Annotated in this window: 70 protein-coding genes and 1 tRNA gene (1 of these 71 only partly in view); 30 read left to right on the top strand and 41 right to left on the bottom strand. The window is 64.0% G+C overall.

The features are described from left to right. The 4 genes from ACK4R0_RS13355 to ACK4R0_RS13340 all read left to right on the top strand — a co-directional run. Window positions 1-1,384: the 3' portion of a DUF885 domain-containing protein gene (locus ACK4R0_RS13355; protein ID WP_409674747.1), read on the top strand. Its footprint begins 437 nt before the window's first position; 1,384 of the gene's 1,821 nt are visible here — the last part of the coding sequence; its start codon lies beyond the left edge, outside the window; its stop codon occupies window positions 1,382-1,384. Window positions 1,385-1,410: 26 nt separating this feature from the next. Beyond that, window positions 1,411-1,731, top strand: a complete 321-nt coding sequence (locus ACK4R0_RS13350; protein WP_409674743.1) for a DUF167 domain-containing protein — start codon at window positions 1,411-1,413, stop codon at window positions 1,729-1,731. A gap of 115 nt (window positions 1,732-1,846) precedes the next feature. Then, on the top strand, window positions 1,847-2,479 hold the full coding sequence (locus ACK4R0_RS13345; protein ID WP_409674740.1) for a lysophospholipid acyltransferase family protein: 633 nt from the start codon (window positions 1,847-1,849) through the stop codon (window positions 2,477-2,479). An 8-nt stretch (window positions 2,480-2,487) separates the two neighbouring features. Further along, entirely contained in the window at window positions 2,488-3,288 is an 801-nt protein-coding gene (locus ACK4R0_RS13340; RefSeq protein ID WP_409674839.1) for a DUF1295 domain-containing protein, read from the top strand. A 3-nt stretch (window positions 3,289-3,291) separates the two neighbouring features. On the opposite strand, the gene ACK4R0_RS13335 is transcribed toward ACK4R0_RS13340, so the two are convergent. Further along, the gene (locus ACK4R0_RS13335; protein WP_409674737.1) at window positions 3,292-4,395 is read right to left on the bottom strand and encodes an endonuclease/exonuclease/phosphatase family protein; all 1,104 of its coding nucleotides are present in this window, start codon (window positions 4,393-4,395) and stop codon (window positions 3,292-3,294) included. A gap of 127 nt (window positions 4,396-4,522) precedes the next feature. On the opposite strand from ACK4R0_RS13335, the gene ACK4R0_RS13330 reads away from it, so the two are divergent. The 4 genes from ACK4R0_RS13330 (at window position 4,523) to ACK4R0_RS13315 (ending at window position 8,253) form a co-directional block, all read left to right on the top strand. Continuing rightward, on the top strand, window positions 4,523-5,440 hold the full coding sequence (locus tag ACK4R0_RS13330; RefSeq protein WP_409674734.1) for a hypothetical protein: 918 nt from the start codon (window positions 4,523-4,525) through the stop codon (window positions 5,438-5,440). A 105-nt stretch (window positions 5,441-5,545) separates the two neighbouring features. Continuing rightward, window positions 5,546-6,520 (top strand): CDF family Co(II)/Ni(II) efflux transporter DmeF, encoded by a 975-nt coding sequence (dmeF, locus tag ACK4R0_RS13325; protein ID WP_409674731.1) that lies wholly within the window; start codon window positions 5,546-5,548, stop codon window positions 6,518-6,520. Window positions 6,521-6,568: 48 nt separating this feature from the next. Further along, on the top strand, window positions 6,569-7,807 hold the full coding sequence (tyrS, locus tag ACK4R0_RS13320) for a tyrosine--tRNA ligase (protein ID WP_409674728.1): 1,239 nt from the start codon (window positions 6,569-6,571) through the stop codon (window positions 7,805-7,807). Window positions 7,808-7,914: 107 nt separating this feature from the next. Further along, on the top strand, window positions 7,915-8,253 hold the full coding sequence (locus tag ACK4R0_RS13315) for a PilZ domain-containing protein (protein ID WP_409674836.1): 339 nt from the start codon (window positions 7,915-7,917) through the stop codon (window positions 8,251-8,253). Window positions 8,254-8,415: 162 nt separating this feature from the next. On the opposite strand, the gene recG is transcribed toward ACK4R0_RS13315, so the two are convergent. Continuing rightward, window positions 8,416-10,473 (bottom strand): ATP-dependent DNA helicase RecG, encoded by a 2,058-nt coding sequence (gene recG / locus ACK4R0_RS13310; protein WP_409674725.1) that lies wholly within the window; start codon window positions 10,471-10,473, stop codon window positions 8,416-8,418. A 113-nt stretch (window positions 10,474-10,586) separates the two neighbouring features. Between recG and ACK4R0_RS13305 the strand changes: the two genes are divergently transcribed. Both ACK4R0_RS13305 and mfd read left to right on the top strand, forming a co-directional pair. Beyond that, on the top strand, window positions 10,587-10,853 hold the full coding sequence (locus ACK4R0_RS13305; protein WP_409674722.1) for a succinate dehydrogenase assembly factor 2: 267 nt from the start codon (window positions 10,587-10,589) through the stop codon (window positions 10,851-10,853). A gap of 26 nt (window positions 10,854-10,879) precedes the next feature. Continuing rightward, window positions 10,880-14,377 carry a transcription-repair coupling factor gene (gene mfd / locus ACK4R0_RS13300; protein WP_409674719.1) on the top strand — a complete coding sequence of 1,166 codons (3,498 nt, stop codon included), beginning with the start codon at window positions 10,880-10,882 and terminating at the stop codon, window positions 14,375-14,377. Window positions 14,378-14,581: 204 nt separating this feature from the next. On the opposite strand, the gene ACK4R0_RS13295 is transcribed toward mfd, so the two are convergent. Then, window positions 14,582-16,198 (bottom strand): EAL domain-containing protein, encoded by a 1,617-nt coding sequence (locus tag ACK4R0_RS13295; RefSeq protein ID WP_409674716.1) that lies wholly within the window; start codon window positions 16,196-16,198, stop codon window positions 14,582-14,584. Window positions 16,199-16,349: 151 nt separating this feature from the next. Between ACK4R0_RS13295 and ACK4R0_RS13290 the strand changes: the two genes are divergently transcribed. From ACK4R0_RS13290 to ACK4R0_RS13275, 4 genes are all read left to right on the top strand, one after another. Further along, entirely contained in the window at window positions 16,350-17,138 is a 789-nt protein-coding gene (locus ACK4R0_RS13290; protein WP_409674713.1) for an NAD kinase, read from the top strand. 92 nt (window positions 17,139-17,230) lie between these two features. Next, a tRNA-Asn gene (locus ACK4R0_RS13285) sits at window positions 17,231-17,305 on the top strand. A 149-nt stretch (window positions 17,306-17,454) separates the two neighbouring features. Continuing rightward, complete coding sequence (locus tag ACK4R0_RS13280; protein ID WP_409674710.1) at window positions 17,455-18,702, top strand: tyrosine-type recombinase/integrase; 1,248 nt, start codon at window positions 17,455-17,457, stop codon at window positions 18,700-18,702. Between the two features lie 73 nt (window positions 18,703-18,775). Then, window positions 18,776-19,540 carry a hypothetical protein gene (locus ACK4R0_RS13275; protein WP_409674707.1) on the top strand — a complete coding sequence of 255 codons (765 nt, stop codon included), beginning with the start codon at window positions 18,776-18,778 and terminating at the stop codon, window positions 19,538-19,540. Between the two features lie 188 nt (window positions 19,541-19,728). On the opposite strand, the gene ACK4R0_RS13270 is transcribed toward ACK4R0_RS13275, so the two are convergent. Continuing rightward, the gene (locus ACK4R0_RS13270; RefSeq protein ID WP_409674704.1) at window positions 19,729-20,928 is read right to left on the bottom strand and encodes a tyrosine-type recombinase/integrase; all 1,200 of its coding nucleotides are present in this window, start codon (window positions 20,926-20,928) and stop codon (window positions 19,729-19,731) included. A gap of 285 nt (window positions 20,929-21,213) precedes the next feature. On the opposite strand from ACK4R0_RS13270, the gene ACK4R0_RS13265 reads away from it, so the two are divergent. Then, window positions 21,214-21,399 carry a hypothetical protein gene (locus ACK4R0_RS13265; protein ID WP_409674701.1) on the top strand — a complete coding sequence of 62 codons (186 nt, stop codon included), beginning with the start codon at window positions 21,214-21,216 and terminating at the stop codon, window positions 21,397-21,399. On the opposite strand, the gene ACK4R0_RS13260 is transcribed toward ACK4R0_RS13265, so the two are convergent. From ACK4R0_RS13260 to ACK4R0_RS13080, 37 genes are all read right to left on the bottom strand, one after another. Further along, the gene (locus ACK4R0_RS13260) at window positions 21,400-22,179 is read right to left on the bottom strand and encodes an N-acetylmuramidase family protein (RefSeq protein ID WP_409674698.1); all 780 of its coding nucleotides are present in this window, start codon (window positions 22,177-22,179) and stop codon (window positions 21,400-21,402) included. It lies immediately after the preceding gene. Then, a complete protein-coding gene (locus ACK4R0_RS13255; RefSeq protein WP_409674695.1) occupies window positions 22,176-22,370 on the bottom strand; it encodes a hypothetical protein in 195 nt (64 codons plus the stop codon). Before ACK4R0_RS13255 ends, ACK4R0_RS13260 begins: the two co-directional genes overlap by 4 nt. Further along, the gene (locus ACK4R0_RS13250) at window positions 22,367-22,612 is read right to left on the bottom strand and encodes a hypothetical protein (RefSeq protein ID WP_409674692.1); all 246 of its coding nucleotides are present in this window, start codon (window positions 22,610-22,612) and stop codon (window positions 22,367-22,369) included. Before ACK4R0_RS13250 ends, ACK4R0_RS13255 begins: the two co-directional genes overlap by 4 nt. 25 nt (window positions 22,613-22,637) lie before the next feature. Continuing rightward, window positions 22,638-24,557 carry an SGNH/GDSL hydrolase family protein gene (locus ACK4R0_RS13245; RefSeq protein WP_409674689.1) on the bottom strand — a complete coding sequence of 640 codons (1,920 nt, stop codon included), beginning with the start codon at window positions 24,555-24,557 and terminating at the stop codon, window positions 22,638-22,640. Further along, a complete protein-coding gene (locus tag ACK4R0_RS13240; protein ID WP_409674686.1) occupies window positions 24,554-24,940 on the bottom strand; it encodes a hypothetical protein in 387 nt (128 codons plus the stop codon). The genes ACK4R0_RS13245 and ACK4R0_RS13240 overlap by 4 nt, the downstream gene beginning before the upstream one ends. A gap of 16 nt (window positions 24,941-24,956) precedes the next feature. After that, window positions 24,957-26,903: a hypothetical protein gene (locus tag ACK4R0_RS13235; RefSeq protein ID WP_409674683.1), complete on the bottom strand. Its 1,947-nt coding sequence runs from the start codon at window positions 26,901-26,903 to the stop codon at window positions 24,957-24,959. 4 nt (window positions 26,904-26,907) lie between these two features. Beyond that, the gene (locus ACK4R0_RS13230) at window positions 26,908-27,327 is read right to left on the bottom strand and encodes a DUF6950 family protein (RefSeq protein WP_409674680.1); all 420 of its coding nucleotides are present in this window, start codon (window positions 27,325-27,327) and stop codon (window positions 26,908-26,910) included. Beyond that, the gene (locus ACK4R0_RS13225) at window positions 27,324-27,947 is read right to left on the bottom strand and encodes a hypothetical protein (protein WP_409674677.1); all 624 of its coding nucleotides are present in this window, start codon (window positions 27,945-27,947) and stop codon (window positions 27,324-27,326) included. Before ACK4R0_RS13225 ends, ACK4R0_RS13230 begins: the two co-directional genes overlap by 4 nt. Next, window positions 27,947-28,543, bottom strand: coding sequence for a hypothetical protein (locus tag ACK4R0_RS13220; protein WP_409674674.1), 597 nt, complete (start codon window positions 28,541-28,543; stop codon window positions 27,947-27,949). Before ACK4R0_RS13220 ends, ACK4R0_RS13225 begins: the two co-directional genes overlap by 1 nt. Further along, on the bottom strand, window positions 28,543-31,404 hold the full coding sequence (locus ACK4R0_RS13215; protein WP_409674671.1) for a phage tail tape measure protein: 2,862 nt from the start codon (window positions 31,402-31,404) through the stop codon (window positions 28,543-28,545). The genes ACK4R0_RS13220 and ACK4R0_RS13215 overlap by 1 nt, the downstream gene beginning before the upstream one ends. 152 nt (window positions 31,405-31,556) lie before the next feature. Next, window positions 31,557-31,817, bottom strand: coding sequence for a hypothetical protein (locus ACK4R0_RS13210; protein ID WP_409674668.1), 261 nt, complete (start codon window positions 31,815-31,817; stop codon window positions 31,557-31,559). Between the two features lie 68 nt (window positions 31,818-31,885). Beyond that, window positions 31,886-32,296 (bottom strand): hypothetical protein, encoded by a 411-nt coding sequence (locus tag ACK4R0_RS13205; protein ID WP_409674665.1) that lies wholly within the window; start codon window positions 32,294-32,296, stop codon window positions 31,886-31,888. Window positions 32,297-32,307: 11 nt separating this feature from the next. Further along, the gene (locus tag ACK4R0_RS13200; RefSeq protein WP_409674662.1) at window positions 32,308-32,736 is read right to left on the bottom strand and encodes a hypothetical protein; all 429 of its coding nucleotides are present in this window, start codon (window positions 32,734-32,736) and stop codon (window positions 32,308-32,310) included. A gap of 12 nt (window positions 32,737-32,748) precedes the next feature. Beyond that, window positions 32,749-33,168: a hypothetical protein gene (locus ACK4R0_RS13195; RefSeq protein WP_409674659.1), complete on the bottom strand. Its 420-nt coding sequence runs from the start codon at window positions 33,166-33,168 to the stop codon at window positions 32,749-32,751. A 1-nt stretch (window position 33,169) separates the two neighbouring features. Continuing rightward, on the bottom strand, window positions 33,170-33,565 hold the full coding sequence (locus tag ACK4R0_RS13190) for an HK97-gp10 family putative phage morphogenesis protein (protein ID WP_409674656.1): 396 nt from the start codon (window positions 33,563-33,565) through the stop codon (window positions 33,170-33,172). After that, entirely contained in the window at window positions 33,558-33,761 is a 204-nt protein-coding gene (locus ACK4R0_RS13185; RefSeq protein ID WP_409674653.1) for a hypothetical protein, read from the bottom strand. Before ACK4R0_RS13185 ends, ACK4R0_RS13190 begins: the two co-directional genes overlap by 8 nt. A gap of 1 nt (window position 33,762) precedes the next feature. Further along, window positions 33,763-34,119 (bottom strand): head-tail adaptor protein, encoded by a 357-nt coding sequence (locus tag ACK4R0_RS13180; protein ID WP_409674650.1) that lies wholly within the window; start codon window positions 34,117-34,119, stop codon window positions 33,763-33,765. Then, on the bottom strand, window positions 34,119-34,667 hold the full coding sequence (locus tag ACK4R0_RS13175; RefSeq protein ID WP_409674647.1) for a hypothetical protein: 549 nt from the start codon (window positions 34,665-34,667) through the stop codon (window positions 34,119-34,121). Before ACK4R0_RS13175 ends, ACK4R0_RS13180 begins: the two co-directional genes overlap by 1 nt. Further along, window positions 34,667-35,071: a hypothetical protein gene (locus ACK4R0_RS13170; RefSeq protein WP_409674644.1), complete on the bottom strand. Its 405-nt coding sequence runs from the start codon at window positions 35,069-35,071 to the stop codon at window positions 34,667-34,669. Before ACK4R0_RS13170 ends, ACK4R0_RS13175 begins: the two co-directional genes overlap by 1 nt. Window positions 35,072-35,178: 107 nt before the next feature. Beyond that, the gene (locus ACK4R0_RS13165; RefSeq protein ID WP_409674640.1) at window positions 35,179-36,468 is read right to left on the bottom strand and encodes a phage major capsid protein; all 1,290 of its coding nucleotides are present in this window, start codon (window positions 36,466-36,468) and stop codon (window positions 35,179-35,181) included. 98 nt (window positions 36,469-36,566) lie between these two features. Further along, on the bottom strand, window positions 36,567-37,181 hold the full coding sequence (locus tag ACK4R0_RS13160) for an HK97 family phage prohead protease (protein ID WP_409674637.1): 615 nt from the start codon (window positions 37,179-37,181) through the stop codon (window positions 36,567-36,569). Beyond that, window positions 37,153-38,427, bottom strand: coding sequence for a phage portal protein (locus ACK4R0_RS13155; RefSeq protein WP_409674634.1), 1,275 nt, complete (start codon window positions 38,425-38,427; stop codon window positions 37,153-37,155). Before ACK4R0_RS13155 ends, ACK4R0_RS13160 begins: the two co-directional genes overlap by 29 nt. After that, entirely contained in the window at window positions 38,427-40,232 is a 1,806-nt protein-coding gene (locus tag ACK4R0_RS13150; RefSeq protein ID WP_409674631.1) for a terminase large subunit, read from the bottom strand. The genes ACK4R0_RS13155 and ACK4R0_RS13150 overlap by 1 nt, the downstream gene beginning before the upstream one ends. Window positions 40,233-40,238: 6 nt before the next feature. Further along, window positions 40,239-40,481, bottom strand: a complete 243-nt coding sequence (locus tag ACK4R0_RS13145; RefSeq protein ID WP_409674628.1) for a hypothetical protein — start codon at window positions 40,479-40,481, stop codon at window positions 40,239-40,241. Between the two features lie 10 nt (window positions 40,482-40,491). Then, window positions 40,492-40,971 carry a P27 family phage terminase small subunit gene (locus ACK4R0_RS13140; RefSeq protein WP_409674625.1) on the bottom strand — a complete coding sequence of 160 codons (480 nt, stop codon included), beginning with the start codon at window positions 40,969-40,971 and terminating at the stop codon, window positions 40,492-40,494. 133 nt (window positions 40,972-41,104) lie between these two features. Then, the gene (locus tag ACK4R0_RS13135; protein ID WP_409674622.1) at window positions 41,105-41,311 is read right to left on the bottom strand and encodes an HNH endonuclease; all 207 of its coding nucleotides are present in this window, start codon (window positions 41,309-41,311) and stop codon (window positions 41,105-41,107) included. A 107-nt stretch (window positions 41,312-41,418) separates the two neighbouring features. Continuing rightward, a complete protein-coding gene (locus ACK4R0_RS13130) occupies window positions 41,419-41,655 on the bottom strand; it encodes a hypothetical protein (RefSeq protein WP_409674619.1) in 237 nt (78 codons plus the stop codon). Further along, window positions 41,652-42,188 (bottom strand): host-nuclease inhibitor Gam family protein, encoded by a 537-nt coding sequence (locus ACK4R0_RS13125; protein WP_409674616.1) that lies wholly within the window; start codon window positions 42,186-42,188, stop codon window positions 41,652-41,654. Before ACK4R0_RS13125 ends, ACK4R0_RS13130 begins: the two co-directional genes overlap by 4 nt. Next, a complete protein-coding gene (locus ACK4R0_RS13120) occupies window positions 42,185-42,379 on the bottom strand; it encodes a hypothetical protein (RefSeq protein WP_409674613.1) in 195 nt (64 codons plus the stop codon). The genes ACK4R0_RS13125 and ACK4R0_RS13120 overlap by 4 nt, the downstream gene beginning before the upstream one ends. Before the next feature lie 377 nt (window positions 42,380-42,756). After that, window positions 42,757-42,963, bottom strand: a complete 207-nt coding sequence (locus tag ACK4R0_RS13115) for a hypothetical protein (protein WP_409674610.1) — start codon at window positions 42,961-42,963, stop codon at window positions 42,757-42,759. Next, a complete protein-coding gene (locus tag ACK4R0_RS13110; protein WP_409674607.1) occupies window positions 42,963-43,619 on the bottom strand; it encodes a hypothetical protein in 657 nt (218 codons plus the stop codon). The genes ACK4R0_RS13115 and ACK4R0_RS13110 overlap by 1 nt, the downstream gene beginning before the upstream one ends. Next, on the bottom strand, window positions 43,546-44,070 hold the full coding sequence (locus ACK4R0_RS13105; protein WP_409674604.1) for a hypothetical protein: 525 nt from the start codon (window positions 44,068-44,070) through the stop codon (window positions 43,546-43,548). The genes ACK4R0_RS13110 and ACK4R0_RS13105 overlap by 74 nt, the downstream gene beginning before the upstream one ends. A gap of 60 nt (window positions 44,071-44,130) precedes the next feature. Then, window positions 44,131-44,340 carry a hypothetical protein gene (locus tag ACK4R0_RS13100; protein ID WP_409674601.1) on the bottom strand — a complete coding sequence of 70 codons (210 nt, stop codon included), beginning with the start codon at window positions 44,338-44,340 and terminating at the stop codon, window positions 44,131-44,133. Window positions 44,341-44,443: 103 nt separating this feature from the next. Further along, window positions 44,444-44,659: a hypothetical protein gene (locus ACK4R0_RS13095; RefSeq protein ID WP_409674598.1), complete on the bottom strand. Its 216-nt coding sequence runs from the start codon at window positions 44,657-44,659 to the stop codon at window positions 44,444-44,446. Next, window positions 44,656-45,486 (bottom strand): hypothetical protein, encoded by an 831-nt coding sequence (locus tag ACK4R0_RS13090; protein ID WP_409674595.1) that lies wholly within the window; start codon window positions 45,484-45,486, stop codon window positions 44,656-44,658. Before ACK4R0_RS13090 ends, ACK4R0_RS13095 begins: the two co-directional genes overlap by 4 nt. After that, the gene (locus ACK4R0_RS13085; protein ID WP_409674592.1) at window positions 45,479-45,685 is read right to left on the bottom strand and encodes a hypothetical protein; all 207 of its coding nucleotides are present in this window, start codon (window positions 45,683-45,685) and stop codon (window positions 45,479-45,481) included. The genes ACK4R0_RS13090 and ACK4R0_RS13085 overlap by 8 nt, the downstream gene beginning before the upstream one ends. A 23-nt stretch (window positions 45,686-45,708) precedes the next feature. Then, on the bottom strand, window positions 45,709-46,116 hold the full coding sequence (locus ACK4R0_RS13080; protein WP_409674589.1) for a helix-turn-helix domain-containing protein: 408 nt from the start codon (window positions 46,114-46,116) through the stop codon (window positions 45,709-45,711). An 82-nt stretch (window positions 46,117-46,198) separates the two neighbouring features. Here ACK4R0_RS13080 and ACK4R0_RS13075 point away from each other — a divergent pair, with 82 nt between their 5' ends. The 15 genes from ACK4R0_RS13075 to ACK4R0_RS13005 all read left to right on the top strand — a co-directional run. Continuing rightward, window positions 46,199-46,624 carry a transcriptional regulator gene (locus ACK4R0_RS13075; protein WP_409674586.1) on the top strand — a complete coding sequence of 142 codons (426 nt, stop codon included), beginning with the start codon at window positions 46,199-46,201 and terminating at the stop codon, window positions 46,622-46,624. Further along, window positions 46,621-47,016, top strand: coding sequence for a hypothetical protein (locus ACK4R0_RS13070; protein ID WP_409674583.1), 396 nt, complete (start codon window positions 46,621-46,623; stop codon window positions 47,014-47,016). The genes ACK4R0_RS13075 and ACK4R0_RS13070 overlap by 4 nt, the downstream gene beginning before the upstream one ends. Beyond that, complete coding sequence (locus tag ACK4R0_RS13065) at window positions 47,013-47,225, top strand: hypothetical protein (protein WP_409674580.1); 213 nt, start codon at window positions 47,013-47,015, stop codon at window positions 47,223-47,225. Before ACK4R0_RS13070 ends, ACK4R0_RS13065 begins: the two co-directional genes overlap by 4 nt. Continuing rightward, the gene (locus ACK4R0_RS13060) at window positions 47,222-47,737 is read left to right on the top strand and encodes a hypothetical protein (RefSeq protein ID WP_409674577.1); all 516 of its coding nucleotides are present in this window, start codon (window positions 47,222-47,224) and stop codon (window positions 47,735-47,737) included. The genes ACK4R0_RS13065 and ACK4R0_RS13060 overlap by 4 nt, the downstream gene beginning before the upstream one ends. Before the next feature lie 207 nt (window positions 47,738-47,944). Continuing rightward, complete coding sequence (locus ACK4R0_RS13055) at window positions 47,945-48,211, top strand: hypothetical protein (RefSeq protein WP_409674574.1); 267 nt, start codon at window positions 47,945-47,947, stop codon at window positions 48,209-48,211. Further along, a complete protein-coding gene (locus tag ACK4R0_RS13050) occupies window positions 48,208-48,774 on the top strand; it encodes a hypothetical protein (RefSeq protein WP_409674572.1) in 567 nt (188 codons plus the stop codon). Before ACK4R0_RS13055 ends, ACK4R0_RS13050 begins: the two co-directional genes overlap by 4 nt. Then, a complete protein-coding gene (locus ACK4R0_RS13045) occupies window positions 48,764-48,931 on the top strand; it encodes a hypothetical protein (RefSeq protein WP_409674569.1) in 168 nt (55 codons plus the stop codon). Before ACK4R0_RS13050 ends, ACK4R0_RS13045 begins: the two co-directional genes overlap by 11 nt. Then, window positions 48,928-49,095: a hypothetical protein gene (locus ACK4R0_RS13040; protein WP_409674566.1), complete on the top strand. Its 168-nt coding sequence runs from the start codon at window positions 48,928-48,930 to the stop codon at window positions 49,093-49,095. The genes ACK4R0_RS13045 and ACK4R0_RS13040 overlap by 4 nt, the downstream gene beginning before the upstream one ends. Further along, a complete protein-coding gene (locus tag ACK4R0_RS13035; protein ID WP_409674563.1) occupies window positions 49,092-49,346 on the top strand; it encodes a DUF2312 domain-containing protein in 255 nt (84 codons plus the stop codon). Before ACK4R0_RS13040 ends, ACK4R0_RS13035 begins: the two co-directional genes overlap by 4 nt. Beyond that, complete coding sequence (locus tag ACK4R0_RS13030) at window positions 49,346-49,645, top strand: hypothetical protein (protein WP_409674561.1); 300 nt, start codon at window positions 49,346-49,348, stop codon at window positions 49,643-49,645. Before ACK4R0_RS13035 ends, ACK4R0_RS13030 begins: the two co-directional genes overlap by 1 nt. Then, the gene (locus tag ACK4R0_RS13025) at window positions 49,642-50,325 is read left to right on the top strand and encodes a hypothetical protein (protein WP_409674559.1); all 684 of its coding nucleotides are present in this window, start codon (window positions 49,642-49,644) and stop codon (window positions 50,323-50,325) included. The genes ACK4R0_RS13030 and ACK4R0_RS13025 overlap by 4 nt, the downstream gene beginning before the upstream one ends. A gap of 3 nt (window positions 50,326-50,328) precedes the next feature. Continuing rightward, window positions 50,329-51,771 carry a ParB/RepB/Spo0J family partition protein gene (locus ACK4R0_RS13020; RefSeq protein ID WP_409674557.1) on the top strand — a complete coding sequence of 481 codons (1,443 nt, stop codon included), beginning with the start codon at window positions 50,329-50,331 and terminating at the stop codon, window positions 51,769-51,771. Beyond that, window positions 51,768-52,022 (top strand): acyl carrier protein, encoded by a 255-nt coding sequence (locus ACK4R0_RS13015; RefSeq protein ID WP_409674555.1) that lies wholly within the window; start codon window positions 51,768-51,770, stop codon window positions 52,020-52,022. Before ACK4R0_RS13020 ends, ACK4R0_RS13015 begins: the two co-directional genes overlap by 4 nt. 336 nt (window positions 52,023-52,358) lie before the next feature. Further along, window positions 52,359-52,628, top strand: a complete 270-nt coding sequence (locus ACK4R0_RS13010; RefSeq protein ID WP_409674553.1) for a DUF6948 domain-containing protein — start codon at window positions 52,359-52,361, stop codon at window positions 52,626-52,628. Then, a partial coding sequence (locus tag ACK4R0_RS13005; protein WP_409674551.1) for a hypothetical protein occupies window positions 52,625-52,860 on the top strand: 236 nt, incomplete at its 3' end. The genes ACK4R0_RS13010 and ACK4R0_RS13005, both read left to right, overlap by 4 nt.

Raw genomic sequence — 52,860 nt, 5'->3', positions numbered from 1 at the left:
CACCTTCTACCCCAATTTCGCCTCGGGCACCGGCACCGCACCCTTCAAGACCGTGGTGGACTATGAAAACAACCTGAAGCGCCACAAGGAGTTCGTGGTGCTGCTCGACCGTTCGATCGGCCGCTTCAAGGAAGGCCAGGCCTCGGGCGTGTTCGAGACCAAGCTGACGATCCGCAACGTGATCGAACAGCTCGACACCCAGCTCAAGCAGGCGCCCGAAGAATCGCCGTATTACGGCCCGGTCACCATGTTCCCGGCCGATTTCAGCGACGCTGACAAGGCGCGGTTCACCACCGAATACCGCCGCGTAATCACGCAGGAAATCTATCCGGCCTACCAGCGGCTGCGCGATTACCTGGCCGATTCCTACCTCAAGGATGCGCGCGAAGGCGTTGGCCTCAAGTACATGAAGGGCGGCGACAAGCTGTACGCCTATCTGATCGAACAGACCACGACCCTGCCGCTCACCGCCGGTGAAGTGCACGATCTGGGGCTGAGCGAAGTCAAGCGCATCCTCACCGAGATGGAAGCGATCAAGACCGAAGTCGGGTTCAAGGGGACGCTTCCGGAGTTTTTCAATCACATCCGCACCGACGCCCAGTTCAAGCCCGACAGCCGCGAAGGCCTGACACAGCGCTATTACGACATCGGCAAGAAGGTCGATGCGGTCATCTCCACCCAGTTCAAGATCCTGCCCAAGACCCCGCTGGAAATCCGCCCCTATGAGGAATTCCGCGAGAAGTTCGAGGCGGGCGGCAGCTATCAGTCGGGCAACCCCGATGGATCGCGTCCGGGCATCTTCTACTTCAACGCCTATGACCTGCCGAGCCGCACCACCCCGGGTATCACCACGCTGTATCTGCACGAGGGTGCCCCGGGACATCATTTCCAGATCAGCCTGGCGCAGGAGAACGAGGCTTTGCCGGCGTTCATGCGCTTTGGCGGCAACACCGCCTATGTCGAGGGCTGGGCGCTGTATTCGGAGAAGCTCGGCTATCCGATGGGGCTCTATTCCGATCCGTATCAGCGTTTCGGCCATCTCGACGACGAGATGCTGCGCGCGATGCGGCTGGTGGTCGATACCGGCATCCACTCCAAGGGCTGGACCCGCGATCAGGCGATCAAGTACATGCTCGACAACTCGTCGATGGGCGAGACCGACGCCACCGCCGAGGTCGAGCGCTACATCGCGATCCCCAGCCAGGCGCTTGCCTACAAGATCGGCGCGCTGACCATCCAGCGGCTCAAGGCCAAGGCCGAAAGCGAGCTGGGCACCAGGTTCGATCCGCGCGAGTTCCACGATCAGGTGCTCAACACCGGCGCGCTGCCGATGAGCGTGCTCGAGGAGAAGATCAACCGCTGGATTGTCGCCACCAAGGGGTGAGCGGCGCTGACTGACGGGCCTTGGCGATGACCGATCCCCCGCCCTGGCGCGCCACGCCGGGCGGGGTGATGGTCGTCGTGCGCGCCACGCCGCGCGCCAGCCGCAGCCAGATTGCCGGCATCGCGCAGGACGCCGAGGGTCGCAGCGTGCTGGCGGTGCGCATCGCCGCGCCGCCATCGGAGGGCGCTGCCAACAGCGCGTTGGTCGAGCTGATCGCTGCGACCCTGCATGTCCGCAAGCGCGATGTGGCGATCCGATCGGGCCAGACCGGACGCAACAAGCAGGTCATGATTGCAGGTGATGGCCCTGCGCTGATCGCCCGGCTTGAAGCCGCATGCAGCCAATGACGCAGGGTCGCCTGAATTAACCTGGGTCAATATTATTTGCCCGGCCGCCGCATCCTGTGCTTTGCTGGCGCCGTATCTCGCGTGAGGGTGAGAGACGGGGGCGACGACGCGGGATATGGAAATCGAACATGCGGCGTGGCTGCCGCGCACGGATGACCGTGCGCCGACGCGCCTGTCCCGGATCATCCGGCGCCTGTTGCTCCTGCTCTACCGCAGCCATGGCTGGCGTGCCGAGGGGGTGGTACCCGAGCCGCGCCGCTTTATCATCATCGCTGCTCCGCACACGAGCAACTGGGATTTCCTGTACTTCCTGGGGCTGACCGCAGACCTTGGCGTCAGGGCACATTTCATGGCCAAGACCTCGCTGTTCCGTTGGCCGCTGAAAAGGTTCATGCGCAGCATGGGCGGGGTGCCGGTCGAACGCAGCTACAACCGCGGCCAGGTCCAGCAGATGGTCGAGGAATTCGCTCGCCGCGACGAGTTCATGCTGACGATCGCGCCCGAGGGCACCCGCGGCAACGTCCGTCACTGGCGCACGGGCTTCTACCAGATCGCGCTGGCCGCCCGGGTGCCGCTGGTCTGCGGGCTGATGGATTACCGCCGCAAGGTCGGCGGGCTCGGCCCCGCGATCATGCCCACCGGCGACTATGCCGAGGACATGAAAAAGATTATGGCGTTCTACAGAAGCGTGACCCCGCGCCATCCCGATCGCGCATCCACCGATATCATCGAGGACAGCCATTTGTGACCCTGCCGCTGACCGAAGCTGTCCCGTTGCTGCTGCACAATCTGGTGCTGATCTTCGGCGTGATGATCGTGCTGTGGGGCGTGGCGGTGGCGATCAGGGACGTATCGTTCATCGATGCGGTGTGGCCGATGGGCATGGTGCTGCTGGCAGCGGTGACCTTCTGGCTGAGCGGCGCGGCATCGCCCGCCTCGGCGCTGGTGCTGCTGCTCACCGCTGTGTGGGGGCTTCGGCTCGGCATCCACCTGTTCGTCCGCTGGCGGCGCAATGGGGTGGATCCGCGCTATGCCCGGATCATCGCCTCGGCGCAGCAGAAGAAGGGCTGGAGCTTTGCCCTGACCGCTCTGCTGCAGGTGTTTCTGCTGCAGGGGCCGTTGCTGTTCATGGTCTGCCTGCCCGCGCAACTCGGCATATGGCGGGGCGGAACGGTGAACGCGCTCGCCCTGCTGGGCGCCCTGGTCGCACTGGTCGGGATTGCATTCGAGACCGTCGGCGACTGGCAGCTCGAGCGTTTCCGCGCCAACCCGGCGAACAGGGGCAAGGTGCTCTCCACCGGGCTTTGGCGCTACACCCGCCACCCCAATTATTTCGGCGACGCCTGCACCTGGTGGGGCATCTGGCTGGTCGCCTTGTCCACCGGCTGGGATGTCGGCCTTGCCAGCCTGATCGGACCGCTGTTTCTCAACTTCACGCTCGTCAAGTGGAGCGGCGCGGCGATGCTTGAGCGCGGGCTCAAGAAGACGCGTCCCGAATATGCCGACTATATCGCCCGCACCTCCGCGTTCCTGCCGCAGCCGCCCAGGCGCAGCTGAGGCTCAGATCGGGCAGAGCGGATACGCTGATGCCTGTGCGGCCCTTGCCGCAGGCCAGCGCAGCTCATAGGTGACCAACAGGCCGTCATGGTCGGACAGCCGTTCGCCGCGAAGCCCGTCAAACATCGCCTCGATCTCCACCGGCACGATGCGGACATCGCGGCCGTCGTCATAGGCCTGCAGGTCCTGGGTATCGAGCCAGGGTTCGTCGCCGTCGAACGACATCTTGGTGGTGCACACTTCGGGCTGGTTCACGCAGAACTCGTGAACGATCGTGTAAGGCTGGGCCTTGGCAAAGGCCTCGAACCGGCCCGGGTCGCCGCGCATGTTGAAGTCACCCCCCATCACCATCGGAGCATCACGCCCGCGTACCCGCTTGAGCAGCATCGCGTTCTCTTCGATCTGATAGCCATGCGCCTGTCGCGCGCGATCCAGCGAAACCCGCGCCGCGCGCTGCGAATTGAGATGGGTCGTCAGCAGCACCAGCGACGATGGCATGTCCGCCACCCGCAGGCTGGCGACCAGCGACCCCTTGTTGGCGAGGCAATCGAATCCCGCACAGGCGCGCCGCGAAAACGGCTCTGCCGCCAGCACGGCCAGCGGCAGGTCCGATGCGATATACAGCCCGCTGTTGAGCAGGCGGCCAAAGCGCTCACCCTTGCTGCGCTTGCGCGCCTTCTTGAACGTCGGTTCGATCTCCGCCGCGACGGCGCCGCGCCGGGTCTTGCGGCCGGGTCCAGACACGATGTTGGCATAGCCTGCCTGCACCAGAACGTCGCGCGCTGCAGGGGTGAAAGCCTCCTGCAGCATCACCACGTCCGGCGCGCTGCCCTTGGCGCGCATCGCCTGCAGCGTCTCGCCTATTCGCTGGAGCGAAGGCCCCCGATTTTTGCGCGCGGGCCATGGCAAACCCTCGACATTGTAGATCAGCACGCTCAGCCGCGCTGCACGCTCGCCCTGGCCGGCGTCATAGGCCTGGGGGATGGCAGCGGGGGCGACGCAGTCCGCATGGCGATCGAGCATGCGGCTGCTTGCACAGCCGGTCGCCACCAGCGCAATTCCCGCGATGCCGGCAAGCCGCAATGCTCGGCCGATGCGTGTGCTCAAAGTGTTTCGGTCCATCGGTTGCTGATAGAAATACGGCCCGCCCAGCGCAACCATTCAGGCCTAACACATCATTAAACCTTGCTGGCTATGCTCGCCCCCAACAGCAGCGGCAGGCAGCGTAACTCCCATGACCAGACCTCTTGAAGACGTAACGGCGATGATTGCCCAGGCACGCAACCTGGGGGCTGACGAGACGATGGCGCTGCGCCGCGCGGTGTGGCCCGATGGCCGGATCAGCGCCCAAGAGGCCGGGATATTGTTCGAGCTTAACCGGGTGAGCAGCGCCCCCAGCCACGAATGGGTCGACTTCTTCGTCGAGGCGATCACCGCCTATCTGGTCGAGCAGGCCGAGCCGCGCGGCTATGTCAGCGACGAGAACGCGGGCTGGCTGATGCAGGCGATCGATCATGACGGCAAGGTCGATACGCTCGCCGAGCTCGAGCTGCTGGTCAAGGTGATCGAACGCGCAGAAAATGTGCCCGACAGCCTCAAGACCTACGCCCTGGAGCAGATCAGGCATGCGGTGCTGCACGGCGAGGGCCCGACGCGTTGCGGCACCGGCATCAAGCCAGGCAGCATCGGCACCGCCGAAGTGCGGCTGCTGCGCCGCGTGCTTTATGCCGCCGGCGGGGCGGCGCCTGCGCACATCAACCGGGCCGAAGCCGAACTGCTGTTCGCCATCAAGGATGCGACGCTGGATGGCCAGAACGCGCCCGAATGGCAGACCCTGTTCGTCCAGGCGGTCAGCCTGCATCTGCTCACCGACCAGCGCTTCCGCGCGCTCAGCCGTCAAGATGCGGCACGGCTGCATGCCTTCATGCAGGACACCTCGCCGAGCATCGGCGGATTTTTCGGCCGGGTCGCCGGCGCGCTGGTCAGCGGCGCGCCGATCGAACTGCTGCCCGAACGCGAGCCCGAACCGGCTGCCGCCCATGAAGCTCCGCTGTCGAAGCGCGAACAGGATTGGGTGCAGGCGATGGTCGATGGCGACGGCAAGCTCGACCCGCTCGAGCGCGCACTGCTCAAGGCGCTGACGCAGGGCTGAACCGCCACTGCGGGCCAAGGGGATTGCGCAGACGCACCAAGGCTGACAGAATCAGCCGGGCAGACCAGGACACACCAGCCCTGATCCATGCCCCCCGGAACCGCCATGCACCATGATGCCGCGCTCGAGAAACTGACCCACGATCATCGCTTCGCCGCAGCCGGTGCGGCGCATAACGAGCGACGGACTTTGTGGGTCGTCGCGCTCACCGCAGTCACGATGGTTGCCGAAATCCTTGGCGGCTGGTGGACCGGATCGATGGCGCTGCTCGCCGATGGCTGGCATATGGGCAGCCATGTTGCCGCCTTGGGCCTCGCAGCCTTCGCCTATCGCTTCGCCCGCACCCATGCGCACGATCGCCGGTTTTCGATGGGCACCGGCAAGGTGGGGTCGCTGACCGGGTTCAGCAGCGCGCTGCTGCTGGGCGTGATCGCGCTGCTGATGGTCTGGGAATCGGCCGGCCGCCTCGCCGATCCGGTCGCGATCGATTATTCCACTGCGATTGTCGTGACGGTGATCGGGCTGATCGTGAACGTGGTCAGCGCTTTCATGCTGGCGGGTGATGACCACGGGCACGGGCATGATCATCATGGCCATGCTCACGATGATGGCCATCACCACCACGACCACAATCTGCGCGCCGCCTATGTCCATGTGATCACCGATGCGCTGACATCGGTGCTGGCGCTGGTCGCATTGCTCGGCGGGCTGATGCTGGGGCTAGACTGGCTCGATCCGCTGATGGGCATCGTTGGCGCCGCGGTCATCCTGTGGTGGGCGCGCGGGCTGCTGCGCGAATGCGCGCGCGTGCTGCTCGACATGGAGGCGGACCCGGCGACGGCCAAGACCATCCGCCAGCGGATCGAGGCCGATGCCGACAACCGCATCGTCGATCTGCACCTGTGGCAGGTGGGCACCGGGCACTTCGCGCTGATCGTCTCGCTCGCCACCCACCACCCCCGCCCGCCCGAGCATTATCGCGGGCTGCTCGCCGGCATCGGCAACCTGTCGCACTGCACGTTCGAGGTGATCCCCTGCGACGACGCCCGCTGCCCGCCCGGCGATGCATCACACGCGTGACAAGCGATCTTTCCGCAAGCCGCCATCGATGCTAAGCGCGCGGCCATCATGAGCCAGTACACATCCGATCTCTTGGCGCTGCTCGATGCGCGCGGCTATATCCACCAGCTGACCGATGCTGCAGCGCTCGATGCGCTTGCGGCCAAGCAGATCGTGCCGGGCTATATCGGCTTCGACCCGACCGCGCCGTCGCTGCATGTCGGCCACCTCGTGTCGATCATGATGCTGCGCCAGTTGCAGAAGGCCGGGCACAAGCCGATCGTCCTGATGGGCGGCGGCACCGGCAAAATTGGTGATCCCAGCTTCAAGGACGAGGCACGCAAGCTGCTGACGACCGACCTGATCGCGTCGAACGTCGCATCGATCAAGCGGGTGTTCGAACGCTTCCTCACCTTTGGCCCTGATGGTGAAGAGGGGGGCCCGACCGACGCCATCATGCTCGACAACGCCGAGTGGCTCGATCGTCTGGAATACATCCCGTTCCTGCGCGACATTGGCCAGCATTTCTCGGTGAACCGGATGCTCAGCTTCGACTCGGTCAAGCTGCGGCTCGACCGCGAACAGTCGCTGTCGTTCCTCGAATTCAACTACATGATCCTGCAGGCCTATGACTTCCTCGAGCTGTCGCGCCGGGCCGACTGTCGTTTGCAAATGGGCGGCTCGGACCAGTGGGGCAATATCGTCAACGGCGTCGACCTCGCCAGGCGCGTGGATGGCACGCAGGTCTTCGGGCTGACGACGCCGCTGCTGACCAACTCCGATGGCACCAAGATGGGCAAGACCGTGGGCGGCGCGGTGTGGCTGAACGAGGACCAGCTCAGCAACCATGATTACTGGCAATTCTGGCGCAATACCGCCGATAGCGATGTCGGGGTCAGGCTGCGGCTGTTCACCGATTTGCCGCTCGACGAGATCGCACGGCTGGAAAAGCTGCAGGGCTCGGAGATCAATGACGCCAAGAAGGTGCTCGCCGACGCTGCCACGACCCTGTGCCGGGGTGCGGAGGCGGCGCAGTCTGCCGCCGAGACCGCGCGCGCGACCTTCGAGCAGGGCCATGCCGGCGGCGACCTCCCGTCGATCCGCGTCCCTGCTGACGGGCTGTCGATCGTCCAGGCGACCACCGGGCTCGGCTTCACCGCCTCGAACAAGGAAGCCAAGCGCAAGATCGAGGAGGGCGCGGTGCGCGTCAACGGCGAGAAGGTTCAAGGATTCGATCATCTGGTGAAGCCTGGCGACACGCTGAGCCTGGGCCAGAAAAAGCATGGCCTGGTGCTAGGCGCGGACTGATCGAGATCCCCGGTTTTGTCTAGGCTTTCCGCCAGCATTTACTCTTTGTTCGCACTTTTGGCCGATGGTGAAGATCAGTCAGTTGTGGCGTAAACGGGTGGTCGATGATGTCCAGAGGAGCTAAACTCGCAGTGGTGGAAAAGCGTCATGCCGCACGCCATGCGGTCGATCATGCGACGATCGCCGAGCATCGCCATCTGGGCGACATCAAGACGCATATCGTCAACATTTCAGCCAACGGCTTCATGACCGAAGGCGAGATGCCGCTGGCCAAGGGCGAGCGGATCACCGTGCGTCTGCCCGTCATCGGGCGCATCGAGGCGCATCTGATCTGGTCGCTCGGCGGTCGCAGCGGCTTCCAGATGGAGCGCGTCATCCGCCTGAACGAGTTCAACGAGATGATCGACGTCCTGGGAGCGAGCACCGGGCCGGGCGGACGGCATTGAGGCTCTGCCAGTCTTGATCCAACAGTACGAATTTCTGCAACGCGCTGATACTTGAGCCAGCCGTTTTCCGGCGTAAGCCGGAATCCAGGGCGACGACAGGGTAACTTCGCCCCTGGACTCCGGCTTTCGCCGGAGAACAGCATTGCGTAAAACCGGACAGCGCTACCCGCCTCGCAACAACTTCGCACCATAATCCCGCTCGAACAAATACAGCGCCACCCGCGCCGCCTGGCCGCGTTCGCTGTCCAGTCCACCGTCGCGGTCCATCAGCAACCGCGCGTCGTCGGTGGCGGTCGGGATCAGCCGCTGCACTTGTTCGGGCGTTGCGATGCGGAACGCGCCATCGCCTGACTGCCGCGTACCCAGCAGCTCCCCGCCGCCGCGCAGCCGCAAATCCTCCTCGGCGATGTGAAACCCGTCCTGGCTCGATCGCATCAGCGCCAGCCGCGCGCGCGCGGTCTCGCTGAGCGCCTTGCCGCGCAGCAGCACGCACACCGATTTCTGGTCGCCGCGCCCCACCCGTCCGCGCAGCTGGTGCAACTGTGCAAGCCCGAAGCGCTCGGCGGCCTCGATGATCATCAGCGTCGCGTTGGGCACGTCGACGCCGACCTCGATCACCGTGGTAGCCACCAGCAGGGCGGTCCTGCCGCTGGCGAAATCCGCCATCATCGCATCCTTGCGCTCGGCGGGCATCTGGCCATGAACCAAGGACACCTTGCCCGGGAAGCGCTCTGAGAGCTGCGCAGCGCGGGTCTCGGCAGCGGCAAGGTCGCTGGTCTCGCTGTCCATCACCAAGGGACACACCCAGTACGCCTGCCCGCCGCGCTCGATATGCCGGCCAAGACCATCGACGATCTCGGACAGGCGTTCATCCGCGATCACCCGCGTTTCGATCGGCTGGCGCCCCGGCGGCAGCTCGTCGAGCCGCGAGACGTCCATCTCGCCATAATGGCTGAGCGTCAGCGTGCGCGGGATCGGGGTTGCGGTCATCGCCAGCAGGTGCGGGGGCGCCCTGCCCTTTTCCTGCAGCATCAGCCGCTGCGAGACGCCAAATTTGTGCTGCTCGTCGATCACCGCCAGCGCTAGGTTGCGATACTGCACCGCATCCTGAAACAGCGCATGCGTGCCGATGATGATCTGGATCGAGCCATCGGCCAGCCCCATCAGCGTCGCTTCGCGCGCGCGGCCCTTGTCGCGTCCGGTCAGCACCGCGAGGCTCACCGGAAGCCCCGAGAGCATCCGCGAGATCGTATCGAAATGCTGCCGCGCGAGGATTTCGGTCGGCGCAAGCAACGCCGCCTGCCCGCCGCATTCGACCGCGCCCAGCATCGCCATGACCGCAACAAGCGTCTTGCCCGCGCCGACATCGCCCTGCAGCAGCCGCAGCATCGGCACTGCCTGCGCCATGTCGCCGGTGATCTCGCCGATGGTGCGCACTTGCGCGCCGGTCAGCGCGAACGGCAGCCGCAGCGCATCGCGCAGATGTCCATCGCCCTGCAGCGCGATCCCCTTGCGCTTGCGGTTGCTCTGCCGGATCAGCGCGAAGGCGAGCTGGTTGGCGAAAATCTCGTCATAGGCCAGCCGCTCGCGGGGCAGTTCGTCCATGCCCTGATGCGCGGTGGTCAACGCCTCGTGCCAGTCTGGCCAACCCTCGCGCGCCTTCAGCGTCGGCTCGATCCATTCAGGCAGCGGCGGCATCAGCGACAAGGCTTGCGCGGCCAGCGATGCGACGCGCTTCTGTCCCAGCCCTTCGGCGAGCGGATACACCGGTTCGGCCTCGCCGATTTCGGCGGCATCCTCAGGGGCCACGACATGATCGGGGTGGACGATCTGCCACGCCTCGCCCCAGATCTCGAGCTTGCCCGCCGCCAGTCTGGTCTCGCCCAGCGGCCAGAGCTTGCGCGCCCAGCCGGGATTGCCACCGAAATAAACAAGGGCAATGTGGTTGCCGATGCTGTCCTCGGCGATCACCCGCGTCGGCCCGCGCCCCGGGCTGCTGCGGTACCCAGTGGCGGTCAGCGCGATGATGATCTGCTCGCCGGTCGCGGCATCATCCGCCGTCTCGACAGAACGCCTGCGGATAAACCCGGTGGGCAGGTGATAGGCCATGTCCTTGACCCGCGAGATTCCCAGCCGCGCAAACGGTTTCTGCAGGCTTACGCCCACGCCCTTGAGGCTTTCGATCTCGGCGAATGCGGGGTTGAGTATATCGGGGCGCATGGCTATCGCAAAAAACGCGGTCACCTTTTGTGCCGCTGGCTGAAGTCTTGCCTCACCTCTTAGGCAGACACGGCCCGACCCGCAAGTTAACCCGCAAGCCAAGGAGCCGAGCGATGGACCGTGATACCAGACTGCGCCGCCTGGCCTTTCGCGCCTGGCACCGGGGCACCCGCGAGGCCGATTTCATGATCGGCGGATTCTTCGATCGCTATGGCAAGGACTGGTCGGACGAAGACCTGCGGTGGTTCGAAACGCTGATCGAGGAGCAGGACGTCGATATCATGGCCTGGGCGATCGGAACCCTGCCGGTACCCGCCGCGTACGAAGGTCCGCAAATGGACGCAATGCGCAAGCTCGATTTCATCGACATCCCCCGCTGAGCCGGACGACAGGCCCCTTATAGACCATGGACAGCATCAGCAGGATTTTGACGGCAGCGACCCCGCTGACGCTGGCAGGCGTGGCGCCCGGTGCGCTGCCGTTGCTGCTCGCCGATCTGGCGCGCGCTGCGGCGGGCCGCGAGTCCGGCGGCCGCGTGGTGTTCATTGCGCCCGACGATGCGCTGATGCATGCGGTGGCGGAAACCGCGCCCTTTTATGCGCCCGATATCGAGGCGATCGAGTTTCCCGCCTGGGACTGCCTGCCCTATGACCGCGCCTCGCCGTCGCTGGCGATCACCGCGCGGCGATTGAAAGCGCTATGGACGCTGCAGCAGCCCGCAGGCGGGCCGCAATTGCTGGTCACCACGGTCAACGCCGTCGCCCAACGCACGCTCACCAAGTTCCGCATCCGCCAGATCGGTGCAGAGCTGAAACCCGGCATGGTGGTCGAGCGCGAGGCGCTGATCGCCAAGCTGATCCGCCAGGGCTACGCACGTACAGACACCGTTGCCGATTCCGGAGAGTTTGCTGTTCGCGGCAACCTGATCGACATCTACCCCGCCGGGATGGACAGCGGCCTGAGGCTCGACTTCTTCGGCGACGAGCTCGATTCGATGCGCGCCTTCGATCCGGGTACGCAGCGCTCGACCGAACGGGTCACGCGGCACATCCTGCTTCCTGCGTCCGAAGTGCTGCTCGACGCCGACAGCATCAAGCGCTTCCGCAGCGCCTATCGCGAGACCTTCGGCGCGAATGCCACCGGCGATCCGCTCTATCAGGCGATCAGCGACGGGCGGCGGCTTGCCGGCATGGAACACTGGCTGCCGATGATCGAGGAGCGGCTCGACACGCTGTTCGATCATCTCGACGGCAACGACATCATCCTGCGCGATGCGGGAGCGGATGCCGCCGCCGAGCAGCGGTTCGAGAGCATCACCGATTATCACGCCAACCGGACGCGCGGAAACGAGGACAAGACAGGCAGCTATCGCCCGCTCAAGCCCACCGCGCTGTATCTGATGACCAAGGAATGGCGCACGCATCAGGCAGATGCGCATGTGCATCTGGTCAGCGGCCATGACGAGCCCGAATCGGCGAACGTGCTGGGACTGGGCTATCGCGCCGCGCGCGATTTCGGTGCCGAGCGCGCACGCGGCGACAACGTCTATACCGCTGCGGTCGCCCATATCGAATCGCTTCGCGCGTCCGCCAAGGGCGCGATCATCGCGAGCTACTCGGAAGGCTCGCGCAGCCGGCTGCTCGGGCTGCTCAAGGATCATGGCCTCGCGCGGATGGCGCTGGCGGGCAGCTGGCAGGAGGCGCTGGGCCAGGCCGCCACCGGCATGGCGGCGATGGTCGTGCTGCCGCAGGACCACGGCTTCGGCACCGACCGCTACGAGCTGCTCTCCGAACAGGATCTGCTCGGCGACCGGCTGGTGCGGCGGCGCAAGAAACGCAAGTCCGCCGACGCATTCCTCGCCGAGCTGCAATCGCTGTCGCAGGGCGATCTGGTCGTCCATATCGACCACGGCATCGGGCGTTACGAGGGGCTGGTCTCGATCCCCGTCGGCAAGAGCCCGCATGATTGCGTGTGGCTGACCTATTCGGGCGGCGACAAATTGTATGTTCCGGTCGAGAACATCGACGTGCTCACCCGGTACGGCTCGGAGAGCGACGGGGTTCCGCTCGACAGGCTGGGCGGCGAGGCCTGGCAGCGCCGCCGCGCAAAGCTCAAGGAACGCATCCAGGCAATCGCGGGCGAGCTGATGAAGACCGCCGCCGAACGCGCGCTTCGCACCGCCGATGTCGCGGAGATCGATCCGGGCACCTATGCCAGCTTCGTCGATCGCTTCCCGTACGAGGAAACCGAGGATCAGGAACGAGTTATCGCCGAGGTGCTCGAAGACCTCGCATCAGGCAAGCCGATGGACCGGCTGGTGTGCGGCGATGTCGGTTTCGGCAAGACCGAGGTCGCGATGCGCGCCGCGTTCACCGCCGCAATGGCGGGGATGCAGGTCGCGATCATCGCGCCGACCACGCTGCTCGCGCGCCAGCACTACACCAACTTCGTCGAGCGCTTCCAGAACTTCCCGCTGATCATCGGCCGGCTGTCCCGGCTGGTGACCGCAGGCGAGGCCAAAGCGACGCGCGAGGGGCTGGCCGCCGGCACCACCGATATCGTCATCGGGACCCACGCGCTGCTCGCCAAATCGGTCGACTTCAAGCGTCTGGGGCTGGTGATCATCGACGAGGAGCAGCGCTTCGGCGTGGTCCACAAGGAGCGATTGAAGTCGCTCAAGGCCAACGTCCATGTGCTGACGCTCACCGCCACGCCGATCCCGCGCACGCTGCAGATGGCGATGAGCGGCTTGCGCGAGCTCTCGGTGATCCAGACTCCGCCGGTCGATCGGCTCGCGGTGCGGACCTATGTCATGCCATGGGATCCGGTGGTGATCCGCGAGGCGCTGCTGCGCGAGCACTATCGCGGCGGCCAGTCCTATTTTGTTGCCCCCCGGATCAGCGACCTCGACAAGCTTGGCGAGTTCATCCGCGAGGAAGTCCCCGAAATCCGCCATATCATGGCGCACGGCCAGATGGCGCCGTCCGAGGTCGAGGAGCGGATGAGCGCGTTCTACGACCGCAAATACGACGTGCTGCTGTCGACCACGATCGTCGAATCCGGGCTCGACATCCCCAGCGCCAACACATTGATCATCCACCGCGCCGACACCTTCGGTTTGGCGCAGCTCTACCAGCTGCGCGGCCGCGTTGGGCGGTCGAAGACGCGCGCTTATGCCTATCTCACGGTCCCCGAGAACCGGGTGCTGACAGAAACGGCGGACAAGCGCCTCAAGGTGCTGGGCGATCTCGATACGCTGGGGGCGGGCTTCCAGCTCGCCAGCCATGACCTCGACATCCGCGGCGCGGGCAATCTCGTCGGCGACGAACAATCGGGCCATATCCGCGAGGTCGGTTTCGAGCTGTATCAGTCGATGCTCGAAGAAGCGATTCTGGAGGCCAAGGCAGGCGGCTTCTCGCTCGACCTGCCGCGCCAGAAATTCTCGCCGCAAATCACCGTCGATGCGCCGATCCTGATCCCCGAGGATTACGTCCCCGATCTGGCGGTGCGCATGGCGCTCTACCGCCGGATGAACGATCTCACCAGCGGGTCGGAGATCGAATCCTTCGCCGCCGAAATGATCGACCGCTTCGGGCCGCTGCCCGAGGCGACGACCAATCTGATCAAGCTGATCGAGATCAAGCAGAACTGCATCAAGGCCTGCGTCGCCAAGATCGATGTCGGCGCGCGCGGCGCATTGGTCAGCTTCCACGACGACAGCTTCCCCGATGTGCCGGGGCTGCTGGCGTATGTCGAACGGCTGAACGGCGTCGCCAAGTTGAGGCCGGACCAGAAACTGATGATCCAGCGGGTATGGAGCGATCCGGCGTCGCGGATCAACGGATTGATCCAGCTTTCCAAGGGATTGGCGGGGATATTGAAGAAGAAGGCGAAGGCGGGCTGATAGCGCCGAGCCTTTACCCGTTCTCCGGCGGAAGCCGGAGTCCAGAAGCGTCTACAGAGCGATCTCGCCACATTCGTATCGCTTGCCCAAACCAGAAAGCGCGCCTTTTTTCGTCACCCCCGCGAAGGCGGGGGTCCCGCTATTTCTGCGGTCGTAGCGCACAAGCGGGATTCCCGCGTTCGCGGGAATGACGAACGGGCAGGCTCACCGCTGTCCCAGCGCATCCCGCGCAAATTGCGCGAACACCTCCGCCTCCATCGCCTTGCCGCGCAAAAAGCCCTGGAAATAGTCGCAGCCTTCCTCGCGCAACGCCGCCAGTTGCGCCTCGCTCTCGACACCCTCGGCGATCACCTTGAGATCGAGCGCCTTGGCCATCGCGATGATCGAGCGCACGATGATCCGGTCGGCTTCCGCGCCGCCGAGATCGCGGGTCATGGCATGGTCGAGCTTGAGGTAGTCGAGGGGCAGGCGCTTGAGGTAGAGCAGGCTGGAATAGCCGGTGCCGAAGTCATCGACCGCAATACACACACCTGCCTCGCGCAGGCTGGCAAATCGCGCCGCGGCCCGCTTCAGATCGGGTACCAGCGCCGATTCGGTCATCTCGAGCGTCAGCCTGCTGGCGTCGAAAGCCGATGCCGCAATCATCGCCAGTTCGCGCTCGGCAAATCCTTGCTCGCCAAGGTCTTCGGCGGTGACGTTGAGCGACAATCGCAGCTTGCCCAGCACCCCGGTCCATGCCGATGCCTGCTCCATCGCGCGCAGCCGGATATGCCGCGACAGCAGCCGGGTGAAATCTGCCTTGTCGGCGATTGCGAACAGCGTGCCCGCACCAATCTCGCCATGCTGCGGGTGCTGCCAGCGGGCGAGCGCTTCGGCACCGGTGATCGCCCCGCTCTCGACAGCGAACTGCGGCTGGAACAGCACCGTTATCTCGTTGCGCTCGATGGCGTGGACGATCTCCTGCTCGAGCCGGTATCCGCTATCTGGCGCATTGTCGGCCTGCCGGTCCGCCCAGCGTACCGGTTCGGCCGCGTTTTCGCGCGCCGCTGCAAGCCCCGCCGAGAGCCGGTCGAGCAGCGACAACGGCGCTTCATCGGGCCGGGCGATCGCCAGTGCCGCACGCGCCGTCAGCCGCAACCGGTGGCCCGCCGCCTCGAGCGGTTCGGAGACGATGCGGAGCAGGCGTTCGGCGATCACCTGCCAGCCGACGCGGTCTTCGGGCGCCACATGCGCGATCAGGAAATCGCCGCCCGACAGTCGCACCGTCAACGCCCCACCGCCCGACAGCCGCGCGCTGTTGCGCACCAGCCGCTGTTCGATCGCCTCCAGCGCGACATCGCCGACACCCGCACCATAAGTGGCGTTGATCGCCGACATCCGCCGCAGTCCGATCAGCATCGCATGCAGCCTGCCCTGCCCGCCCTGCGCCAGAGCGGCGAGGCGCAAATGGAGATTGTGTGTCAGATCGGCATCATTGCCCAACTGGTCGCGCAGCAGCGCCAGTTGCAGCTCCAGTGCTTCCTCGCCGAACGGCGCGACCAGGCTGTGCGTGATGCCGGCAACGCCGCCCGCAAGCCCCGCCGCCTGGCCAGCATCGCACAGCAGCAGGACCGGACCCGAATGGCTGCCCGGCACGGTCGGCACGGCGCCGTTCGCCACCGCGCGCAGATCGATGACCATGAGATCGGCACCGCCCGCTGCCGACAGGTCGAAGCCGGCCGCGTGCAGCGCAGCCTCCAGCCCCGGACCGGGCAGGCCCGGACCGATGCTGCGCCAGCTCGGCCTGTGCCGCGGTTCAGCTATGTTCGTCAGCTTTCGCACCCCCAAGACCCCATCGCCCAAGCGCCAGAACGTGGGCGTCCCTGCCCTCGGTCTTACCTCTGGGTCGCACAACGGGCCGCGTCAAGAATGATTGGCGCGTCAGCCTGGATCAGTTAAGACCCGGTGCATTATCCCTTTAAGGCGCATTTTCATGCCGACTTCGGTTCTCGATCGCAAAATCGCCTTGGCAGTGTCTCCCACCGAGCGCGCGCGCAAGGCAGCGCGCGAGGTCCAGGCCGCGCACGACTGGGCCGCGTTGGAAGATGCGGATATCGTCGTGGTCATGGGCGGCGACGGCTTCATGCTGCAGACGCTCCACCAGATGCTCGAACGGGGCCGGATCGTCCCGGTCTACGGACTCAACCTCGGCACCGTCGGCTTCCTGATGAACCTGTGGCGGACCGGCGACAGCATCCAGCGCCGGCTCGAAAAGGCGCAGGCGTTCGAGGTGCTGCCGCTGTCGATGACCGCCACCACCATGGCGGGCGAGCGGGTGACCTACCCGGCAATCAACGAAGTCTCGCTGCTGCGCGAAACCCGCCAGACGGCCAAGCTTGAAGTAAGCGTCAACGATGCGGTGCGAATCAGCGAGCTGGTTTGCGACGGCGTGCTGGTGGCGACGCCTGCAGGCTCGACCGCATACAATCTCTCCGCCAGCGGGCCGATCCTGCCGCTGGGTTGCGGCATGCTGGCGCTGACCCCGATCAGCCCGTTCCGTCCGCGCCGCTGGAAAGGCGCGCTACTGCCCGATTCCTCGCGCATTTCGCTGCGCGTGCTCGAACCCGGCAAACGCCCGGTCAGCGCCGTGGCAGACCAGCGCGAGGTCCGCGATATCCGCGACATCCAGATCGCCATCGACCCCAATCGCCGCCTGTCGCTGATGTTCGATCCCGGCCACAGCCTCGACGATCGCATTTCCGCCGAACAATTTATCGTCTGATCTGCCATGCAGACGCTTGCCAAACCAAAAAACCCGGTGCTATAGGCGCGCTTCCTCTGGAGGGCCTGGCCTTCCTCGAGGGCAAAGGGCATTCCCCGATAGCTCAGCGGTAGAGTAGGTGACTGTTAATCACTTGGCCGTAGGTTCGAATCCTACTCGGGGAGCCACTTACCTGTCGCAGCAGGTCGCATAGGGTCGCAGAGCCCTTGCAAAACCTCTGAAATCACTGGATTAATCGACGCATGTTGTCGCATCGAGTCGCATTCCAGCGCATCGCAGTCCGGGGTATCGAACGGGGTATCGGTCCGGATACCCCATGCTGACGGACAACGCCTGCAGGCAGGCCAAGCCGGGTCCGAAGAATCGCAAGCTTTCCGATTCCGGTGGCCTCTATCTGATGGTGCTGACCAGTGGCACGAAGTCCTGGCGCTGGAAGTACAGCTTTCGCGGCAAGGAAAAAACCCTCTCGATCGGTCTGTATCCGGAAGTGTCGTTGCGCGACGCGCGCAGCGCGCGCGACGAGGCGCGCCGGCTACTGCTCACCGGCGGCGACCCATCAGCCGAGAAGCGCAGGCAAACGTCGAACCGCACTCAGATGCCTTCGGACAGTTTCGAAGCGCTGGCGGAAGCCTGGCACAGGTCACAGTCGGCAGGATGGAAGCCGCGATATGCGGCCGAGATCCTGCGCCGTCTGGAGAACAACGTCTTTCCGGAGATCGGCAGTGCCCGGGTCAACGAGATCACGGCGCCGATGGTACTCGAGGTCATCAGGAAGATCGAGCAGCGCGGCGTGCTCGAGATGGCGCACCGCGTCCGGATGCATATGTCGGACGTCTTCGTCTGGGCGATCGCGTCGGGGCTGGCGACATCGGATCCTGCAGGAACGATCCGCAAGGCGCTGGAGCCGCGGACCGGCAAGCTGCGGCCGGCGATGATCACGATTGCGGGCGCGCGCAGCGTGCTGGTGGAAACCGAGAAGCTGAAGCGCGCCACGTCGACGGTGCTGCTCGCCTCGCGGCTGCTGGCGCTGACCGCAGCCCGGCCAGGCGTGGTGCGGATGGCGGAGAAACACGAGTTCGAGGATCTCGACGGCGACAGCCCGATCTGGCGGATCCCTGCAGTCAAGATGAAGCTGACGCGCGAGCGAAGGATCGACGCGAGCTTCGAGTTCATCTTGCCGCTGTCTCATCAGGCCGTGGCGACGGTTCGCACAGCGTTGGCGATCGCGCCGCAAACGCAATGGCTGTTCGCGGGGATTGGCGATCGCCGCCAGCCGATCACGGATTCGACGATCAGCAGGCTGTATCGGCTGGCGGGCTTCACCGGCCGGCACGTCCCGCACGGTTGGAGATCCAGCTTCTCGACGATCATGAACGAACGCGCAGCACGCGAAGATCGCGAACGCGATCGCGCGATCATCGATCTGATGCTGGCGCATGTGCAGGAGGGCGTCGAGGCGGCATACAACCGCGCAGCCTATATGCCGCGCAGGCGCGAGATCGCGCAGGCCTGGGCGGATATGCTGATGGAGGGAGTGTCGCCCCCGGGATCGCTCATCGCCTGAAACACAGGGAGAGCTGGGGCCGCGTCAGCGGCTTTGGCTGTTTCTGGGAGATCGCGTCATGAGCGCTGGATCGATGGGGGGCAGCGTCTCAGCCGGACGCGCGATCGGCGACGTCATCGCTGGCGCGGAATTCACCAAGACACGCCGCACGGGGCAGCCGGTCTGGCGCAACAGCTATTACGAGGGGCAGATCGAGAAACGGCTCTGGCGCCCGGTGGCGGACGGCACCAGGCGCGGAGGCCGGCGCTATGCCGGCGCCGTGCTCAAGAGCGCGAAGGAACTTGAGCGCAAGACGCTGCGCGCGCGCCAGAAGATGAGCCCTGGCTGCCGCAATGGCGCGCTGGGCAGCATCGCGATCGAGGTGCTCGAGGCGCTGTACCTCAACTTCGTCGATTACAAGTCCGGCCAGCTCGAGCCCGCAGTCGCGACGATCGCCGAGAAGATCGGGCGGTCCTATTCGGCCGTGCACGCTGCGCTTAAGCGTCTGCGCAATGCGCAATTCCTGCACTGGATCAGGCGCAGCCGGCCGATCGACAACGCCGTGGGTCCCCAGGTCGAGCAGATTACAAACGCCTATGCGCTCGATGTGCCACCCGAGGTCGCGCAGATGGTCCGTCAGTTGATGGGGAGGTCGCCGCTGCCCGATGATGCCCGATGGGAGCGGGAGCGCCAAGCAGCTGAATGGGACGCCATGGTGGCCACCCTCTCGGCCGAGAAGTACCTGCAGGACATCTGCCCGGTCGACGGCCGCATGGGGGAAACCTTGAAATCCATCGCCACCTTGTTGGATAGGCGCGAATCTTTCAGTCGCAGAGAAACCGGGAGCAGGGTTATATAGTGTGGCTTCGCCACGCGCATTTACTGCCCCCGAACCCCGAAACCGATTGTAAATCCATCAGTGCCGTGAAAACCCTCACCGGCGCGCAGGGGCGGCTGTGCCGCCCGGGCTTTCCAGGGGGCAGAGAGCAAGCCTTGTGCCAATCGGCACCGGCCTGCTGCCGCTAGAAACGAGCGCCAGGCCGGGTATTACGCGGCCAGCAGCTCACCCCAGCGATCGAAGATCGCAGTTCGCTGATCGATCATGCCCGATCGGTTATATGCGGCCTCGACCTTGTCCTTGGAACTGTGCGCCAGCGCGCGATCGATCGCCGCGCGGAAATCCGGGCCCATGTCATCGTTGAGGATGGTCGAGAAGCTCGATCGCCATCCGTGCGGCACATGGCGCCCCTGATATCCCCCGCGCGCGATCAGCGCACCGATAGATCCCCTGCCGATCGGCGCCGCGCCACCGGCGCCGGCGAAAACGAGTTGATCCGGATCGATCAACCTTCCATCCGGCTGGCCCTGAATCTCGGCCGCGGCGACCAGAACGGCCAGCGCCGGCGCGCTCAGCGGCACCAGGTGCGCGAAACGCGCCTCCCCCTTCTTGGCGCGTGCCAGCTTCATCCGCGCCGGCGGAACTCGCCACGCCGGCCGGCCGGTGTCAGCGCAATCCCATTCGATCTCGCCCCAGCGCATCCCGCGCACGGCATCAAGGCGCACCGCGGTCAACGCCAGGAATTGGGACGCGAGACGAACGTGCAAATTTGCACGTGCAGATTTGCATGCAGCCAGCAGCGCGCGGCAATCATCGATATCGATCAGCGCCGGGTGTGGCTGCACCAATGCGGTACCTGCCATCGCGCGACCAAGCTGAGCGGCCGGATCGGCCGCGACCAAATCCTGCGCGATGCCGAAACCGAAAACGGCCGAAAGCCGCTGGCGCAACCGCGAGGCTGTCGCCTTGCAGCCGCGCGCTTCGACAGCGCGGATTACATTCAGCAGCTCGGACGGCCGGATATCGCCGATCGGCATGCCGCCGATCGCCGGGAAAACATCACGCTCGAGCCCGGCGATGACATCGTCGGCATGCGCCGTCGACCAGCGCGCCAGATTATGCGCATGCCAGGCGCGGGCGATATCGGCGAAGCTGCGCAGCTGCTCGAGCTGACCGGCGCCGCGCGCCAGATCCTGCTTGGCCTGGTCGCGCGCTGCGCGCGCCTGGGCAAGGTTGACGTCCGGAAAGCGACCCAGCGTCTTGAGCTGCTCGCGGCCGGCGCGGCGATATTTCAGCCGCCATGATTTGGTGCCCGCCGGCGTTACCAGCAGGAACAGCCCGCCAGAATCGTAGAGCTTGTAGGCGCGCGATTGCGGCTGCGCGGCCTTCGCCGCGGCATTGGTCAGCATGATGCCACCTTTTTCTTGAAGCCGGGAAAATGGTTCCGCGAACGCGGAAAAACCGCAGAAATCAGCCGTTTTCTTATTCAACGGCATTCGCGATTGATCCGGATAATCCCTCCGGATCAATGATCGGTCGAAATGGCAGATTTGCGCGGCTTTCGGTCGGTTTAAAAAGGGCCGATACCCCCACCGGTACCCCCAGATGATCGACCGTTGAACATGCTGCGAATGCCGCCGACCTGACCAGGCAAGCGCATTGACGCAATGAGAACGTAATGAGAACAAGGGCGCATGACGCGCCGCCGATTCGCCATCGTGACCTTCGATCCAGATCGTATCGAGAAGATCGAGACGAACGCGGATGGGCAGACATTCGCCTGGATCATGCTGCGCGCGCTGCAGGGCTATGACTATCCCAAGGAACGCGGCATCATCAACATCACGCTGATGGACCAGCTCCCGAAACGCGACCAGTGATCAGTTGGTCGACCATCTGGCGTGCGCCCGCGCGATCTTGATATGATATTCGTTGGCGGCGAAGCCCTGGCCATTGTAGCCGCGGGCGAAAGGCACGCAGGCGGCATGCACGTTGCTGATCTGGCGGAGCGCCGCCAGCAGGTTGCTGTTGCGAATGAACGCTGCGAACGCGTCGAGGTGCGCACGCTCGCTCACCTTCATCGCATCCCAGAACGCCTCGACGGTGTCGAAGCCGGCGAGCTTGTGGTTGAAGCCCATGATCTGCGCGCCGCCGACCGATGCCGATCGCAGCGCTGCGCGCCTGTCCAGCTGCATCGCCTTGTTGAGCCGCAGCCACTCGGCCGGACCGCCGACATACAGCTTCTTCTCCCACCGGGCGGACGACAGATTGGGGTGGCTGGCGCGGAATCGTCCACCGGTCTCTCGATCGAAGATATGCGCCTCGAACAGGATCTTGGGCAGGTGCGGCCCGTCGATGAAGCCACCGGGCCCATCCGCAGCCAGGATGTCCGCGCGCACGTCGGTAAACCACCCGCCGCCGCTCTCGACCTCCCATACCGCGCGGATCTGCGCGACCGTGCAACCGAGCGCGCGCGCGGCCTCTGCAAAGTCGGCCGGTGTCAGCCCGATCTGGCGCACAGCATTAACCGGCAACGCCGGGGCCATGATGCCGAGGCCGGCGTCGATCGCCGCGTCCAGGCGGTCGACCTGCGCCTGCTGCAGCCTGCCGAACATGTCGATGATGGCGGCGAAAACCGGCTTGCGGTCAAATGCGATCATTGCCTCACTCCTTTGGTGCGATCGAGCTCGTGCTGAATTTCGCGCGGCAGCTGAGTGACAGTCGGAGCGAATGCGATCGCCAGCGCCACCGGCACCGCCCCGCAAATCGTGCTGCACACCAGCGTCAGCCTGTCCGCCTCGATCCGCACCCGCTCGATCGCGGCGAGATTGTCGCGGGAAATCATGCTCATTTCGGCCTCTGGTCAAAAAGCATGGTAAGTCGCTGATCGAAGTTTTGGACCGTGACAGCGACTGCCGAGAGCGAACCGGACAAGGCCTTGTCGGATTCCGCCCGCGCTTCGTCGGCTTTTGCGCGGGCGAGATCACGCTCGGCAATCTGAGCAGCGACTTTGTTCTCCCGCCACACAAGATAGCCGATCATCAGACCCAATGGCCCGAACTGACCGAACATGGCGATAAGTTCAGGCGTCATCGGACTGTCCTTTCGAGATGCTTTTTCATACGAAGCCCAACTGCTCGACTGCCGCGCGGCCATACCGGTTGAGTTCGTAAATCCCCGGATGGTTGCCCGCCGCAACGATGTTGGTGGACCCCAGCGCCTCAGCCGGAACGCCCATGCCGCCGAGATTGCGGTCATCGGCGATGGCGGCGAAGCTGACGAAAGCCGCCCCCGCATCATACGCCGCCGCTTCCAGCGCGGAGGACGTGTATCGCCAGTCCGTCACGCTCTCGCTCGCGTTCGGGCGCGGGCAATCGATCACGACGCAGGCCGTGCCCACATCGCGGAATTGCCCGATCATGTTGACGATGTTGCCATAGGTCGTCGCCTGACCGAGTTCGTTCATACCGAATGCGATCGCAACCGCGTCGAGATCGGCGGCAAGCGGAACCGCGATCCTGGCGGGCCAAAGCCCGTTGTTGTCACTGTTCGCACTGGTCGTGCTGCCGATCCCGAAATTGGGGTATTCGACGACTTCGCTCCCGGCGAGTTCATCCAGCACCGCCTTGATCGACCAGTTCCAACCGATCTTGGTATGCACGGCCCCGGACCCGTCGCCGAAATCGTACAGCGGCAACAGGGCCAGCGTGTCGCTCGGGTATTGCGAGAAATACACCGATCGCCTGTCGCGCCACTCCCCGTTGGCGGCATAGCGGACGGCGTCATCCGATGGCGCGCCGGTCTGCAAAGCGGTGATACTGTCGCCATAGCCGCCCCATTTGATCGGCTCGCCGCGCATGGCCTTGCCCAGCAAGCGACGAAGTATGGCGCGGTTGCGCGCGACATGTGCCGCGTTGCTGCCCTCTTGTCCGATCCTGATCAGCCCGCGAAACTCGGCGCAGTTCGCAGCAGTTGCCGAGCTATCGCTTCGCACCAATGCCCGTGCCAGCAAAATCTTGCCTGCGGGCGTGTCGGGCAGATATTCGATCGCATCGAGTTGTTCGTCGCGCTCCGGTGTTGACTCAGTGGTAACCTCGCCGGTCAATCGGTCGGCATAGGCTGCGAAAATTCGCTCTTTCCCGCTGGCGGGCGGGCTGAGCAGAATATTTTCGGAAACAGGAATGGTGTTGCCGTTGTCGTAAAGGCTTCCGAACAGCGTAAGGTTGGTGCCGCTGATAGAAACACTGACCTGGCGGCTGCGGAACGGGTCTGTCTTGACCGTCGAAACCCCGGTGTCGAACAGCTCGGTCGTAACGGCGAAAGCCGGGCGAATACCGATCAAGGGTGTGGTTTCCCAAAGATCATCCGGCTGACCGCTAAAGCGATACCACCCGTACTGATATTGTTGGGTCGCGCCGGACACAGGACCATGCGAGAGATTGTTGTATTGCGGTACGCCCGACCCGTTCACCGCCACCACATCGAAAATCAGCAGCGTTCCAGCAGGCGCGAACTGCCCGCCAAGCGGGATCTGCGCGACGCCACCGACGCCCGACACCAGTCCGACAGACGCCAGCGTAAACTCGCGTTCGTCGATGATCGTATCGCCCGCATTGCTAGGTTGAGAATTCAGCCAGGCATCGCTGTCGAGCCGACTGGATCGCTTGACTATGATCTTGGTCGCAGCGCTGCTGTCGAACGTGAAAGGCACCGAGAGCGTGCCGAGCGGCGTGTCGGCGGGCACGTCTTCGCCGGCCATGATCGCCACCGCGAGGTTGGTGCTGTCGCCAGTGTTGTAGTTGCCGGCTGCAGGGCGATCCACAGCGATGCTGGTGATCGTTTCGAAGCTGGCGTTGATCTTCGCCTGGGCGAGAGTAAGCGGCGCAAGAATGGCGCCAGCAGCGGCCACGCTTTCCGCCGCATCAGCTGCGCGGGCTGCCGCGTCATCAGCGAAACCACGCGCGGCCAGGGTGTTGGGGTCGAACAGGTCGAACGAAATTTCCTGATTGAACAGGCTGATGGTAAATTCGTTGCTCATGCCGTGACCCTTCCTATGAACTGCACCGGCCCTGCGGCGATGGTATCGACCAACCCGCCCACCGTGATCTTGATGTCCCAATAGAATTTGGCGACCAGGCCGGTTTCCGCAGCCGCAGGAACCCCGCCGGTCTCGCTGTCGGTGATGTTCAGGGGGATGAGGGTGTCGCCGCCGGAATAGACCGGCGTACCCACCGTGAAGCTCAGCAGCGGATCGCCGGCGCTGTCAGGCAGGTTGCGCACCTCGGCCGCGATCGCCGCTGCCGAATAGTCGACGTTACGGAAGCGAAGCGTCAGCACGTAATCGCGGCCCCTGAACACCTGCAGCGGGATCCATGCCTTGCGCGCAGCCTGCACGGCTACGCGGTATTCTGCTTCGTTCATGTCGAGCCTTTCGAGATCAAGGAATCGGACCGCCACCGGATCCCGGAGGTCCGGCGCCGCCACCCGTCGTCGCGCCGCCGCCCATGGCAGGCGTGGTGACGTAGCCGACGAAATGGCGGTCGGGATGTGTCGGCGAGTTGAAGGCGTCGGCCGTCACGGTGGTGGCCTGATAGGTCACCGCCCCGCCCAGCCTGTCGCCGTCATCGTAAAAGACCAGATAGGCCGTCGAATAGGCCGCACCAGTGATGCTGCCCGGGTCGCAGACCACGGTCCTGTCGGCATAGATGCGGTCGTGCACATCGATCTCGATCGTCGCATCGCCGCCGGCATCGATCGCAGACACCGGGTTGACGCCGCCGACGCCGCCCGCATTGGCCACCGAGCTGTTGGCGATCAGGACCGAGCCGTAGCCGTCCGGGTTCTGATTGTTGCCCGCAGCGATGTCGAGCTCCTCCGGGCTGGTCACGGGCGAAGCCGCAGGGCCGGTTCCGGTTTGTGCCAGCGCCCAGGCATCGACGCCCGGGTCACGCGGCATGAAGCTCATGCTCACCTCGCCGGTGTCAGGCGCCACCGATCGGCTGACCAGGATTGCCGGCACCATGTCCAGGTCGTGGTCGCCAATATCGATCGTCAACCCGTCGCCAGGGTCATAGGTGCGAAACTCGGGCTTCAGCACCAGCTGGATCAGCCCGGCCTCGCGTTCCTCGGCAATTTGGTATGCGCCCAGCTGCGCAGCCTGGTTGGCGTTCTGGACCAGCTTGAACTGCTGCTCGAGCTCCTTGGGCTCGCCGTCTTCGTCGAGCCACTCTTCCCGGCTGATCGGCGCGGACTGGACATAGTCCCATTTGTTCGCTGCCGATCGCCAGGCCGGGATGATCGTGTTGCGCCTGCGCTTCCAGCTCTGGTTCGAGGCGCTTTCGCTGTCCGGCCTGGCCAGGTCGTCGGCGGTGATCGTGCGCAGCGACACATGCGGGCGCTGCCAGCGCCACCTCAGCATGCCGCCCGCCAGCACCGGCTCGCATCCGCCAGCCTGGCAGATCCATTTCAGATTGCCCCATTTGTCGCCGGGCTCGTAGATCGTGCCGCCGAGCTTCCAGTTGTTGGCATCGCACAGGTTCGCCCAGGCGACGGCGCCGGCGACGTCGATCGACGCATCGCCCAGGTCGACGCCGAACACCTTCTTGCCATTGGCGTACCGGCCATAGGCATAGGTCAGCGCGTGCAGCGCCGGATTTTCCGAATAGACCCACGTCGACTCGTCATCGATGCGGCAATCGCCCGCGCCACCCGGATAGGTGTCGTCCAGACGCGGGTCATAAACCCTGACCCCTCGCCAGATCGCGCCGAACTGCGGCTGCCCGCTGGCGAAGCGCTCCCCTTCCTTGTCGAACAGCAGCGAGAAGCCGATCGCGCCATGGCCGGAAAGCTTGTAGTCTGCACCCCAGCTCGGGCAGCCAGCCCATTGGGGTGCCAGCGCGCTGCTCTCTGGCGTCGCGCCCAGCTGCACGTCGGCATAAAGGAAGCCCGAATAGAAGCCTGTTGCGGCATTGCCGCTGAACGGGATCTCGACGAAATCGCCATAGATGCCCACCAGCGCTGCCAGCGGACCACAGATCGACGCGGTGCACGCGCGGAAATAGTACGGGTTCTTCACCTTCTTCAGCGGCGCACCCCAACCCGCCTCGTGCACGATCGACATGCCCGAATATGTTTCGCCCATCAGATAGGGAGCCGGCAGATTAGCGCCGATCGTCGTTTCGTTGACCGCCCCTTGCGCGGGAGGTGGTTTGGCCGTCACCGCCGCGCCGACGCTTGCTGCAGCTGCAGCGACGGATGCGAGCGTACCGATCTTGGTCAGCAACGCCGCGGTCGCCACGGACCCGACACCGAGCGTGCCTGCTGTGAGCGCAATGGCGCCGACGACGCCTGCGACGATGCCGACGACCTTGAAAACCTTGGACACGGCGTCAGAACCTCCACGCCGCGATCAGATCGGTCTGCATCGCCTTGATCCACACCAGCTGGTCCGGGTGCGCCTCGTGCCATCCCGCAACGGAAAGATGGCCGTCGAAAATCACCAGCGCTTTCAGGCGTCTGTCTTCGCCAGGCAGCATGGCCACATCGCCGACCAGCATTCGTGCCGGCGCGATCCGCTCGAACAGACTGTCCATCAGCGATTCGAGCGTTCGGTGACCGGTTTTCACCAGGCCGCGCAGCGCGCCCTGGCGGCTGCGGAACATCGGCAGTGCCGGTGGCTGATGACCCATGTTGATCGCATGTTCATGCGCCAGGTGGATGCAGCTCGCCCCGTCCCAGTCGAAAGGGCGCTGAAAAGCCGTAACGGTGCGGGATGTCGCCGCTGCGCGCATTGTCAGGCTGGCGGTCATTGGAACTGCACCTGTCCGAAGCCCCCGCCAAACAAACCGCCACCGCTGCCACCGCCGCCGCCGCCGTAAGACGTGATGCCGCGCGCGCCGGCGACGCCCCACGCGATCGTGATCTTGCTCCCGGTGTTGTTCAGCCCCTTTTCTCCTGGCCAGATCGACTGATGCCAGCGAGGGTTCAGGCTGTTGCCCTCCTGTTTGAGGAACAGTTTCTCAGCGCGGCCGATGAACGCCATCTCGACCACCCGGCTGTTGTCGGCAAAGCGCAGCACCGTGTAGTCGACCAGGCCATCCATCAGCTGGTCGGGGTTGATGATCGTCTTGCCGTCGGCATCGAGGTCGCCCATCCAGAAGCGCGCGCGCGAGTTCTGGAAAGCCTTGCTCTTGATCGCGGCGGCCTGTGTTTCTGCAGGCGGGTTGAACACCAGCCTCGCATCTTCGGCCGCATCGCCCATCGCCGCCTCGAACTCGTCGATCGCGCCGATCGCGCCGAACACTTCGTCTTCGCTGGTGTACTTCTCGTCGCCGAAATAGCAGAACGCGCCGTCGCAGATCCGCAAGGTTCGCGTCGGCAACTCGATCTTGCACAGGCCGACAAGCGTGCTGGTCTCGGCCGAGGGCATCAGCGGCGCTCCCTGATGCCGAACTGCAGCCCGGTATGGATCGCATTGTCGACGGTCCAGCTCAGCCCGTTGCCCGTCAGCGAGCCCTCGATCACCGGCGCACCGAACAGCAGCACATCGCCATCCATGCCTTCCGCGCGAAAGGGAGGTTCGACCTGAGCAATCACCTCGCCATCGGCATTGGCATCGCCGGGACCGCTGACCTTGTACAGGTAATGCTTGCCGTCCTGGACGTGGTTGAACCACTGGCCGACGCGCAACGGGTAATTCGGCGTCATTCCGCCGATGGCGATCATGTCGCCGGCCTGGCCATCGCCCAGTATGACCGGGCTTCCCGGCGATCCGATGTCAAGATCGCGCTGGCGCAATTTCCACCGCACGCCCAGGCGGACGCCGCGGGTTAGGGCAGCGATCCAATAGCGCGCCTCGTGCTCTTCCATCTTCGGCAGGATGACAGTGCAGGCCCAGCGGTTGCCCAGGCGGTTGACCCGCTGTTCCGGCCCACCAAGCCCGCCGGGCAGATTTCCGCCGAAGTCGATATACTGCCACTGGACGTCAGCCGGGCCCGGGCGTTCAGGCAGGATCACGAAGCTCATCAGAGGCCCCGATCCTGCATCCGGGCGATGCGCTTGACGGCCGCAGCTGCTCCATCTGCAGCGATCGACGGGCGTGCCGCGTTGATATGGCTGCTCGAGACATCGCTGCTGATCGTCTCGACCCGGGTCACAAACAGACCCGTCGTGTCCTCGAGCACGACGCGCACTGCCGACTGGACCGCACGCGCCGCGCCGTCGCCGGCCTCCTGCACATTCAGCAGCTCGCCGCTCGAGACCATTGCGATTGGGTTGTCGTTGAGGCTCAGGACATTGGTATCGATGCCGGACATGCCCTTGATCGTGCCCCAGCCTCCGTTGTTGAAACGAGGCAGGTTTGCAGTCGAGTTGCTCGCAAGCGACGTGACGCGGTTGTTGACACTGATCCCGCCTGGGCTGGCGCCTGCTGCACCGCTGACCGATCCTGCCAGACCAAGAATCGACCCAAGCAGGCCGCCACCGCCGCCGGCGCCACCTCCGCTGATCAGGTTGGCCAGGCCGTCCGCGAGACGATCGAGTACCTTTGCCAGCGCGTCGAATGCGCGCGTCTCGATCCAGTTCTTGAAGAGCCCGCCGAGGTCTCCGTTCATCGCCGCCTGCAGGCCCGCGCGGAACGTGTCGCGGAACGTTCCGGTCAGTGCTGCTTTGGAGCGCTCGGCGCCTTCCTGGAGCGCCTGCGCCTGGGCATCCTCGACGTTGACGCCCTGCGACCGCAATTCATCGGCGCGATCGCGGATCCTGCGGCGCTCCTCGAGTGCAATAATGCTTCGCGGATCATCCCCGCGCAGCCGCGCCAGTTCGATCTGCCGAGCATCCTCCTGGTCGGCAAGGCGCCGGGAAATCAGCTCGGCGCGGGCTTCCTCAAGGTTTTTCAGGTCGATCGCCGCCTGGCGTTCGGCTTCGGAGAGCGAGAGTCCCTTTTCGCGCCACATCAGGATCTGGCGCTCCAGGAACTCTTCGTCCTTCAGGAAACGCAGGCCCTCATAGTCGTTTCGCAGCTCGGCGAGCTGGATGTCGATCGATCGCTCTTCGCTGGCGATCGCGCGCGTCATCGCTTCGGCCCGAGCTTCATCGATCTCGAGCATGTCTTTTTCAGCGGCGACCTTCGCTTCCGCGAGTTTCAGGCCAGCGCGTTTGTATTCTGCAGTGCGGCTATGCAGATCGAGCTGACGCCTGAGCGCTCTTTCTGCCTCGATATCGCCCTTCTCTCTGGCAACAGCCAAAGCCTGTTCGATGCGAATTTCTTCTTTGCGCGCTGCCAATTCTTCTGGAGTGGGACCGGAGCGCCCACGATTTTTCTTATCCTTTGGCCCAGAACCCGGGATGGCATAATTGCCGCCGGAAGTTTCGGCAGCTTCGGTGGCCTTGTTGGCAGCGCCCGCCATGAAGCCTATCGCGCTGCCACTCCAGCCACCGCTCTTGCCCTTTCCTCCGGACGATAGCGGTGAGCCGTCTCCGGTAAGCCGGGCCATCAGGTCGAGCGCGCCAGCAAGCCAGGGCATGACGCCACGAATCAGGTTGGCGATGCGCTGAACGGCACGGGCGACTGTGTTGCCAGCTGCCTGCCAGGCACCTTCCCAGTCGCCCTGCAGCAGCTTGGAAACGGTCTGGACGACGCCTTGGACGTATTCTGCAACGCCCGTGATGACATCAAGCAGCGCACCGATCGCTGCGATGATGCCTGCGCCTGCAAGCCGAAGCAGCACATCTATCAGCACGCCGACGATGTCGATCAACATGGTGAAGAACTGGCCGAGAGGGCTGTCGGCGATTTCGCGGAAGGCCCGGTCAAGCTCTTCGAATAGGGCGCCGAAGCGGGAGATCAATGCTTCGGCCTTCGGACCCAGCGTCTCGCGGATCATCGCGCCGATGCCACGCATGGCGCTGGCAATGCTGTCCGAAAAAAGCATCACAGCAGAAACGACCAGGCCCCATGGGCCCAGAAAGCGCGCGGCGCCGCCCGTCAGAAGACCCAGCGCACGGCTCAAAAGGCCAAACTCGCCAGCCAGCTTGCCGAGCACCACGACTGCTGTACCCAGCGGATTGATGATCGCTGAGATCGCAAGGAACACCGGCCCCATGTTCGCCAGGAACAAGGGCAGAACTGCTGCGGCGATTGCGCCGAGTGCCAGCACGACCGGCCCAATCGCGGCGGCAAAGAGTCCGAAGCCGATTGCGGCGTTCTTCACGCTGTCGGGTAGTTCTTTAATCCAGTGTACCGCCGCCTGCACCCATCCGACGACGCGCTCGGCATACGGAAGGAAACGTGTACCGAGCTCTTCGGCAAGCTCTTGAATGTTCGCCTTGAGCGCGCGGACTTGGTTGGCAAAACTGCCGGCAGTGCGTTCGACGTCGCCATTCGCGTCCGCCAGCTTTTCAGTAATCAAGGCCGCACGGGCCATGATCTTGCCCTGCTCGTTCAACTCTTCGCCGACCTTGATCATGCCGAGCTCGAGAGCCTTGGCGTTGACCGCCGCCTCGCTCAAGAAAACGCCGAAGCGGCGTAGCGGCTCTGCCTCCCCGGTAAGACCGGATCGCAACCGCTGCATCGCATCATCGGCAGAAACATTGTAGAAGCTGCTCGCGTTTTGAGCGAGTACGGCGAACCGCTGCGACAGACGCGCTGCAGCCTCCTCGGTCGGCGCAGCCTGTTTGAACAGCGTGCCGAACGCCAGCGCCGCTTCCTTCAATTCGCTGCGAGCTCGGCCCATCGACTTGCCGGTGTCTTCGGCCCATTGGTTCATCAGCGCCGACGTGTTGCCGAACGTGTAATCGAACGCGCTCTGCAGCTCCTGCAGGTTGCTGGCGGCATTGACGGTGAAACCGGCAAGCGCGACCATTGGCGCGGTGATTCCCAGCGTCATCCGCTGGCCGAACTGGTGAAAGCTGGCGGCAAGTTCGGCGCCCAGCGATCGCAGTCGGCCGAACGCTCCTTCGATATGGCGCGTGCCGCGATCGAAATCGGCAAGGTCCCACCGCAACGCGGCGTTCAGCGATGCGATGGGTCCGGCCATTGTCAGCCACCTTTCTTCTTGCCCGCGCGCCTTCGTCCGGCGCGCAGCCACGCTCCCCAGGCGCGCGCGTTGGACGCGGCCACCTTGGGGTCGAGTTTTTCGGGTTCGGCGGTCGCTTCCCCGCCATTGCCGCCGATCAGCTTGTCGAGCTGAGGATATTGCGCCGGCGGGCACTGGCTGAGCATTCCGCCCAGCCAGGCACCGGTGACGATGTTGCGGAAATCCGCCTCGATGCGGTACCGCGCGCCCCAGATCGCCAGCAACGTGCTGCGCGGCGTCTGGCGCAGGAAGGTGTCAGGCGAAAACCCCGCCTGACACCAGCTCTGGAAGATTACTTCCCAGTCCCAGCGCGCTTTCGGCCGCCCGGCTTGATCGGCTTGGCCACCTTGGGAGCGTTTCCCTCCGGTGCCTTGGGCGGGGCAAGGTCAGGCGACTGGGCGCCGCGCATCGCCTGGTTGATCGCCAGCATGACCTGGGGGTCTTCGCTGCAGATCATGTCGATCACGTTCTTCTGCGTGATCTCCGGGTGATTGCGCTTCAGCCCGCCATAGACGATCGCGCAGATCGTCTTGAGGCGAGGCTTCTTTCCCATCGCCGTTTCGCGCTGGTACTCCTCGATCGCATCGAGCCAGGAACCGCCGAGGACGTCCTCGGCGTCGATCATCACCTCGTTGTCGAGCACCAGCTCGTAATTGCGGTCTTCGAAAACGAAGCTCGCGCGGCCATCCAGGATATTTGCCATCTGTCTGAGCCTTAGTCTGCAGGCGCCAGGATGCTGGGCTGTGCGGTGATGGTGGCCGTGCGGATGGCGCCGAGCGGCGCGTTGTCCGGGACATAGGACAGCAGGAACAGGATGCCCTCGCTCTCCTGGATCGTGCCGTCCTCTTCGACCTCGTCGAGCTGGAAGGGACGCTTTTCGCGGCTTGCGAGGTGCTCGAGCAGCATCAGGTCAGTCGGGCTGCCCGGCTCGTATTTGATCACCGCAACCAGTTCGTTCACATCGCCGTGGCCCGGGATGTAGCTTTTGACCTTGCCGCTGTCGTGATCGGTGTTTTCGACCTTGGCGATCGCAAGGTTGGGGCGGTTGACGCTCATCAGGCCGACCAATTTGGTCAGCGCGTCCGACGCGTTCGTCAGATGCAGCGCAGTGCCGTCCGAAAGGACGCCGTCTCCGGTTGCCATATCAAATTTCCTTTATGTGGGGGTGTAGGGGATCGTCATGTCGCGCAAATTCCGGAAAACCTTGATCCCGCCGCCCAGGTCTTCCGGTGTCATGTTGCGCTCGAACACCAGTTGCGCGCCGCGGTGAAAGCGGATGCCGCCCACCACTTCCGGCGTTTCGACAAGTGCGGTGATCGCGCGGCCGAGCTGCTTGGCCTGCAGCCAGGTGACGCCGAAGCATTCGAAGCGGATGCGCGGTATATGCAGGCCCTGCGGCCCATCCTGGTCGTACATCCGGCCAGGGAAATTGATGTCGATGAAGCACGCCGGGAACGATTCCGGCTTGTCCGATCTTCGTTCGCCGACGTCGATCGCGGGCCTGTTGTTGTAGACGCCAGCCACGGCGATGATGGCCGCGCTTGCGCGCAGCCGTGCGACCAGAGCCTCTTCCATCTCAGTTGGCGTTCAGGATCAGGCGCCCGGCGCCCTTGCCCAGGATGTCGACGATGAGATCGCGGTGCTGTTCGAACGCCGGGCCCAGAAATGGCTGGGCCTGCATGTGAACGGTCCCGCCTTCGACGAACCAGGCATGCAGCGCCTGGCCCTGCAGGACACCGACATAGACTGAACCGCCCTTCCCGCGTTCCGGCCCGCTGTGCAGCCGATCGCTGATCACCAGGCTGTCGTGCAGCTCGTCGGTATCGCGCGGGACCAGCTGGCGCGCGGTCTCGAGCACAGGCTCGAGCGCTTTTGCCGCCTCGGGCTTGATCGTGTCGTCCGTCACCGCGCCTCCCGTCCGCCGGATGGCGGCGATGGCGTCCTCGATGCCGGTCATCGTGAAATCAAGCATCGGTTGCGGGCTTGCCCTTCGGTGCCTTTTTCGCGTCGGCCTCAGCAGCTGCAGCATCGACGACAAACCCGGCTTCGATCAGCGTCCGCGGATCGGGGTGGTTGTAGGTGTCGCCCGGCTTTTTCACGCGGTGGCTGTCGTCTTCCTTGACGGTGCCATGGCGATTGGCGTGCTCGCGCACGGTTTTTACCAGCATATCATGCTCCTTGGTTGAGGCTGGTGCGTCGCACCGCCGTGAATTCCATCTCGTCGCGCTCGAACGGCGCCGCGCTGGTGATGTCCCACCGCCCGAAGTCGTACAGAATCACATGACCCGGCCCGACCGCGCGGGTGGTCGGGTTCTGCAGCGTAATGAAGGTGGCAGGCAGGTCATTGCCCTCAATCCCCGCCGATCGACGCTCCTGACCCTTGCCATAGCTCACCGCAGCGAACGCCTGCCCCGCCTCGGCAAGGCTGGTTTCGACTGGTTCGCCGGCGCTGTTTTCCGTGGTGACAGGCAGGCGGAACAAGATCAGCCGGTCGCGCTTTGCAGCTCCATATCGTCCACGCTGCATCAGCTGAGCCAGATCCGGTGGTTGACCAGCAGGCGCTCCATCGAGAGGTTTCGGCCGTCGAAATGCGCCCGCACGCCCTGCAGTATCGCAAGGTACAGGTCCCGCGGCAGATCCGTGCCAGCGTCGCCATAGCCCACCGTCGCGGTCACCCGCACAGCATCGACCCGCGTCCGCGCAACGGGCCAGGCAAAGCCCTGCCCCGCCACGATCCGGGCATCGAGCATGCCACCGACGAGCGCATAGCTGGCTTCGTCGACCAGCTGCTCCTCGCCATTGGCATCGATGTAATGCACGGCGTCGATCGACTGCACGGGGCCGATCGGCAGATGCTCGAGGTCGGCAAACGTGCTGGCGATCAGCAAGACCTCTTGGGTGATCATCCGCGTGTTGCAGATCGTCTCAACCTCGGCGCGCGACGCGGCGATGAAGGTCTCGACTTCGTCGTCGAAGCTCTCATCGCCGGCGTCGATGCGCAGATACTGCTTCGCCTTCGCCAGATCGACCGGTTCCGCCGTGGGGGCGGTGAGGGTGACCGGCGACAGCCACATCAGCTCTTTGCCTTGGCTTCAGCGGCCAGGCCCTTCTTATTCTGTGCGGCGGTTTCGGGCTTCGAGGCAGCAGCTGCCGTGCTCGCCGCAGCAGTAGCGTCCGCATCGGCTTTGGCCTTGGCATCGGCGTCGGCCTTGGCCTGCGCTTCGGCAGCTGCGGCAGCGTCGGCTTCGGCTTTCGCCTGCACTGCGGCAGCATCCGCATCGGCTTGCGCCTGCGCTTCAGCATCGGGATCCGGCGGCGCAAGCTCGGCCACGGCCGCGTCATAGGCCTCGCGGTCGGTGGGCTCGGCAAAGCCGGCGTCGACCAGGCGAATGGCCTCGGGCAGATTGAAATCGTGCGTGTCGCGCGGCGACAGCGAGAAAGCCGGGCCGCTCAGCCCGGTCAGCATCATGAGTTTCATCGGATCGTCTCCGTGTCAGGGGAATAATCCGGGGCGACGCCTGACATCGCCGCCCCGGATTACCAGAGCCTGCTGCTTACGAAGCAGCGAGGATGAGGTTCGTCAGCTTATGCGGCGGCCTGGCGCAGAGCCTTCACAGCGGCCGCGTCAGTCAGTTCACCGTCGAAGCGGACGAGGCCTGCCATGCCGACCTTGGGCCAGAAGCGTTCGCGCACGGTACCGATCAGCGGGCTGCCGACCTTGCGCACGATGTAGGCCGACATATCACCGAACAGCACCGAGCGATTACCCGCGGCCATCGCCGGCACGTCGTCGTTCACCCAATACTGCTTGCCCAGAAGCAAATCGGGGGCACCGACGCGGATGTCCCCCATCTGCCACAGGTAGTTGCCCTGACCGTCCTTCAGCTTGCGAATTGCAGCCAGCGTGGTGTCGGCGAACTGCCAACCGGCACGTGGGCTGCGGCGGTAAGCCGCGTTCACAGTGTGCTGGAAGGTGATCAGCTCGTCCGATGCGATCGCAGCAACAGCCGCTGCGGTCGTGCCGAGCGTAGCTGCGGTCACGATGCCATTGGGCTGGCTCGTACCCGTACCGATGGTCAGGCGCTGGTTGGCGATACGGCCAAGGCGCTTGCCAAGCGCGGCCCCGACGAACTGCTCGAGGTTGAACGCAGAGTCCTGCAGCAGCTCGAAGCTGATCTTCAGCCAGGGCGTTGCATAGACATAGGCATTCAGGTTCTTCTCGCCGAAGACCAGATCGCCGCTGTTATCATCGGTCAGATCGTCACCCTCGGCCTTCAGCGCGGCAGTGTTGCCGGTGTCATCATTCGTGGGAATGTCGAACGCATTGCCGCTGCTGGTGATAAGTTCGGTGGTGATGCCGGGATCGTACATCGGACCCCAGTCCTTCATCGTCTGGACGATGAAGTTGGCGAGCGTGGTGGGCACGGTGAAGCCGCCGGCAGCGTCGCTTCCGGCGGTCTGGACACGATTTTCGACATAGCCGCGGCGCAGCAGCTGACGCTGCTCGGTGCTGAGGCCGGACATATCACCGCCTTCGCGCAGCATGGCATAGAATGCGTCGCGATATTCGTCCTGCAGCTGAGCACTGGTGCGCTCTTCGTCGCCTTCGGGATTGTCGATTCCCGATGCGCTGCCATTGCCACCGTTGGGGCGATTCTGGCGACGACGCTCTTCCTCGCTGGTCTCGCGGGCCGCCTGGCGCTCCTCGCGCTCGATTTTCTTGTCGAGGGCGTCGAGCTTGGCCATCACCGCGTCATGACGCTGCTCGGCTTCGGTGATGCGGGTTGCATCGGTTTCATTTTCGATCGAATCGAGGATCGAGCGGGCTTCGGCCACTAGGGTGCCGCGCTGCTCATAGTACTGCTGCAGGATCATTTGTCGCTCCAGGACACAAAAAAACCCGCCGGAAGGCGGGTGGTTGAGGACGCCGCAGTCGCGGATCGTCGCCTCGGGCTGGGCCCGGTAAATTGCTGTCAGATTTTCCGTTCGCGTTGCGATGTGCGCATGCGAAGGCGTGCCAGCGCACCTGACTTGTTGTGCTGGCGACGTTCGGTACGGGCCATTTCCAGGCTGCGCATCCCGGCTTCGGTGTCCGGATAGGCGGGAAATGCCGTGTAGGTAATCTCGACCAAGTCGGCTTCGTGAATGGTTCGCAGCGGTGGATCGACGGTTTCGTCCCACTCCTCGCGGCGCGCGCGGAAACGGAAGCTCATGCCTTCAATATCGCCACGATCCAGCTGAACCTTCAGGTCGCGGCCGTCATTTGTGTCCGGCAGATCGTTTTCGAATGCCAGGCCGCGCGTGTCTTCGTTCAGGCGCAGGGTGCCGCGACTGCGACGGCCGACTGGTCGCGCGTCATCATGGCTATGCAGCGCGACCACGTCGGCCTCACCCAGCGACCTGGTGAAGCAGCCTGGCGCGAACTGTTCGGTCCACCATCCGCCGATATCGGTCCGGTTGTTCCACAGAACGGCATAGCCCACCGCCGTGCCGATCCCGTCGTTGCCCTGCGCAACGCGCAGTTCGCCGCCGGTAACGAGCGCCCGGCGCTCAACCCCATCAGTCTTCGGCGCTGGCATCTGCAGCATCCTCCTCATTTTCGTTAAGCGGCGGACCGTCGTTGTTGCCGACGCCAGCGCCGGCCATGGTCAGCGGCACAGTGGCCTGCTGCACGTAAAGGACATCGCCGCCGTCCATCGGAGCACGCTGCTCGAGCGCACGGGCTTCGTTCGGCGTCAGCTGGCCTGTCTGGATGGCACGGGCCAGCGCCTCGCTGCGTTCCTTGAAAGCGCCGCGCTGCAGACCATCCAGATTATGACGGACGCGTCGGGCTGGGTTCTGCCAACCATAGAGCTTCAGCGTCAGCTCATCTTCGAATGCCTTGGCCCACTGCATGACCAGATGCTTGGCCAGCCACAGATCCTGCTGCTCGGTATTGCTGAAAGTACCTTTCGACAGATCCTGCACGAACACCGGCGGCATCTGCCAACCGCGGCTGATCTCGATGATCTGAAAGGCCCGCGCCTCGACCATTTGGCCCTTTGATGGGTCAATCCCGACTGGATTCAGCTTGTGGCCAGGCGGCATGCCGAAAATGTTGCTGTTAGATTTTTTGGCGAGGTCGATCGCGCGCTGGATATCGGCATGGGCACGCCGGTATGAGTCTGCGCCTGACGGTACCGGTCCCTCAAGGGATAGCGGCGGGATACCGCCGCCAAGGAAGAACCCGCCTGCAAACCCTTCCATGGCGATCGCCAGCGAGATCGCCTTGTTGATTTTCGCGATAGGCGAATAACTGCCCAGCCCATCGCGTTTTAGCATGAACGGCGTGTCGATCACGTCGCGCGCGGGATAGTCCCTGCCACTGTGCGTGTAGATCTTCTGCCCGTTGACGCGTCTGATCGTCGTCAGCGCCGGATCCATTGGCCAGATCGCTACCGGTCGGTTGCCGACACGCTCGATCCAGGCAAGCCCCCGACCGCCGGTGAATACCTGCTGCCAGTGCCAGCGGCGCCAGCCATAGCTGCTTTCGCCTTCATTCGGCGCATAACTCAGCAGCTGCGCCGCCGAATCGTCCACCCGGGCGCCATTATCGCCCGCCTCGAAAGTCGGCAGCGGCAATGCAGCCAGCGTCCGCGACAGAAATGCGACGATCGAAAGCACCGCCGGCACACACAGAGCGGCCTCGATCGACACGACCGGTAGCGCATTCTGCGTATCGGCGACGCCTAGCAGCCGAAGCAGCTCTTCCGGGCTTTCCGTCAGGCTGTATTGTGGGTCTTCGATCGAGCGCTGCTCGACACCGCCGAGCAGCCAGTCGCTGAACCACCCCATCAGGCTTCACCCTCATCGGCGGTCATCGAAAATTCGGGGTCATCCCATGGCGAAGCAGGCACCACTTCCTCCTCCTTCGTCATGCTGGCCCCGAGCGCGCTGATAAGCGCCACGGGGTTGTCGATCTTGGCTTCGACGCGCGGCTTGTTCGGATAGACATTGTCTTTCCGATCGGCCTGCGCGACGACGTTGTTCATCTGCCATTCCATGACCGGGCAGCCGCCATGGGCGATCGTTCCGGCCTTGGTCAGCGCGTCCAGTTCCTTCATCGGCTCGCTGAAATTGAGCACGATGGGCCGGTATTCGATGACCGGGAAACCTTCCTTGACCATCGTGGTGACCATGTAGGTCGCCTGATGGGGATCGTATGCGACCTGCTCGAGCTGGCAGAAGCCGCGCACATCGCGCAGCGTGTCCAGGATCTCGTCATAGTCGATGATGTTGCCCTCGGTGACGTTGATCAGCCCCTGGGCATCCCAGCCCTGATAGGCCGGCACGTTCAGCACCGTCTCTCCCGGCAGAAAATAGAACCCGACCCGAACATACGGATCGTCGACCGTCGCCTTTCCGCCGATCGGCAGGAACAGCAGCTCGAGCGCAGCGATATCGACCTTCGATGCCAGGTCGAGCCCGGCAACACACCGTCGACCGCGCAGCGCCTCGTACTGGAACAGATCGCGGCCGCGCGTCGGGATATTCAGATCGTGGCAGGCGCGCCATTTCTGGATATCGAAGTATGCTGCCTTCGAAGCGACCCATAGATTGAGGTGCTTCGTCTTGAATATACCGGCCTTGCGCGGCGTCGCGATCGCCTCGCGCTGCCTGGCCAGCAGATAATCGGCACTGACCGAGACCCCCATGTTGGGGTTGGCCTTCCAGAGCGTCGCTTCAGATCGCCAGTCGTCGCCGTCATCGGCGGCGTACTCGACAAAGAAGGTCTCATCGTCCAGCGCAGGGCCACCATTATGACCAAGCCCTGCTGCTTCGCGCGCAGCCTTTTGTTCTTCCGTTGCCCCGATTCCCTGGAGCCGTTCACGTTCCTCGTGGATCTTGGCGTAACAGGGGCCGGCAAGGTTATCGCCGGCGGTAGTGATCAGCACCTGCAGGGGCTGCTCGCGCGCGCCCATGCCGGTAATCATCGTATCGACCTGACCATCATGAGCGTGCTCATGATACTCATCGTGGATCGAACAGCTCGGACTCTGGCCGTCGCCAGGATCTCCAATGATCGTCTCAAACTTGCTCTGGTCGCCGATGCGGACCATGTTTTTGGCATTGATCTCGATGCCAAACTTCTTGACCAGCGCCGGGGTGCGCTTCGCCATCAGGCTGGCGGGAATGTAAACCTCTCGCGCCTGCTTTTCGTTGGTCGCGCCGGAATAGACTTCCGCACCGAATTCGCCATCGGCACAAAACATGTACAGGCCGATGCCTGCCGCCTTGGCCGACTTCCCGTTCTTGCGCGGCACGACCACGAACAGAACACGAAACCGGCGTAGGCCGTCGCGCTTGCGCAGCCACCCGAAAGTGCAGCACAATATCCAGATCTGCCAAGGCTCGAGGCGGATCAGCTCCTTCGATCGCGCCCACTTGCCCTTGGAGTGTGGCAGCTTCTCGATAAACCGACAGACCCGCGAGGCCTTGTCATTGTCGAACCGGTGCGGAAACGCCGCCCGGCGATAGACCTTCAGCTCGTCGAGGAACCGCTGGCACTGCCGCTGGATCGATTTGCCCGCGGGCTGCTTGCCCGAGACGACGTCACGCGCATACTGCTTCGCGATCCCAGGATAATCGCGCGTCTCCACATGCAGTTATGCCGCGCGGCGATGCTTCCTGCGCGTGCGCCGGCTGACATGGAGACGGTTGCTGCGCTTGGCCGGTTTCGCCTGTTTGCCTTTACCGCGCGGGTACTTCGCATAGGCAGGCTGCAATGTGCGGCGGGGCGCCACAGCTTCCACGCGCTCCATTGCCACAGCCGCTGACGACGCAGCAGCGGAAACGCCAACCATGGCCATCGCCAGGACCGGGAAGATGCTTTTGCCCAACATGCGCATTGAGGTCTCCTTAGAAATCGTCGAAATCGTTGTCTTCGACCTTGTGACCTTCGGCCAATTTCAGCGCGCTCGCCGGGTTGAGCATCAGCTCTCCCAGCAGCGACTGCGCCTGGCGCATCGCGTCCGACAGCATGGCGACCTCGGGCCGCGCGCGGATGATGAAACCGTTGGCCGTATCCGACTGATAGGTATCGCCCTCGGTCTCGAGGACAGCCTGAAACCTCTGGATCTGTTCAAGTCTCTGCGCCAGCAGCGCGATGTGCTCCGCATACTTAGCGCTCGATCGCTTCTCCGCGATCAGGATCCCGGCAATCGTGCCGAAGTGCAGCTGGGCAAGGTCGCTCAAATGCATCGGGCAGATCAGCGGCGCGTCCTCGGCCGCGATCGTCGGCACCGAAGCACCGTCGCCCTTGTCGGTCCCGCGCAGCTTCTTGATCGCCGGCGATGTCGGCTTGCGACCCGCACCGGGCCTAGATCCACCCCGCGCCATCGCACCTCAACTTTTTACCCTTTGATTTCGACCGCTTGAAAATCTTCCCACCAAGGCGGTGTCCGGGGGGCGACGATCGGAGAGATTGACCCTCCCCCTCCCCATGTGATGATTTTCAATCGAAATCTTCGATTTAGCGACGTCGCGTGAAGGCCCGCTCGGCCTTGGACTTTGCGTCGTGGCAGGGGTTGCACAATCCCTGCTTGTTCTCGCGATCGTCTGTTCCGCCCCATGCGAGCGGTATCTTGTGGTCGACAACGTCGGAGGCGACCTCGAGCCCCTTTTCCAGGCACAATCTGCACAGCGGCTCTTCAGCCAGCACCTGGGCCCGATCGCGCATGCCTGCACGGCCGCGCTTGCGCTTGTCCTTTACGAACAGACCAGGCCGCTCCCATGGCTTGCCAGGCTTCCAGCCTGGTGGCCGGTAGCGTGGCGGCTGCGATGGCATCAGCCGATCGACATGCCCAGCTCGAGCAGCTCCGTCTCGATGACGTTGATGCGCCTCTGCAGCTCAGCTTTGATCGCAGGTGTGATCACGCTGTTCAGTGCGTCGATCATGGCACTATCAACGAACTCCTGCCACACGCAGTGGAACCCGAACTGCAACTCATGCTCCATGTGATCGAGCAGCTGCTGCCGCTTTTGCACCAGGTGCGAAACACGAGCAAATGAGGCCAGCTTCACGCCCCGCTCCCGATCGTGCCCGATTGCTCAGCGCGCGCCAGTACGAACGATTCCTCGCCCGGCTTGGCCGTCACGCCCAGCTTGGCCAGATCCTCGGCCTTGGGCCCGGATGTCGCCTTCAGCAGCGCCGTCTTGTCCAGCTTCGGCTTGGCAGGCGCAAACACCTTGCCCCAGCGCAGCTTGGTCAGCGCACCGATAAGCGTATCCTCGGCACCAGCGATCGCCAGCACCGTCTTGCCGGTGCGCGATCCGATGATGCACCCGCCCAGCTCCATTGATTTGCGCCTGGCAGGCAGCAGCTCGGCCGCGGCCTTCGTCCACCAGGGCTGCACCTTCTCGCCGATCGCGTCCATCTCCTGGACGATCGGCACCAGCTGCTCGTCGGCAGCTGCATTGATCTTGGCGATCTGCTCGTTGCGCTCGGCCTCGATGCCGGCACGCTCACCATCCAAGACGGCGAACCGCTCGAGCATGGCCGTGGCCTGCTCCAGCGTGCGTGGCTGACGATGTTTGGTGGCGGCCGTCTCGCTCACAGCGTCGACGTCCGCTCGATCGGCCCGGTGCGCAGATCCTGGATGACATCGTCCATGGTCCGCGCGCGGCTCAATTGGGCCTGGGCAACCCGCCCGGCTGCCAGCTCACCATGCACTTGGCGCAACCACGCACGGGTGACGACGGCATCCTTCGGCGTTTCGTTGAAGGCCGATGCGCGCAGCTGCTCCATATCGATCCGCCCATTTTCTACTGATCCGGGATCGCTCACACACGCCTCCGCAAATTGGTACAGCCGCCCGGGCGCACGTCCGGCAGGCGAAACGCCGCGACGATCTCACGTGCGATGGCTTGCGCCTCGCTCTCTAGATCGTCGAAATGCCTTTGGCACCGCACGCCCAGCGATACATCGCGGCACAGGGTATCAAGCCGAGTGCTGGCGCGGGAAAGGCGGCTGCCCGCATCGTCACCGTGAAGACCTTGCGGCATCGGTGCGTCTCCCGCCCACGAAAAAGCCCGCTGACACCTTCGGGGAAAGAGGTGTCGCGGGCTCAGGTCGCAATTATCGCGGGGTCAGATTTGGCAGTCTCGATGCGTTTTGGACAGGGTCTATTTTGTGACACCTGCAAGTTTCCGAGGTTCAGGCAACGATCGCCAAGCGGCGCGCGCGGCAATGTGGTCCTGCGCTCGGTGAATAAAGCTTCTGAATTCGTCGATCGATGACGATAACGGTTCACCCTCTCGCATTTCAAGATACGCATTCCAAGCATCAGCTAAATGTTGGACCACCTTCATCTCGCGTTCGGTCATCGCCATCACAACAACCCCGCATGCATCGCCGCCAGATCGCCGGCATCCACCCGCTTCACCGCATCGGCATAGAAATTCGGCCACATACCCAGCGCCTCGATCAGCAACCGCCGCGCCCGCCGCGCGCTGATGTTGTGCCGCGCCGCCGCCGCGGTGATTCCCATGTCGCCGACGATCATCGCGAGCACCGGCTGCGCCTGCGGCAATGCCGCCCGCCACCGGCCATAGGCCATCTCGGCCCGCACCGCCCCCAAAGCCTCGTAAAAAGCCCCGCCGGCGCGCGGCGAGGTATCGACCCGCGTCTCCAGGCTCACCGTGCGAATGGTCAGCTCGGCGCCGATCTTCGCGGCGATCGCGGCGATTCCCTCGGCATCGGCCAGCTCGAACTGGTCGATCACCCCGCGCACATACAGCATGTGCAGGCTGCCCTGCGCCTGGCGTGATGCATGCTCGTGCGTTTCGGGCGTGCCATGGCGCTTGTGGTCCCACCGGTTGGCGATCGCGTGCTGTTCCTTGCGCAGCGCCCGCTCGGCTGCGGCTTTTTCAGGGTGCCGCGCCGCATAATTAGCGGCAATCCCCCGCCTGCGCTCACTCAGCTGCGCCTGCGCGCCCGTCTTGCCCTTGGCCCCGCCCTTGCGCGCCGCCCCTGCTTTCGATGCCATATGTGCCAATTCCCCGCGATCTTGCTGGTCGGGGAACATAATCGAGTTCCGCAGGCGGAAGCAGGGGCTGATTTGTAACGCTTTTCGGCTCGCCTGAAGGTGCTGATGCAGGAGGCGTTGCCGTGCGATCGCCCGGGTTGATGGTCCAACCGCGCGCGCGCAGCTGCCGCACCGCCACCGGCTCATCATCTGGCAGGCTCAGCCCGCGTGGTCCAGGTATGCGCATCAGCTGCCCTTCGGCGACCAACGTGCGCAGCGCCCGGCGCACCCGGGTGCGATTGGTGTCCAGCGCCGCGCCGATCTCGCCCAGGCTGGGCGATCCGTCCCATTGGCGGATGTATTCGGTGACGAATTTCAGCACCAACAGCTTCAGGCTCGCCATCTCGGGGCGCTGCTTTAGGTCGGCCCTCGGAATGTTGGCGGGCGCTGTCGGGCGGGTCTGGCTGGCCATGGCCGGAACATATCATGAAACCGGCGCAAAAGCGTAAATAAATGCCCGATGGCGGGCTATTCAGCCAGCTATAAACGCCCGGATTTGGTCGGCAAACCCGACCAGGGCAGCGACTGCAGCGAGCGAACCGATGATCGTCGTGTTGATGTAGCCCTTGCTGGGCAGATGAGAAACCCGCTCGCTGAGCGTCGCGATGTTGACCTTTACGTCGCCGAGCTCGTCGACAATCTTGTCGATCCGACCTTCAAGCCTGGACACACGCTCTTCCATGGGGGTCGATCCTCCGCCGCCTGAACCGGCGCCAAAACTCCGCACCTCCTCATGCATGGCACGAAGTTCTTGCTGCGCAGTTAGCAGCTCAGACACCCTCCGATCAACTGTCATCGGAAGATGACCTCATCAGTGCGATGATATCTTCAGAGCGGTCCATGGATAATTTGAGATATTTCACAAGATCATCGACGTCTTCGGGTTCCACCTGCTGTTTGCCGACCAATTTGCCGAGCACTTTTGTCGTGGCAACATTGAACCGCATCTGCGTGGTTAATAGCGTGACGAAGGCAACCCTCATTTCCTGGTTCTCGCTCAAACCCCCGGTTCCTTCCCAAAGCGCAGCGCCTTGCAGGTGTCGTGGTCGATGCGGGCATACACCTCCTCGACGTTCATGCCGCCAAAGCCGTTGCGCGCGCGAAAAGTCATCCACAAGCCGTGCTCGCCCTTGTCGTTCCCATAAATCCGGGTGTTCATGTGCTCGAAGCTGCCGGGGTCTCGCATTGTCGCTTTGATCTGGCGCACGAGGTCACGGTTCGCACCGTCCCAGCCTGAAAGGCAATGCTCGCCGGACTGGGGTTTGTCTTCGCGCAATGGCCTGTCGATCTCTGCCACCTCCTCGGGCGGCAACAGGTGTTGCTCACGGAGTTCAGCTTTCTGCTGGTCGCTCGTGCCGAAGGCCATGATCAATCCCACCATAACGAAACCAACAGCTCCCCCCCAAGCCATCTTCCGTGTGGCAAGCCGGTTACTATCGTCCTGGGCATAGCGCACCTGCGCTTTTTCCGGCGCACCCGCGTCGGCAGGCAAAGGCTCAAGTCCCGAAACGCCAAGCGCGCTCGCGATGGCATGAAAAGCGCCAGCCTCATCGAGCAGGAACAGCGCACAGGATGGCCGATCCTGCTTGAACATTGGTTGTGTCATGTTCTCGCCTATCTGGCCGGAATGCACCTCGAGATGGCCCGGCGCGAACTTGGTGGCTGGCTTGAAATCTATGCTGGCGATGGCACCAGTTCTGATCGTAAGGCGACTTTTCACCTTACCGAACGCGCCCAACCGGGTGATGGTCAGGTTTTCGCCTTCCAGCTTCACCTGAGCCAGCCGGCCGTTCGCTTCAATGTTACCTGGCTTTGCGATCTCACCCATTGCAGGCGCAGCCCTTACCCTTCTTGCAGGTGGATGTTTGCGCGATGCAGCTGTCGCCGCAGGCTTTACCGGCCTTGCAAACCTTGCAGCAGGCAAAACCACTCACCTGCGCCAGCGCCGCGCCGGACCCGCAAACCCCCAAACCGACGGGCCCGACCAGCCCCAGAACCATCGCAATCACCAGCATCGCAGATTTCATGGCATTTCCCCTTTAAGTGCTTGTCACGCCCCTGCCTTGTAATTGTGCTCATCGTCTTCGGCTCGAAAAGCTCGCCGATCGTTGTGCAGAGTGCTGGGCTTCGCGGGGCCATCGATCAGCGATTTCATGATCGTAATGAAGCTTTTGCGCTCCGGCTCGCCAAGTTGGTGTAGATAGTCGATCCACTGCCGTTCTTCATGATTAAGCATGAATGTCGGCAATTCGGTCTCGGGATCGTCGGTTTCACCGGTCAAATAGGCTGCGGTCGTCTGCAATTCTCTTGCAATACGATGGAGGTGCTTCGATGATCGAGAATGACCTCTGATCAGGCCGTTGATGGTGCTCTGATCGACCGGAATGCGACGCGCCAGCTCGGCCTGCGACATGCCGAGCAGCTTTAAACGATTCTCTATCCGGCGTCCTATAGGCATGCCTTATATTACCGGATTGCCCATAGGGGGTTCATATGGATTTGCCCATTGACTCTGATATGGACTTGCCCATAGTTAGGGTATGGCAATTCACGACCACCTTGATTCGCCCCTAGCGAAAGTCTGCATTGCCCTCGGCGGGCAATCCGCTCTCGCACGGCTGATCGGCAAGGACCAGTCGACGGTCCATGATCGCCTTCGCAACAACATGCCAATATGGGCCGAGCACGTTTTAGCGATCGAAGCCGCCACCGGAATTTCCCGGCACGATCTTCGGCCTGATATCTATCCGGTTGAAGCTGGCGCATCGCCGGTTTCTCCTGTTTCTCATCCCCAAGGGACCAAAATCCCCGAAGGTCGCACTTCCAGTCTTCCCGATGCCGATCTTGACCCTGTTGAGGCATCAAAAACGGTGGCTGGTGGGGAGGCGGCGCAGTCTGAAGACGACCCTGGCTGCGCCGCCGACACCCCCGAAAGCGCCCCTCCCATCGGAAAGGCCGCGGCATGACGCTTACATCACGCCAAACAGGCGGTCCCTTGCCAACGTCGCCCGAAAATGCAGCCGTTCGAGACGGTTGTCTGGAATGTGAAGCCTGGCAGGCCCGCGAAATTGCCAATTCAGACGGCGCTGCTAGCCGTTCTGCAACCGAAGGGGCGGCCCCGGCAAGCGCCGCCCCCGAGGCCATCCCCTGCTCCGGCCAACTTTCGATCCGCGAGCGCGCGTTCGATGCTGCGCAGCGCCTCGTGCTGTCACAGCCACACATGGCGATCGGCCAGCTCGAACAGAACCGCATGGCGGATTATATCCTGGAGCTCGCCGCCCGATTCAACGCCTGGATGCTGGTAAATCCCGAGGTCACCGTAGAGTCCGTCTGGTCAGGCTGGGATTATTCGAAATGACCGACTGGGATTTCGATACCCACCGCGCCCGCCTGGCCCGTGATCGCAAGGTCGTTCGCCGACTGGGATATATGATCATGGCAATCAGTCTGTTCGTTGTAATCGGGGTCGTCGCCGGAACGATCTACATCGCTACCACCGTCTCGCCCGCTGACATTGCTCGCAAGGCTGGCGAACTTACCCGCACGTTCGAAGACGCGAAACAATGACCAAGCCCCGCGCCCCACTCTCGATCGACGCCGCCCTGGCCCGCATCGCCGGCCACCTTCCCGGCGGTTTTGACGATATGGCGCAGGTCGCCGGGCGTGCGGTTCGCACGGTGCGCAACTGGAGCGATCCGGACACCGCCGAGCAGATCCCGCTCGATTGCGCGATCGCGCTCGATCTCGCCTACATGGCCGCCGGCGGCGAATGCGCGCCGCTGTTCGAAACCTACGCCTTCAAGCTCGAGCTCGCGCAGATGGAGCATTTCGCATGCAACATCCGCCTCGCGCGCCACACCGCAGACGTCATCCGCGAAGGCGGCGAGGCACATTCGGCGCTGGTCCGCGCGACCTTGCCAGGTGCCAGCGCTGCCGATCGCAGGATCGCGCTACAGGAAACCACCGAGGCGATCGATTTCCTCAAACGGGTCGTTCCGCTGCTCGCCTCACCGAACGGCGATGAGCCGGGCGGCAACACCAAACGCGATCCCGTCGCCGATCAGCACCACCCGCCATGATCGACACGTCATAACCCCGGCGCGAAAGGGGTGCCTGGTACGGCTCGCGAGGCCCCCAGCGGCTGATCATCGGGTCAGCCCCAGCCTTGATAGGCTCGGCGGACATCGATCGCACCCCGTCGCGCAATATCCCGCAAACAAACAGCCAGCCCGCTGCGTATCGCGCTTTCGGGATGGCCTTTCTGCTGCCTGAAGAAAGTTCGAACCATGCCCGACACTGTGATGACTGCCCAGCTGCCCTATCGCCGCTTCGCCGATCCCGGCATTGGTCACGCCGAAACGCCCACGGCCGAACCGCGCCAGCTCAAGCATTGGACCGCTTACCGCTCCGGCGCCGCGCTGTCCGTCTCGGGCATGGATGCCGTTACCGGCTGCACGATGACCATCACCGGTGTCAGCAGCCTCGGCCCCGACGCCCAGGGCGGCGTTTTCATCACCGATGCCACCGACCAGCGCTGGGAACTCGTGCTGTGACGGATGCGCCGCCCATCCAGGCGCCGCTGATGTCGCCCGGCACCTATCTGCGCAAGCGCCGCGAAGCCGCAGGCATCAGCCTCGACCTCGCGGCCGTCGCGTTTGTGCCCTGGGGCCGCCCTGGCGACATTACCGCGCGGATCGGCGGCGAGCAGATGACCGGCGCCGACTTCGATCCTGCCGTCCGCGCTGCCGGCATTGTCGGCGATCTCGATCTCATCAGCATGGTCCGCACGATCTCTGCCAAGCTCACCGAGCTCGAAGCCGATCAGCGCCATGTTGATCGCACCATCACCACGTGCCTGGCGCGCATCGTCCCGCTCGATGTCGAGATCTACGATGCGCTCGTCGCTCTGCACCTGGGTGTCAGTGTCCCGCTGCCGCAGATCTGCCGCGAATGCGGCTGCAGCTGGCACCGCCCCTGTGTGGAACGCGTCGAGAGCGGCATCACTGGGTGTTTCGCTGAATACGGCTGCGCCTGGAGCGCCAGCGATCCCAACCTCTGCACCGCCTGCGAACGCAAGGCTGCAGCACCCCAGCAGGAGACAGCTGATGCGTCCTGACCCCACCCTTTGGAACCTGCAGGCCGGTCGCGAGCCGCAAGAAGGCTTTTTCGGCGAGCCGATCACCGCTGCGATCGCCGGCATCGCCATCGCCTGCGCTTTTATCCTCATCCCGGGCCGGCTCGCCCTGTCCCTCGTGCTGGAGCTGATCTCGTGAACCAAGGTGCCATCCACCCCGCCGACTGCAGCTGCAGCAAGTGCCGCGATCATTTCGGCACCAGCCAGCAGCGCCGCCGCCGTTTCGTCATCGTCATGATCCTGTACGTGGCTATCCTTGTCGCCGCCGGCACCGCCATGATAATCGCGGCGTCACCACGATGAGCGCGGCCCAGTCATCGGCCATGTCGGCAGACGATCAGCTCCGCCTGTTCATCGAGCGCATCGAGCGGCTCGAGGAAGAAAAGAAGGGCGTCGCCGACGATATCCGCGACACCTATTCCCAAGCGAAGAGCCAGGGCTACGACCCCAAGATCATGCGTCAGATCGTGCGCTTGCGCAAAATGGAAGCGCACGATCGCCAGGAGATGGAGCTGATCCTGGAGACGTACAAAGCCGCGCTGGGGCTCAGCTGATGTCGGGCGGCGATCAGGGCTGGCAGGTCGGTGATCTGGCGCTATGCGTGGCAGATCGCGGCTGGTGGGACTGCTATAATCGACCAGCAAAGGAACCTCGACCGGGCAGTGTGCACCGCGTCGAAAGCATCTACGGCGAAGCAGGCTTTCGTTTTTTGCGGTTTAAAGAGTTTGGGGATTGCGGATATGTGACCAGCGCCTTCCGCAAGATCGACCCGCACACCCGCGATGCCGAAGACGACGAAACCATCGCCCTGCTGAACCGTGCGCCCATGCGCACACCGGAGCCGGTGTCGTGACCGGCGTGCAGCCCATCAACCTCGCGGCCGACCAGGCCCGCGTGATATTCCATCAAGGCGTGTCGCAGATCCGCCTGCGCCCCGGCTTCATGGCCGATCGGATCGTGGTCGGATCGCAGGCGTGGGTCCGTGAGCCTTTTGCCCTTCTGCCCTGGGCTGATCATCTCTCTCCGACCGCTGCGCTGCAGCGCGCTGGCCATCTCCCCACCGATTGGCCCGCGGACGTCCACTTCCTTGCCGATGGACGCAAGCCCGCAAGGTTCGGCGGCACCCGCTTCGCGCGCACCCTGCCCCGCCAGCTCAGCCGCGGCTTCCTGCAGGTGCTGTCTGTCCAGGTCGACCAGCTGCAGCGTTGGTCGCCCCAGGACGAAGCCGCTCTGGGCTTTACCAAGGCCGATTACATCGCCGCATGGAACTTCGCCGCAAAGGCAGTCGCCACTTTCGGCGGCAATCCGCGCGGCCTGCGCTGGGTGGACAACCCCCAGGTTCGCATCATCACTTTCGGGCTGGTCAGGCAGAATATCGATGCCTGGCTGGAGTGCCGGCGCGAGGCAGTCGCGCAGTCGAAGCATGCCGCAGCGGTGCCTGAAACCGCTGCGGCAGGCAGCTCGGCCCCGGACATGCCCGTCCGCCGCCGCGCACCTTCCGCAACCAACGCAACTGGCCACGAAAGGACCTGATCCATGAACCAGACCATCCCGCTCAACAAGCTGATATTGTCACCGCGCAACGTCCGCCGCACCAACGGCGACGAGGATATCGAAAGCCTCGCCGATTCGATCCACTCCAAGGGCCTGCTGCAGAACCTCGTCGTGTCGGAAAGCGTCGAGCAGCCCGGCAAGCACGAGGTCGACGCCGGCGGCCGTCGCTGGCGCGCGCTCAATCTGCTCGTCGAGCAGAAGCGCAACGCCAAGACGTTCCCGGTGCCGGTCCACATCATTCCGCGCGACGACGCTCTCGAGGCCAGCCTGGTCGAGAACCTGCAGAAGGTGGCGATGAACCCCGCCGACGAGGTCGAGGCGTTTCAGGCGATCGTCCATGGCGGCGAGCCGTCAATCGACGACATCCCGAACCGCATTGCCAATTGCGCCCGCCGCTTCGGCCGCACCGTGCGCTACGTCGAACAGCGCCTGCGCCTGGCCGCTCTGGCGCCCGAAATTCTCACCGCACTACGCGAGTACCGCATCAGCATCGAGGCCGCGCGTGCCTACGCCAGCCATCCGGATCCAGTCGCGCAGCTCTATGTCTTCGCCAAGGAAGACGAGAAGGGCGAATGGGGCCACAAGCCGCAGAACATCCGCGACGCTCTCGCCGGCAAAAGCTACGCCGTCGACCACAAGCTCGTGCGCTTCATAGGCCTGCAGGCCTATGTCGATGCCGGCGGCCGCACAGAGCGCGACCTGTTTTTCGGCGACGACGATCGCGAGCTGCTGCTCGACACCGCCCTGGTCAAGAAGCTCGCCACCGAAAAAGCGCTCGTGCTCGCGCAACCGCTTGCCCAGGCCGAAGGCTTTCTCGATGCGGCGATCGCGCCGGTCGACGGTCCGTCATGGGGAATGCCCAAGCCGCCGAAGGGCTATCGCGAAGCCCGCTACAACATCCTCGCGGTACCCGACAATTCACGTGACTGGGCAATCCAGGGCTATCGCATCAATGACGCCGGGACAGGCGTCGTGCCGATTGCAAATACCTGTCTTGTTCCGATCGATCCCGAGACTGGAGACTCTTCGCCATCTGCGCCTGCGATCGAACGCGATTGGGCAGCCGAGCGTCGCGCAAAAGACATCCGCATCGCTGCAGCGCGCTTGGCCACGGAGCCGTCCATGAAGGACACGCCGCTCAAGGGCCGAGCGTTCTGGCCAGAAGAGGGCGCCAGTTGGATCGCACCGTTCTACGAAAGCGACGACGGCGTTTTCGTCGCGCTGATGGTGCGCGTCGATCCCGAAGAGCTCGAAGCGCGCCTCGCCGAAGCCGAGCACGAATACGAGACCGCAGAGGCCGATCGCAAGGCCGAGAAGGAAGCTGCTGAAGCCGAACGCCAGGCCACCACTCTCGCCGCGATCGAGGCCAACCAGGCCAAGCACGCGACAGAAGCTGATGCTGCAGCCGAGGAGCCGGTGTCATGAGCCAGCTAGGCATCGAAACCCGCGTCGCCAAGCTGATCGCCGACGATTTCGGCGGGCTGAAGCTGGCCGACATCGAACCGGACATGCATCTACGCGCCGACCTCAAGGCTGACAGCCTGGACGCCGTCGAGATCGCCATCAAGCTCGAGGAAGAGTTTGGTGTGCAGATATCCGAAGACGCCTGCGCCGATTGCGCCACCATCGGGGAGCTGCAGCAGCTGCTCGTCAAGCTGCAGGGAGAAGCCGCATGAACGCGCAAGAGCCCACAGCAGACTCTCGCCGCGCTGAGCGCGAAATGCGCGCCGCCGTTCGCGAGCAGCTCGTTGCGATGGGGGTGTCCGGCCGAAAGTCTGGCACCTGCGACAAGGCCATTTGCGCGCGCTGCACGACCAGCCCAGCGCCCGACAAAGATCTTTGTCCCGATCACGCCCGAGCGTGGGCGAAATGGCAACAGGAACGCCGCGCTCAACCAGCTCGCCCAGCAGCTCCGTGAGGAGCCAAGCGAACCTTACGTCCTGAAGTTCAGCTTCGCGCGTCATGCCTCGCCCACTGTCGCGCATCGTCAACGGGCCAAAGAAGGAACTCTTATGAAAAACGTGCTTGTTACAACTCAGCATCGCGGCGTGTTCGCTGGCCAGATCGCAGACGATCAGGATCTGTCAGCGCGGGCAATGCCGCTAACCGGTGCCCGCATGGCCATCCGCTTCGGCACCACCAAGGGCGTCATGCAGCTGGCCGAGACCGGTCCTACATCGCAAAGCCTGATCAGCGCTGCTGCCGATATCCCGATGCTGCACGACGTCACGGCCCTGTTCAGCATCACCGATGAGGCATGGGCAAAATGGCAAGCTGCATGATGGACCCGCTGATCACGGCGGATGACGTGATCAGGGCCGGTGCTTGCCGCGGTGGCGTCTACAAGCGTGCCGAGCAGTTGGCAGGTAAGATCGCTGCCGCCGAACCCCTGTCCCGGCTGCTGAAGCTTCTTCCTGTCGGCGAGCGCGATTACGCGCGCCCCGCTGCGGGGCACACAAGGGTTGGCTCTGGCTCTGGCGATGGGTTTTGCGATGGCGATGGCGCTGGCTCTGG

Source organism: Blastomonas sp., from assembly GCF_046294995.1.
Taxonomy (GTDB): Bacteria; Pseudomonadota; Alphaproteobacteria; order Sphingomonadales; family Sphingomonadaceae; genus Blastomonas.
This window is presented reverse-complemented; position numbering and strand designations above follow the sequence as displayed.

Bases quoted from the DNA above. Each gene is read 5' to 3' on its own strand.
- ACK4R0_RS13350 (WP_409674743.1), top strand. From the start codon at position 1,411: ATGACCGATCCCCCGCCCTGGCGCGCCACGCCGGGCGGGGTGATGGTC.
- ACK4R0_RS13345 (WP_409674740.1), top strand. From the start codon at position 1,847: ATGGAAATCGAACATGCGGCGTGGCTGCCGCGCACGGATGACCGTGCG.
- ACK4R0_RS13330 (WP_409674734.1), top strand. From the start codon at position 4,523: ATGACCAGACCTCTTGAAGACGTAACGGCGATGATTGCCCAGGCACGC.
- dmeF (WP_409674731.1), top strand. From the start codon at position 5,546: ATGCACCATGATGCCGCGCTCGAGAAACTGACCCACGATCATCGCTTC.
- tyrS (WP_409674728.1), top strand. From the start codon at position 6,569: ATGAGCCAGTACACATCCGATCTCTTGGCGCTGCTCGATGCGCGCGGC.
- ACK4R0_RS13315 (WP_409674836.1), top strand. From the start codon at position 7,915: ATGTCCAGAGGAGCTAAACTCGCAGTGGTGGAAAAGCGTCATGCCGCA.
- recG (WP_409674725.1), bottom strand. From the start codon at position 10,473: ATGCGCCCCGATATACTCAACCCCGCATTCGCCGAGATCGAAAGCCTC.
- ACK4R0_RS13305 (WP_409674722.1), top strand. From the start codon at position 10,587: ATGGACCGTGATACCAGACTGCGCCGCCTGGCCTTTCGCGCCTGGCAC.
- mfd (WP_409674719.1), top strand. From the start codon at position 10,880: ATGGACAGCATCAGCAGGATTTTGACGGCAGCGACCCCGCTGACGCTG.
- ACK4R0_RS13290 (WP_409674713.1), top strand. From the start codon at position 16,350: ATGCCGACTTCGGTTCTCGATCGCAAAATCGCCTTGGCAGTGTCTCCC.
- ACK4R0_RS13280 (WP_409674710.1), top strand. From the start codon at position 17,455: ATGCTGACGGACAACGCCTGCAGGCAGGCCAAGCCGGGTCCGAAGAAT.
- ACK4R0_RS13275 (WP_409674707.1), top strand. From the start codon at position 18,776: ATGGGGGGCAGCGTCTCAGCCGGACGCGCGATCGGCGACGTCATCGCT.
- ACK4R0_RS13270 (WP_409674704.1), bottom strand. From the start codon at position 20,928: ATGCTGACCAATGCCGCGGCGAAGGCCGCGCAGCCGCAATCGCGCGCC.
- ACK4R0_RS13265 (WP_409674701.1), top strand. From the start codon at position 21,214: ATGACGCGCCGCCGATTCGCCATCGTGACCTTCGATCCAGATCGTATC.
- ACK4R0_RS13260 (WP_409674698.1), bottom strand. From the start codon at position 22,179: ATGATCGCATTTGACCGCAAGCCGGTTTTCGCCGCCATCATCGACATG.
- ACK4R0_RS13255 (WP_409674695.1), bottom strand. From the start codon at position 22,370: ATGAGCATGATTTCCCGCGACAATCTCGCCGCGATCGAGCGGGTGCGG.
- ACK4R0_RS13250 (WP_409674692.1), bottom strand. From the start codon at position 22,612: ATGACGCCTGAACTTATCGCCATGTTCGGTCAGTTCGGGCCATTGGGT.
- ACK4R0_RS13245 (WP_409674689.1), bottom strand. From the start codon at position 24,557: ATGAGCAACGAATTTACCATCAGCCTGTTCAATCAGGAAATTTCGTTC.
- ACK4R0_RS13240 (WP_409674686.1), bottom strand. From the start codon at position 24,940: ATGAACGAAGCAGAATACCGCGTAGCCGTGCAGGCTGCGCGCAAGGCA.
- ACK4R0_RS13230 (WP_409674680.1), bottom strand. From the start codon at position 27,327: ATGACCGCCAGCCTGACAATGCGCGCAGCGGCGACATCCCGCACCGTT.
- ACK4R0_RS13225 (WP_409674677.1), bottom strand. From the start codon at position 27,947: ATGCCCTCGGCCGAGACCAGCACGCTTGTCGGCCTGTGCAAGATCGAG.
- ACK4R0_RS13220 (WP_409674674.1), bottom strand. From the start codon at position 28,543: ATGAGCTTCGTGATCCTGCCTGAACGCCCGGGCCCGGCTGACGTCCAG.
- ACK4R0_RS13215 (WP_409674671.1), bottom strand. From the start codon at position 31,404: ATGACGCTGGGAATCACCGCGCCAATGGTCGCGCTTGCCGGTTTCACC.
- ACK4R0_RS13205 (WP_409674665.1), bottom strand. From the start codon at position 32,296: ATGGCAAATATCCTGGATGGCCGCGCGAGCTTCGTTTTCGAAGACCGC.
- ACK4R0_RS13200 (WP_409674662.1), bottom strand. From the start codon at position 32,736: ATGGCAACCGGAGACGGCGTCCTTTCGGACGGCACTGCGCTGCATCTG.
- ACK4R0_RS13195 (WP_409674659.1), bottom strand. From the start codon at position 33,168: ATGGAAGAGGCTCTGGTCGCACGGCTGCGCGCAAGCGCGGCCATCATC.
- ACK4R0_RS13190 (WP_409674656.1), bottom strand. From the start codon at position 33,565: ATGCTTGATTTCACGATGACCGGCATCGAGGACGCCATCGCCGCCATC.
- ACK4R0_RS13185 (WP_409674653.1), bottom strand. From the start codon at position 33,761: ATGCTGGTAAAAACCGTGCGCGAGCACGCCAATCGCCATGGCACCGTC.
- ACK4R0_RS13180 (WP_409674650.1), bottom strand. From the start codon at position 34,119: ATGCAGCGTGGACGATATGGAGCTGCAAAGCGCGACCGGCTGATCTTG.
- ACK4R0_RS13175 (WP_409674647.1), bottom strand. From the start codon at position 34,667: ATGTGGCTGTCGCCGGTCACCCTCACCGCCCCCACGGCGGAACCGGTC.
- ACK4R0_RS13170 (WP_409674644.1), bottom strand. From the start codon at position 35,071: ATGAAACTCATGATGCTGACCGGGCTGAGCGGCCCGGCTTTCTCGCTG.
- ACK4R0_RS13165 (WP_409674640.1), bottom strand. From the start codon at position 36,468: ATGATCCTGCAGCAGTACTATGAGCAGCGCGGCACCCTAGTGGCCGAA.
- ACK4R0_RS13160 (WP_409674637.1), bottom strand. From the start codon at position 37,181: ATGCTGCAGATGCCAGCGCCGAAGACTGATGGGGTTGAGCGCCGGGCG.
- ACK4R0_RS13155 (WP_409674634.1), bottom strand. From the start codon at position 38,427: ATGGGGTGGTTCAGCGACTGGCTGCTCGGCGGTGTCGAGCAGCGCTCG.
- ACK4R0_RS13145 (WP_409674628.1), bottom strand. From the start codon at position 40,481: ATGCGCATGTTGGGCAAAAGCATCTTCCCGGTCCTGGCGATGGCCATG.
- ACK4R0_RS13140 (WP_409674625.1), bottom strand. From the start codon at position 40,971: ATGGCGCGGGGTGGATCTAGGCCCGGTGCGGGTCGCAAGCCGACATCG.
- ACK4R0_RS13135 (WP_409674622.1), bottom strand. From the start codon at position 41,311: ATGCGCGATCGGGCCCAGGTGCTGGCTGAAGAGCCGCTGTGCAGATTG.
- ACK4R0_RS13120 (WP_409674613.1), bottom strand. From the start codon at position 42,379: ATGGAGCAGCTGCGCGCATCGGCCTTCAACGAAACGCCGAAGGATGCC.
- ACK4R0_RS13115 (WP_409674610.1), bottom strand. From the start codon at position 42,963: ATGGCGATGACCGAACGCGAGATGAAGGTGGTCCAACATTTAGCTGAT.
- ACK4R0_RS13110 (WP_409674607.1), bottom strand. From the start codon at position 43,619: ATGGCATCGAAAGCAGGGGCGGCGCGCAAGGGCGGGGCCAAGGGCAAG.
- ACK4R0_RS13105 (WP_409674604.1), bottom strand. From the start codon at position 44,070: ATGGCCAGCCAGACCCGCCCGACAGCGCCCGCCAACATTCCGAGGGCC.
- ACK4R0_RS13100 (WP_409674601.1), bottom strand. From the start codon at position 44,340: ATGGAAGAGCGTGTGTCCAGGCTTGAAGGTCGGATCGACAAGATTGTC.
- ACK4R0_RS13090 (WP_409674595.1), bottom strand. From the start codon at position 45,486: ATGGGTGAGATCGCAAAGCCAGGTAACATTGAAGCGAACGGCCGGCTG.
- ACK4R0_RS13085 (WP_409674592.1), bottom strand. From the start codon at position 45,685: ATGAAATCTGCGATGCTGGTGATTGCGATGGTTCTGGGGCTGGTCGGG.
- ACK4R0_RS13080 (WP_409674589.1), bottom strand. From the start codon at position 46,116: ATGCCTATAGGACGCCGGATAGAGAATCGTTTAAAGCTGCTCGGCATG.
- ACK4R0_RS13075 (WP_409674586.1), top strand. From the start codon at position 46,199: ATGGCAATTCACGACCACCTTGATTCGCCCCTAGCGAAAGTCTGCATT.
- ACK4R0_RS13070 (WP_409674583.1), top strand. From the start codon at position 46,621: ATGACGCTTACATCACGCCAAACAGGCGGTCCCTTGCCAACGTCGCCC.
- ACK4R0_RS13065 (WP_409674580.1), top strand. From the start codon at position 47,013: ATGACCGACTGGGATTTCGATACCCACCGCGCCCGCCTGGCCCGTGAT.
- ACK4R0_RS13060 (WP_409674577.1), top strand. From the start codon at position 47,222: ATGACCAAGCCCCGCGCCCCACTCTCGATCGACGCCGCCCTGGCCCGC.
- ACK4R0_RS13055 (WP_409674574.1), top strand. From the start codon at position 47,945: ATGCCCGACACTGTGATGACTGCCCAGCTGCCCTATCGCCGCTTCGCC.
- ACK4R0_RS13045 (WP_409674569.1), top strand. From the start codon at position 48,764: ATGCGTCCTGACCCCACCCTTTGGAACCTGCAGGCCGGTCGCGAGCCG.
- ACK4R0_RS13035 (WP_409674563.1), top strand. From the start codon at position 49,092: ATGAGCGCGGCCCAGTCATCGGCCATGTCGGCAGACGATCAGCTCCGC.
- ACK4R0_RS13030 (WP_409674561.1), top strand. From the start codon at position 49,346: ATGTCGGGCGGCGATCAGGGCTGGCAGGTCGGTGATCTGGCGCTATGC.
- ACK4R0_RS13020 (WP_409674557.1), top strand. From the start codon at position 50,329: ATGAACCAGACCATCCCGCTCAACAAGCTGATATTGTCACCGCGCAAC.
- ACK4R0_RS13015 (WP_409674555.1), top strand. From the start codon at position 51,768: ATGAGCCAGCTAGGCATCGAAACCCGCGTCGCCAAGCTGATCGCCGAC.
- ACK4R0_RS13010 (WP_409674553.1), top strand. From the start codon at position 52,359: ATGAAAAACGTGCTTGTTACAACTCAGCATCGCGGCGTGTTCGCTGGC.